Raw genomic sequence first — 42,171 nt, forward strand, 5'->3', positions numbered from 1 at the left:
GGCCTATCGATGTTGATGCATCGGGCCACGATGCAATCGACCACGCCCTAGCCGCCCTCATCCCCGCATAGGGTGGCGTGCTACGAAAGGCACACCATGCGCTGCCTTGCCCAAACCCACCGACTTGGCCATTTGGCCAAGTCGGCACCCCATCGACTCGCCGATCCGTCGACAAGCGACGCCGCGAGGAATCCGGCCATGCTCAGGGGATCACATGAACGTCCATGCGACTATCGATGCCGTCATCCGCCTCGGGATGCAGTAGCGACCTGCGCAGCTTGTCGCTGGTTCCCCAGGCCTTGAGCGTCGCCAGTAACGCATCGTCCTGGCTATCCTTGCGGAAATAGAAGTCCAGATGACGGGTGTCGTCGCACACGTCCTGGCAATGGAAGCTGGAGAAACCCAGCGCCTCGATCTGTCCGTACTCGTTGAGAATGATGGCAGTGGCGTTGCCTCGGCAATCGCGCGAGGGGCAGCCCACGAACAGGAACCGCCTGTCGGGCAACGCGACCATGCTGTCACCAGAGCCGCCAAGGCCCGACATGGCCTGCTCGGTCAGCGAGCGATTGGATTTGAAGTAACTGGCCTTGCTGTCGGTAGTGAAATGCCCCAACGCCTGTACGAAGCCATTGGAACGCGCCAGCTCGTTGGCATTGGGGCAAGTGGAAGGATCGATCAACCGGCAGGGGCCGGGCGCTGCAAGAGCCACCGAGCAAGGCAGCAAGAGCAGCCAAGCGATTAGACACGCAATGCGAAGAAGTCCGCGCATAAGCACCCCCTGGAAGACAACACGTTCGCCTAAGTTGGGCCGGCTGCTTCTTTCCGCGACGGCCACGATGGCCGTGGCGCCTGCGCGCGCCATGCGCGGCGATGAAGCTTGCTCAGGAGGGTGTGTGGGACCCATCGGCCACGATGCCCGGCCATCCCGTGACGCCCCCTGACAGGTTCCGGCCGGGGTCACCATGCCGCAATCCCGGGGCAATGGCTATAGGAATTGTGCGCAGTCGCACAACGCGGCATGGCCCGCTGCGTTAGCGCCAAACCGTGGATTTCAGCCTTCGCTGATGACAAAAGCATGACGCCACCGATGGGAACGGACGTCCATACATCCGGGTGGCCCGCACCCTGCCGGGGGCACTTACAACCGCAGAAGCAGCGCCAGCAACAGGGCGGCGAACACGCCAGCCACCACGTCGTCCACCATCACGCCCATGCCACCCTTGAGGTGGCGATCCAGCCAGCGGATCGGCCAGGGCTTCCATACGTCGAACAGCCGGAACAGCGCGAAGCCCAGCACAACAGCCCACCAGGGTGCGAACAAGGCAGGAACCAGGGCGATCCAGAGGCCAACGAATTCGTCCCACACGATGCTGCGGTGGTCATCCACCCCTACGGCGCGGCCGGCGATGCCGCAGGCCCATACGCCCACCACAAACGCCACCGCCACGGCGAACACATAGAGCTGCAAGGGCAACGTGCGCAGCAGCAACCAGGGCAATACAGCGGCCAGCGAGCCGAAGGTCCCTTGGGCTATCGGCGCAAGCCCCGAGCCGAAACCGCAGGCAAGCCAGCCGGCGGGCGTGGCGAGGAGTTGACGGCGCTGCTCGGCGCCCAGGGCTTTCTTGTCGGTCATGGGGCGAAATGGTCCCAGCCTTGCCGGCCGGTTTCCAGCCATTCGCCCTGCGCATTGCGCACGCGCACGCCGCTGCCTTCCACCATGCGGCCAATGCGCGTGGCTCCGCAGCCCATGCGGGCCAGGTCGCCTTGCACTTCGGCTACCAAGGCAGGCGGCACGGTAAAGCACAACTCGTAGTCGTCGCCGCCCGCCAATGCGAACTCGCGTGCGGTGGCATCGTCAAAGCTGCCCAACAGCATGGGCGACAGCGGCAGCAACGGTGCGTCGATCTCCGCCGCAAGACCGCTGGCGTGGGCGATATGACCCAGGTCTGCGAGCAGACCATCGGAAATGTCGATGCAGGCGGACGCCCGCTCGCGCAAGGCCAAGCCGGCCGAAAGACGAGGTGTGGGCCGGTGCAGGCGCTCCATCAGGTACGCGGCCCGTCCCGACTCCTCATCCACGCGGGTACCTTGCTGCCAAAGCACCAGACCGGCCGCCGCGTCACCCAGGGTGCCGGTCACCAGCACGACGTCGCCAGCACGTGCGCCGGCACGGGTGAGCGCCTTGCCCACGGGCACGAACCCATGCACGGCCACGCTGACGGTAAGCGCGCCACGCGTGGTGTCGCCCCCGATCAGCGCCAGGCGATGCGGCTGCGCGAGCTGGGCAAAACCGTCGGCGAAGCCGTCGATAAAAGCCTGCACCTGCTCGCGCGGCTGTTTGGGCAGGGTGAGCGCCAGCAGCGCCCATGCAGGGCTCGCGCCCATGGACGCCAGGTCAGAGAGATTCACCGCCAACGACTTCCAACCAATGTCGGCCGGATCAATGCCGTGCGGAAAATGCACGCCTTCCACCAGGGTATCGATGGCGATGGCGATCTGCTGCCCCGCCGGAGGCATCACCAGGGCGGCGTCGTCGCCAATGCCCAGATGGACGTCTTCACGGCCTTGCGCGGTGCGCTCGCGAATACGCTCGATCAGCTGGAATTCCATGGCGTGCGTCCTCTAACAACGATGCGTGATCGCCATGCGGTCCGCGCGGCTCACGAACCGGGGCGCTGCGTGACGACGCGCCAGGCTCAACGGCGATATACCCGTGTGGGGCTGCCGTGATAAGTGGTGTCCTGCCAGCGCTCGAAGCCGGCCTTCTCGGCCACGCGGATCGACGGCAGGTTGTCCGGCGAAATAATGCATACCGATGCCAGGGCGGGATGTTGCTCGGCAGCCCAAGCCATCGCGGCGGCCACGGCTTCGGAGGCGTAACCCTTACCATGGGCCGCGGGGGATAGCACCCAGCCGAACTCCAACATGCCGTCCAGCGAGGGTTGCAGGTCGCGCTTGAGATCGGCAAAACCGATATCGCCGATATAGCGGCCGGAGGCTTTCTCCTCCACCGCCCAGAATCCGTAGCCCACCAGCGCCCACAATCCGGCGTATTGCAGCAAGCGCCGCCATACCTCTTCGGCGGTGAAGGCGCGGCCGCCGATGTAGCGCGTGACCTCCGGATCGGACCAAATGGCCACGCAGCCGGCGTAGTCGTCGGCGCGATGCGCGCGCAGCCTCAAGCGGGCGGTTTCCAGCACCGGCACCGTTGTGGGCTGCGCCACACCGCCGTCCATCAGCCGCGCTTCTCGGTGGTGCGCAGCGCGCTGGCCAGCTTATCCAGCACGCCGTTGACGTAACTGTGGCCGTGATCGGCACCGAAGCGCTTGGTGACCTCGATGGCCTCGTTGATGATCACGCGGTAGGGCACATCCGGGCGATACTTGAGCTCGTACGCGGCCAGGCGCAGCGCGGCGCGCTCGATCGGGTCGATCTGGCCCACATCGCGGTCCACATAAGGCTTGAGGCTATCGTCGATGGCTTCGACGTGGCGTTCCACACCGCGCAGCAGATCCTCGAAGTACTCCTGATCGGCCACCTCCATATCCTGCTCGTGACGGAACTGCTCGATCACCGCATTCATGTGGCTGCCGCTGAGCTGCCACGCATACAGCGCCTGCAACGCACGGCGGCGGGCACGCGAGCGAGCGGCCAGATCGATGCCTTCGGGACGCTGGTTCATCAGAGCTTTCCGTACAGGTTGACCATTTCCAGCGCGGCCAGGGCCGCATCGGCGCCCTTGTTGCCAGCCTTGGTGCCGGAGCGCTCGATCGCCTGCTCGATGGTGTCGGTGGTGAGCACGCCGAAGGCAACCGGCACGCCGGAGGCATAGGCGGCCTGGGCCAAGCCCTTGGCGCATTCGCCAGCCACATAATCGAAGTGCGGGGTAGAGCCGCGAATCACCGCGCCCAACGCGATCACCGCGACGTACTTGCCGGAGTTGGCGAGCTTGTGCGCGGCCAGGGCGATTTCCCAGGCGCCGGGCACGCGAACCAGCTCGATCGCGTCGTCCTTCACGCCATGGCGCACCAGGGTGTCGCGCGCGCCGGCCACCAGGGGCTCGACGACGAAACCGTTGAAACGGCCGGCGACGATGGCAAAACGGCCTTTGGGCGTGGAGAAATCGCCTTCGATGATCTTCATGGGTATGCGTTTCCTGAGGGGCTGCCGCCCCGGGGGGCGGACTATTTTACGGGATTTGGGGCAGCGTGCCCGGATCGGGCAGCGATGCCGCTTCGGAAAGGTGGGGATGGCCGTCAAAGCGCAGGCTGGCCTGCCCCCCCGCGACCTCGAGCCGCGCCGGCACACCGAACGGCAGGGTGAACTTGTCGGTTTCGTGGCCGAATGGCAGGCCGGTCACCACCGGGATGCGGGCCACCTCGTGAATGCGGGCCAGCGCGGCGTCCACGTCGTAGCCGTTGTCGTAGGCATGCGGGCGGCATTGGGTGAAATGGCCCAGCACCAGCGCGCGCTGGCGATCGAGCACACCGGCCAGGTGCAACTGATACAGCAGCCGCTCAATACGGAACGGGGGCTCGCCCACGTCTTCCACGAACAGGATGCCGCCGTCGATCCTGGGGAAATAAGGCGTGCCGATAAGGCTGCACAGCATGGCGAGGTTGCCGCCCCAGAGCGGGCCTTCCACGGCGATGTCCCGGGGCAGCCGCGTGGCCCAGCGGGCAGTGACCTGGGGCTCGCAAACGGCACGCCAGAAGTGCTCCCACATCAGGCCATTCAGTTCCGGCGCGCCGAAATCGGCCGCCAGCATGGGGCCGCCAAAGGTCACCAGGCCACTTTTGGCGTAAAGCGCCATCTGGATCGCGGTGAAATCGCTGTGGCCCACCAGCAGCGTGCGGCTACCGACCAGCCGCTCACGCAACGCACCGTAGTGCAGGTGCTCAAGCAGGCGCGTCGCGCCGTAGCCGCCGCGCACGGCCAACGCGATGTCCGGCAGGGATGGCTGGATGGACAGGCGGTTGATATCGGCCAGGCGCTCTGCATCGCTGCCCGCGAAGCGCTGCTCTACGCGATCCAGCACCTCCGTACCGTCTATCGTGCAGCCCACGGCGCGCAGTCGGGCGATGCCACGCGCCGTGGCGTCGTGGTCGTGAGGGTAACCGGAAGGAGCGATCAGGCGGATGCGGGTCATAGGCAGCTTCTGCGCGGGAGTGGATTGGCAGTATGCGGATCACGCATGGCGCGGACAGGGCTTCGGCATGCCGAAGCCCTGCGCTCCCTCACACGTATTCGACCACTTCCAGGCCAAAGCCGCCCAGGCCCACCATCTTGCGCGGCGTACCCAGCACGCGCAGCTGACGGATGCCCAGGTCGGCCAGGATCTGCGCGCCCAGGCCCAGCTGACGCCACTCCTGCTGTTGCGCTTCCTCCGGCGCCTGCACCGCCGGTTGGCGGTTGAGACGACGCAGCAGCGCATCGGCGGTGTCTTCACCGGAAAGCACCAGCAGCGCACCGCGGCCTTCATCGGCAATACGACGCAGCGCCGAGGTCACCGTAAGGCCCAGATCGTCGCGCTGCAGATGCAGCACATCCGACAGGGTGTTGCGCACGTGCACGCGGGTGAGCACCGGCGCGCCGTCGTGCACGGTGCCGCGCAGCAAGGCGAAATGCAGGCCCTGATGGATGGCATCGCGATAGGCCACCAGGCGGAAGGGGCCGAATTCGGTCTGCACGTCTTCCTCATACACACGCTGCACCGTCTTCTCGGTTTCCAGACGGTAGCGAATCAGGTCCGCGATGGTGCCGATCTTCAGGCCGTGCTTCCTGGCGAACACTTCCAGCTCGGGGCGGCGAGCCATCGAGCCGTCCTCGTGCAGGATCTCGATCAGCACGGCCGCCGGCTCCAGGCCCGCCAGCGCGGCCAGGTCGCAACCCGCCTCGGTATGGCCCGCGCGGGAAAGCACGCCACCCGGTTGCGCGGTCAGCGGAAAGATATGACCCGGCTGGGAGAGATCCTGCGGCTTGGCACCCGACTTCACCGCCACCTGGATGGTGCGCGCGCGATCATGCGCCGAAATGCCGGTGGTAACGCCTTCGGCCGCCTCGATGGAGACGGTGAAATTGGTCTGGTAGGGCGAGGTGTTGTCCACCACCATCGGGCGCAGGCCGAGCTGGCGCGTACGCTGCTCGGTGAGGGTGAGGCATACCAGGCCGCGCGCTTCGCGCACCATGAAGTTGATGTCCTCCGGTCGCACCATTTGCGCGGCCATGATGAGATCGCCTTCGTTCTCGCGATCTTCGTCATCGAGAATCACGACCATGCGGCCGGCGCGGATATCTTCGAGGATTTCGGGGATGGTGTTGAAGCTCATGGGGATGTCCAAAAAAAGTTTGCCGAGGCGCTGCGTTCGTTCGTCATCCCCGCGAAAACGAGGATCCAGCGCCTTGCGTCAGTGCGTGCAAAGCCGCCGAGTCCCCGCTTTCGCGGAGACCGCGGGTATCAAGCAAAGCCATGCTGTTTGAGGAACGCTTCATCAAGCTTGGGCATGCCACCGCTGCCGATGAGCCGCTCGATATAGCGCGCCACCACGTCCACCTCGATATTCACCGCGTCGCCCGCGCGACGCGCGTGGAAGGCGGTGTGTTCAACGGTATGCGGAATCAGGTTCACACCGAAGCGATGGCCATTCACCTCGTTCACGGTAAGGCTGGTGCCATCAATGCAGATGGAACCCTTGGCGGCGATGTAGCGCGACAGATTGGCCGGCACTTCGAACACCCATCGCTGCGAGCGCCCGTCCGGCGTGACCGACACCACCTTGCCCACGCCATCCACATGGCCCGATACGAGATGGCCGCCTAAACGGTCGGCGAGGCGCAGCGCCTTCTCCAGGTTCACCGGGTCGCCGGCCTTGTGCTTGCCCAGCGTCGTGAGCGACAGCGTTTCGTTGGAGACGTCGGCACTGAAGCCACGCGGCTCCAGGGTGACCGCGGTCAGGCATACGCCGGACACGGCGATACTGTCGCCCAGTTGCACGTCGTTGAGATCGAGACCGACGGTGTCCACGTGCAGGCGCACGTCGCCGCCGCGAGGTTCCAGCCGCGCGATGCGGCCCACGGTCTGAATGATGCCGGTAAACATCAGCACACCTCCGACAGGAAGGCGGCGAACAGATTGTGACGAAGCTTGGACATGAAACGTTTCCCGCGCCAAAAAAATGCGAAAAACGCCCCAAGGCGTCAGGCAGGCGCACACCCGCAAAGGCGCGCACCGTACCGTCTTCTCTCATCCGGACTTTCTGGCGGCCATCGCTGGCTGCCAACCGTCGGCTCCGGCATTGGACCGGATCTGCTGACCTTCCGATGGATCGGAAGCGCTCGCGGGCTCATACCCTGAGGTATCTACCGCCGGTGGGGAATCGCACCCCGCCCTGAAGACGTCGTTGTAAGGTTGCCGGCGAACCGACCCCGGGAGTTTAGCATTTTCCGACCCGGGGCCCGAACCGCGGTCGTTCACCAGGCTGCACGCCGTGTCCCGCCGGCGCGCCCAAAGGGCTCAGGCGTCACCCAGCGCGACGGCAAGGTAGTCGATCAGCAGGCGCAGGGCGGGCGCGCGATCCGCGCCCGGCAACCACACCAGATGAATGGGCGAACTGGCCAATTGCCACTCGGGCAACACCTCTACGAGCCGGCCCTCCGCCACCATCGCATCGCTCATGTAATCGCCCTGGATGCCGATGCCAACGCCCGCCAGCAACGCGTCGCGCACGGCAAGTGAATCGTTGCAGGCAAGCACGGGGTCGATGCGCACGGAACGCCGGCGCCGCTGCCGCGAAAACTGCCATAGCGTGCCGGTGCGCAGGCCGCTGAAGGCGAGGCAGCGATGCGCCCTGAGGTCCACCGGGTCGTTGAGCGCCGGCGCGTGGGCCAGATAAGACGGCGAAGCGCACAAATAGCGCCGCATGGTGCCCACGCGGCGGGCCACCAGTTGCGCATCGGCCAGGCGCCCGGCGCGCACCGCCAGATCAACCTTGGCCGCGACCATATCGACATAGGCGTCTTCGTAGGTGGCGTCCAGCCGGATCTGCGGGTGTCGCCGCATGAACTCCGCCAACAGCGGCGCAATGCGGTCACGCCCATACGATCGCGGTAAATGCACGCAAAGCCGCCCCGCCGGCTCCCCTTCGCGCGGACGCAGGTCGGCCGCCAACGAGGTCATCACCGACTCCAGCCGCTCGCAATGCGCCAGCAATTGTTCGCCACGCGAAGTCAGCGTGACGCGCCGCGTGGTGCGCAGGAACAGTTTTGTCCCCACCGCCGATTCCAGCGCCGCAATGCGCCGACTCAACACCGACGGCGTACAGCCGACGTCCTGGGCCGCCAGTGAAAAATTAAGTCGCCGCGCGGCGGTGGCAAAGGCACGCAACTCTCGCACCCGGGTCGGCGTCAGCTCAAACGATTTATTCATAAAATGAACAAATGATGTGTGATATCGGCAGATTATCATTTTGCCGCCGAGCGCCGAGCATGCCGCCATTCCCCACGGAGCAACGTCATGCGTGCCTATCAACTCAACGCTTTCGGACTGGACCATCTGCAACAGATCGAGCTGCCTGCCCCCACGCCGGGCCCGGGCCAGGTGCTGGTGAAACTGGAGGCGGCCTCACTCAATTACCGCGACTTGCTGCTGGCTCAAGGCAAGCTGTATCGCGGCGTCGCGCTGCCCATCGTGCCGGTCTCCGATGGTGCGGGCACCGTGGTGGCGGTTGGCGAAGGCGCGCATCGCTTTCAACCAGGCGACCGGGTAACCACCGTGTACAAGTCGCGCTGGATTGCCGGCGCCATCCGCCCGGAATGGACCGGCGCCGAGCCGGGCGGTCCCGATGACGGCGTCATGCGCGAGTACGCCTGCTTCGATGCCTATGCGCTGGCGCGCGCACCGCGACACCTGGACGCCCTGTCCGCTTCAACCTTGCCGATTGCCGCGCTCACCGCATGGGAGGCGCTGGACCTGGCACAACTTACCAGCGGGCAATCCGTGCTGATCCTGGGTACCGGCGGCGTCTCGCTGTTCGCGCTGCAATTGGCCAAGCAGCGCGGCGCCAAGGCAATCGTGCTTTCATCCAGCGACCACAAACTCGAACGCGCGCGCGCATTGGGCGCGGATGTGGCCATCAACTATCGCCAGCACCCACAGTGGGGCGCGCTGGTGCGCGAAGCCACCGACGGCGTGGGGGCCAACGTGGTGATCGAAACCGTGGGCGCGGCCACCTTGCCGCAATCCATGGAGGCGGCGGCCATGCATGGCTTTATCGGCCTGGTCGGCTTTATGGGCGGCAACGAGGCCAGCATCACCCTGACCCAGGCGCTGCTCAAGCGCATTCGCCTGCAAGGCTTGTCGGTGGCGCCACTGGAACAGCATGAACGCTTGGTGGCTGCCATCGAGCAAGGACGCCTCGAACCGGTGATCGATCGGGTGTTTGGTTTCGCCGAACTGCGCGAGGCATTCGATCTGCTGGCGTCCGCCCAACACTTCGGCAAGATCGTGATCGATTTTTCCCGTTGATCGCGGCCACGCGCCCGCCCTGCGGGCGCGTGGCGAGCTTACTGGCCGATCACCTGACCGGTCTGGCGACGGTAGTCACGAAGCACCTGATCCATCACCCAACTGGTGCGCGCGCCGCTCACCGCATTGGACGGACAGGCGCCGGCATCGCCGGTCAGCTCGGCCACGATGGTTTCAATCAGCGGCTGCTGGATATGCAGCGGATTGGCCACCTTGTACTCATGCGTGCCCGAAGCGCTTTCCACGTGAATCGGGCCATCGCCGAACGTGGCAAAGGTGATACGCCCCTGATCGCCTACCACTTCGACTTGGTCGTGATATTTGAAGCTGCCGAAATTCCACAGCCCCGTACCCAGCATGCCGTTACCAAAGGCAAACGCCATGGCCACGCTATCCTCCACCGGGTAGGCGCCCAGCTGGTTACTGGCCTGTCCGCTGGCCGACACGATGGGCCCGAACAGCCAGTCGAGAATATCCAGCGTGTGGCAGCCGATATCCATGAAGACGCCGCCGCCGGAAACATCCGCCTGCACATGCCAGGGGAGATTTTCCGGATCGTGATAGCGCGGATGATGCGGCTCGTGCAGCACGGCATTCACGATGCGCGGGGTGCCGATGGCGCGCTGGCCAAAGATAAGCTCGCGCACCTTGGCAAAACGCGGCAATGCGCGGCGGTAATAGGCCACGAACACCGGCACGTTGGCCGCGCGCCCGGCGCGAATGATCTCCTCGCACTCGGCGTGATCCAGTGCCATCGGCTTTTCCACGTACACCGGCTTGCCCGCGGCGATGCTCATCAGCGCGTACTGCTTGTGTGTGGAAGGCGGCGTCGCCACGTAGACCGCGTTGACCTGCGGATCGGCAATCAACGCCGCTGCATCGTCGTACCAGCGCGGCACACCGTGACGCTCGGCGTAATCGCGTGCCTTGCCGCCATCACGCCGCATCACGGCGACCAGCGCGGAATTGGGCGTCTTGCTGAAGCCCGGACCGCTTTTCACTTCGGTGACGTTGCCGCAACCGATGATGCCCCAGCGTATGGCCGCCGTCGTCATGTGGTCTTGAACTCCTGCTTGAGGAACTGCTGATGATAGGCGTGAAACACATTCACCTCGGGATGTCGCGCGCGCTCCACCAAGTGGGCGCGCAGCGCTTCGCGGACGCCAGGGTCCAGTGAGGCAAGGTAGTCCAGTGTGTACTCGGTATGATCGAGCACGCCAAAGTGACAGGTGGGTGGATATTGCGAGGAATGGAAGCCCAGGTGCACGGTAATGCGCCGCTGCGCCAGCGTGCCGCCGTAACCGCGATGCACGGTGTAGTTGTTATAGAACACCGCCTCACCCGGCTGCAGCACCAACTGAAGCCCGTCAGCTAACTCCGCCGCATCCACCGGCGCCATCTTCTCGGTGTTGCCGAAGATCGCCCGCTCCGGCGCGTTGAGCGCACGCCGATGGCTGCCTGGCACCAGCCACAGGCAGCCATCCACCGTGAGCGGAAGATTCATCTGCACGTAGTTGTAGTGATAGCTCTCGCTGAACCAGGCGGGATCCACCTGATCGTCAGGCACCTGCAACACATCGCGATGCCAGCCCTGGCGATAGTCCACACCGGCCTCTGCGTAGAACAGCGAGGCGCCATCGATGATGATGCCCTCGCCCAGCAGGTCACGGCCGATGGCAAGGATGTCCGCGTTGCAGATCACATCCTGGATGCCCCGAATGGCCTTGGCCGGCTGAAGGAACTGCAGGTTGCTCATGCGCTGCGCATCGCCACGCTCGCGTCGATCGGCCTCGACGGCCGCGACATAGCGCGCGATACCGGCCTCATCGAGGACGCGTCGCACCAGATAACCCTGTTCGAGGAACTGGGCGCGCTCCTCCTCGCTGAGGACAATCGGTGGCAAGGCGTGCGAAGGGTTCATGGCAAGGGTCCAGGGAAAGGCAACAGGCTCGGCACTCAGGCCGCCGGGCGGAACAGCAGGCGCATATCATCGCCAAGTACGCGGCGATCCACCGTGCGCAGACGCCAACGTCCCGCCATATCGGTAAGGGCAGGCAACGACAGCAAGGGGCGCGCGGCATCGCCCAGCAACAGCGGCGCCATGTAGATCAGCAGTTCATCCACCAAGCCTGCTGCGAACAGCGCACCGCAGAGACGGGGGCCGGCTTCCACGTGCACCTCACCGATATGGCGGCGGGCCAACTCGGCCATGACTGCGTGCAGATCAAGCGCGCCACCCTGTTCGGCCACGCCAGCCAACGCCACCGCCTGGAAGCGCGGATCATGCGGCTGGGCATGTGGCGCATGCAGCACCAGCGTGGGCACCGTGCCATCGAGCACGTGACTGTCCGACGGCGTGCACAGGCGTCGATCCAGCACCACGCGCAGGGGGGGCATGAACCCCTCGGCTTCCGGCAGGCGCACGTTGAGGCGCGGATTGTCTGCCAGCACCGTGCCCGAACCAGTGAGGATGGCGGCGCTGCGCGCTCGCCAACGCTGCACGTCAGCGCGTGCGGCCTCGCCGGTGATCCATTTCGATTCGCCATTGGCCAACGCCGTGCGGCCGTCCAGACTCATGGCGAGCTTGACGCGAACCCAGGGCCGACCGCGTTCGATGCGACTGAAGAAACCGACATTGAGTTCACGCGCGGCATCGCGCTGCAAGCCGGTTTCCACCGTGATGCCCGCGGCACGCAACTTGCCGATGCCGCGTCCATCCACCTGCGGGAACGGATCTTCCGCGGCAATCACCACGCGCGATACGCCCGCGGCAATCAGCGCATCCGCACAAGGCGGCGTGCGGCCGTGGTGCGCGCATGGCTCCAGCGTCACATAAGCAGTGGCGCCACGCGCCTGCTCGGCGGCGTCGCGCAAGGCGAACACTTCCGCATGCGGTTCGCCGGCACGCGGGTGGAAACCCACGCCCACCACGCGCTCGCCATGCGCGATGACGCAACCGACACGCGGATTGGGGTGGGTGGTGTACAGGCCACGCTCGGCCAGGCGCAAGGCCTGCGCCATATGGGTGTGGTCGATGGCGGAGAAACTCTGGCTCATGCCCGGATCACTGGCTGATGCAATGGCATCAGTGTAGGCGATGCAGCGAGGTGGACGCTCTCCCCTGCGGGAGAACGTTCACTGGGACTTTTTACGGCGGGCGACGCTTTCGCCCAGCAGCGAGAGCTGCAGCGCTTCAAGCTCGGGCAGGTCGCGCTCAAGCTTTTCGATTTCCTCGCGGAATGCCTGCACGTCCTCGAACTTGCGGTAGACCGAGGCGAAACGTACGTAGGCCACCTGGTCGAGCTTCTTCAGCTCGCGCATCACCAGTTCGCCGAGCTGGCGCGAGGGCACTTCGCGCTCGCCGCAACGACGCAGATCGTTGACGATCTCGCGCACGGCCGCATCCACCGCCAGGGTGGACACGGGCCGCTTCTGCAAGGCGCGCTCAAAGCTCACGCGCAGCTTGTGCTCGTCGAACGACTCTCGGCGCTCACCGCTTTTGACGATGGTCGGCAGCTTGAGCTCGGCTGTTTCAAAGGTATTGAAGCGCTCGCCGCACTTGGGGCATTCGCGACGACGGCGCACGGTGGCGCCGTCTTCGGCGAGCCGCGAGTCGATCACGCGGGTGTCTTCGTGCTGACAGAACGGGCAATGCATAGTGTCTAGGCGTGTTTCACGAGAAAGGAGGACATCGAGGACAACGACTTACTCACCTCACACTCCCCTTCGCCCGTTGACGACGCTCAGCCGTACACCGGGAACTTGCGGCACTGCGCCGTGACGTTCTCACGCACCTTGGCGATCACCGCTTCGTCAGCCGGCGCGTCCAGCACGTCGCACATCCAATGGGTCAGCTCCACCACGTCCGCTTCCTGATAGCCGCGGGTGGTGATGGCCGGCGTACCCACGCGCAAACCCGAAGTGACGAAGGGCGAGCGGGGGTCATTCGGCACGGCGTTCTTGTTCACCGTGATGTGCGCCTTGCCCAGCGCCGCCTCCGCATCTTTGCCGGTTACGTCGCGACCGATCATATCGATCAGCATGAGATGGTTTTCGGTGCCGCCGGAGACGATCTTGTAGCCACGCTCGATAAAGGTCTTGGCCATGGCCTTGGCGTTCTTGACCACCTGCTCCTGGTAGCTCTTGAAAGCCGGCTCCAGCGCCTCCTTGAAAGCCACGGCCTTGGCGGCGATCACGTGCATCAGCGGGCCGCCCTGGATGCCCGGGAACACGATCGACTGCAGCTTCTTCTCGATCTCTTCGCCGGCATCCTTGGCCACGATGATGCCGCCACGCGGACCGCGCAGCGTCTTGTGGGTGGTGGAGGTAACCACGTGCGCGTGCGGCAGCGGGTTCGGGTACACGCCCGCGGCGATCAGGCCAGCCACGTGCGCCATGTCCACGAACAGGTAGGCGCCGACCTTGTCGGCAATCGCGCGGAAGCGCGCCCAGTCCATCACCTGCGAGTAGGCGCTGAAGCCCGCCACGATCATCTTGGGCTTGTGCTCCAGGGCCAGGCGCTCGACTTCGTCATAGTCGACCAGGCCCTGCTCGTTCACACCGTACTGGATGGCGTTGAACAGCTTGCCCGACACATTGACCTTGGCGCCGTGGGTGAGGTGGCCGCCGTGGGCCAGGCTCATGCCCAGGATGGTGTCACCGGGGTTCAGCAGGGCCAGGTACACCGCCTGGTTGGCCTGCGAGCCGGAATGCGGCTGCACGTTGGCGTAGGTGGCGCCGAACAGCTGCTTGAGGCGCTCGATGGCGAGCTTCTCGGCAATGTCCACGAATTCGCAGCCACCGTAGTAGCGCTTGCCCGGGTAACCCTCGGCGTACTTGTTGGTGAGCACGCTGCCCTGCGCTTCCATCACGCGCGGGCTGGCGTAGTTCTCCGAAGCAATCAGCTCGACGTGGTCTTCCTGGCGACGGGCTTCGTCGGCCATGGCCTGGGCCAGTTCATTGTCGTAACCGGCGATCGTGTCGTGCTTCGGGAACATCCTGACCTCGTGGGGTGGTATGCAGGGTTAGAACGGGAAATTGTAGCTGTCATATGTTATGGGGGCCACCGTCGGGTACTTGCATCCTCATTTCGTACACCGTACCGTACGTTGCACGCAACCAAGACCCGAGGCCCTTCCCATGTCGACAGCGTCTTCGCCCACCACCCTGCGCCGCCCCCGCCTGCTTGCCGGGTTGGGCGCCGCGCTATGGTTACTGCTGGCTTCCATGGCCTTCGGCGCGCCGACGGTATCCGGCGTCGGCATTGCACCAATCCGCATCACTGACCCGGTCAGCGGTGGCCAGACTGACGGCTTTGTGTTCTACCCATCATCCGAGCCCACCCCAGGCGTCACCACGCTGGGGCCCTACGAGGTGGCGGCGAAGCTCAACGCCCCGCCGGCACCCGGGCCCAAACCGTTGGTGGTGATCTCCCACGGCAATGGCGGCTCGCGCCTGGGCCACCACGACCTGGCCTCCTTCCTGGCCAGCCATGGCTTCGTGGTCGCCACGCTCAATCACCCCAAGGACGACTTTGAGGACACCAGCGGGGTCGGCCATATCGAGGTACTGGCCGGTCGCCCGGTCCAGGTGAAGGCGACCATTTCCATGCTGCTGGCCGACCCGCACTGGAAAACCTTGATCGATCCCGCGCGCATCGGCGTTGCTGGCTTCTCCGCAGGCGGCTACACCAGCCTGATGGTGGCGGGCGCGAAGCCCCAGTTCACCCGCTTCGTGGATTTCTGCGAGCACTACCCGAAGGACGACAACGTCTGCGGCAAGTTGGCCGACTTCCAGGTCGAGGCCAAGCAAGCGGGCCTGTCTCTGCGCCAGTTGATGCAACAGCGACAAGACCAGCTCTACCGCTACGGCGATACCGCCGACCCGCGCGTGAAGGCCGCCTTCGCCATGGCGCCGCTCAGCCTGATCTTCGATGCACACAGCTTCGACTCGGTAACGGTGCCGATCTACCTGTACTACGGCGCGAACGACCATGTGCTGCGTCCTGAGGCCAATGCCCGCCATATCCAGCCGCTGATCCACACCTTGGCTGGCGTAAAAGAAGTGCCCAACGCCGATCACTGGGTATTCCTCGCACCCTGCTCGCCGGCGCTGGCAAAGCAAATCCCCGAACTATGCACCGACCCGGCTGGCGTCGATCGCCGCCAGGTGCACGCGCAAATCAATGCCGACGCGCTGGCGTTCTTCCGTCGCACCCTGCACGTGTCCGGCGACTGAGATGCCCAGAGCCCTGACCGAGCAGGAAACCGAGGCCTTCCGCGAACGCCTGTGCGAGGCAGCTGCGCACCTGTACGTTGAGGAAGGCCCCGGCGCCGTCACCATGCGCCGCATCGCCACGGACATCGGTGTTGGCACCATGACGCCGTATCGTTACTTCGAGAATAAGGAAGCCATCGTCACCGCCGTGCGCACACGCGGCCTGCACCGGCTATGCGAGGCGATGGAGCACGCATTGGCGTCACCCGGGGATGGCCGCACCCGCAGCCGCGCCGTACGCGACGCCTATATCGCCTTCGCACGCGACAACACGGCGACCTACCGCCTGATGTTCGAATATCCCGAAACCAATCGCGATGACCCGGCCTATCGCGACGCTCACCAGCGCATGTGGCGCAACATTGCGGCACACGTCGAAGTGATGATCGCCGAAGGCACCGTTGCCGGTGACCCGGCCATCATCGGCCACCAGATCTGGGCGGCCCTGCATGGCGCGGTGATGCTGGAAATCGCCGGCATGCTACCGGAAGGCTTCGATGCCGCAGCGCTGCATACACGCACCGTGAGCGCCGTGTTCGACATGGCAAAAGCAAAACCCTGAGGTTATCCGCCAACCGCTGCGCGTACGCGGCGGCACATGGCGCGCAGGCCGCGCAGGTGCATTATGGGTTGTTACCTACGACGGAGCGCCCCCATGCACCACCGCACGCTCGGCCAACATGGCCCCCAGGTTTCCGCCCTTGGCCTAGGCTGCATGGGCATGTCCGGCATGTATGGTGCCGCCGATCGCGGCGAGAGCATCGCCACCATCCATGCCGCGCTCGATGCCGGCATCACCCTGCTGGATACCGGTGATTTCTACGGCATGGGCCACAACGAAATGTTGATCGGCGATGCCCTGGTGGGTCGACCGCGCGACAGCTATCAGCTCAGCGTGAAGTTCGGCGCGCAGCGTGGCCCCGGCGGCGACTGGCTCGGCTACGACGCGCGCCCCGCCGCGGTAAAGACCGCGCTCGCCTACACCTTGCAGCGCCTGCGCACCGACTACATCGACATCTACCGCCCGGCGCGCCTTGACCCCAACGTACCGATCGAGGACACCGTCGGTGCCATCGCGGACCTGATCCAAGCCGGTTATGTGCGCCACCTGGGCTTGTCGGAAGTGGGCCCGGAGACCATCCGCCGCGCTCACGCGGTGCATCCGGTGGTGGATCTGCAGATCGAGTACGCGTTGATCACGCGCGGCATCGAGGAGCGCATCCTGCCGACCTGCCGCGCGCTCGGCATCGGCATCACCGCCTATGGCGTGCTCTCGCGGGGCCTGATCAGCGGCCACTGGGCCCCGGACCGCCCGACCGAGGCACGCGATTTCCGCACGCACAGCCCACGCTTCCAGGGCGACAACCTCAGCCACAACCTCATGCTGGTGAGCACCCTGCAGCAACTGGCCGGGCAAAAGGGCTGCAGCGTGGCGCAACTGGCCATCGCCTGGGTGCTGGCGCGCGGCGAAGACATCGTGCCGCTGGTGGGCGCGCGAACGCGCGAGCGGTTGCACGAAGCGCTGGGCGCCTTGAGTGTCACGCTGTCGGCCGATGAGATGGCGACGCTCGAACAGGCCTTCCCTCCGGGCGTGGCCGCCGGCGAACGCTACAACAGCCACGGCATGGCTTCACTGGACAGCGAGCGCTAGTCGCGCGCTCGCTTGTTCGCCACCGCGGACACCAGCACGTAGCTGATCACCATCAGCAGCAGCCACGCACCCAGCTTGTCCACCGGCACTACGGCCCAGCCGTGGCGCTGGCTCGGGTAGCGCCACGCGGCGGCGAAGGTGCCCAGGTTCTCCGCCAACCAGATAAACAACGCCACCAGCACAAAGCCCAGCAGCAAGGGCATGCGGCGATAGGTATCGCGCACACGGAACAGAATCCAGGTGCGACCGAACAAGGCCGCCAACGCAACAAACAGCAGCCAGCGCAGATCCGGCAGAAAGTGGTGCGTGAAGAAGTTCACGTAGATCGCCATCGCCAGCCACGCCGTGGCCGCGAATGGTGGATGCCGCACGAAGCGAAAGTCGAACAACCGCCATGCCCGTGCGATATAGCTGCCCACCGCCGCATACATGAAGCCGCTGAATAACGGCACGCCGCCGATGCGCAACACGGAAGACTCGGGATATACCCACGAGCCCATCGCCGTTTTGAACACCTCCATGGCGGTGCCGACCACATGGAAGCACAGGATCACCCGGGCTTCCTCACGCGTTTCCAGCCCGCTCGCCAACAAGGCCAGTTGGATCGCCAGCGCGGCCAAGGTCAGAAAGTCGTACCGCGCCAGCCACGCACCCGCCGGATAGGCCGCCCAGGTAACTAGCAGCAAGGCCAGCAAACACCCTCCGAACAAACAGGCGGACGCCTGCTTGATGGCGAAGCAAGCCAGTTCATGCGCCGCCACCACCCCCGAACCTCGCGGCGCCGCCCAGGCCGCCACCCGGCGATCCAGGCGCTCCAAGCGGTCGAACAACGGACGGACGGCGCTGGCAGGCAAGGGGTTCATGGGGTCTCAATCGCTGAAAAGACCAGCGTGGACGACCGGCCGGCCCGATTCCGGCCCAGCCATGGCGCCCCGGTGGCACCGCGCTCGCCAAACGGGGGCAACGGTCACCGGGGGTGACCCATAAACCGCTATAATGAGTGGTTTACACCCACTCTGAACGCACCCGCCTGCCCTCGACGGCTGGCGCCGTGCACGCCGCCGGAGGCTCCATGCAGTACATCTACACCATGAACGGGGTCAGCAAGACCGTCCCCCCGAAGCGCCAGATCATTAAAGACATCTCGCTCAGCTTCTTCCCCGGTGCCAAGATCGGCCTGCTGGGCCTGAACGGCGCGGGCAAGTCGACGGTGCTGAAGATCATGGCCGGCGTGGATAAGGACTTCCAGGGTGAAGCCCGTCCGCAGCCCGGTATCAAAGTTGGCTACCTCGCGCAGGAACCGCAGCTCGATGCGGAGAAGACCGTCCGCGAAGCGGTCGAGGAAGGCGTGTCGGTCATCCTCGACGCGCAGAAGCGCCTTGAAGAGGTCTATGCCGCCTACGGCGAAGAGGGCGCCGACTTCGACAAGCTGGCCAAGGAACAGCAGGAGCTGGAAAACATCCTGGCCGTGAATGACGCCCACGCCCTTGAGCGTCAGCTCGAAGTGGCCGCCGACGCGCTGCGCCTCCCGCCGTGGGATGCCAAGATCGGTCCGTTGTCCGGTGGTGAAAAGCGCCGCGTGGCACTGTGCCGCCTGCTGCTGTCCAAGCCCGACATGCTGCTGCTCGACGAGCCCACCAACCACTTGGACGCCGAATCCGTCGACTGGCTGGAGCAGTTCCTGCAGGACTACCCGGGCACCGTGGTGGCCGTGACGCATGATCGCTACTTCCTTGAGCACGCTGCCGAGTGGATTCTCGAACTCGACCGCGGCCGCGGTATTCCGTGGAAGGGCAACTACACCGAATGGCTGGAACAGAAGAGCGAGCGCCTGGCCCGCGAAGAAGCCGCTGAAAAGGGTCGCCAGAAGGCCCTCGCGCGCGAGCTGGAGTGGGTCCGCTCGGCGGCCAAGGGTCGCCAGTCCAAGGGTAAGGCGCGTATCAATCGCTTCGAGGAACTGAACTCGGTCGAGTACCAGAAGCGCAACGAAACCAACGAACTCTATATTCCGCCGGGCGAGCGCCTGGGCCAGGAAGTCATCGAATTCAAGAATGTGTCGAAGTCGTTCGGCGATCGCCTGTTGATCGACGACCTGTCGATGAAGATCCCGCCGGGCGCCATCGTCGGCGTCATCGGCCCGAACGGTGCGGGTAAATCCACCCTGTTCAAGCTGATTACCGGCCAGGAATCGCCGGACAAGGGTGAAGTGAAGCTGGGCCACACCGTGCAGTTGGCCTACGTGGATCAGTCGCGCGACAGCCTCGACCCCAACAAGAACGTGTGGCAGGAAATCTCCGACGGCGCCGACATCATCACCATCGGCCGTTATGAGCTGCAGTCGCGCGCATACATTGGCCGCTTCAACTTCAAGGGTACCGACCAGCAAAAGCTGGTGGGCAGCCTCTCCGGTGGTGAGCGCGGCCGCCTGCATCTGGCCAAGACCCTGATGCAGGGTGGCAACGTGCTGCTGCTCGACGAGCCGTCCAACGATCTGGACGTCGAAACCCTGCGCGCACTGGAAGACGCCATGCTGGAATTCCCGGGCTGCGCCATGGTGATTTCGCATGACCGTTGGTTCCTCGATCGCATCGCCACGCACATCATCGCTTTCGAAGGCGACTCGCACGTGGAGTTCTTCCCCGGCAACTACAACGAATACGAGGCGGACAAGAAACGTCGTCTCGGCGACGAAGCGGCCCGCCCGCATCGCGTGAAGTACAAGAAGCTGGCGTAAAACGCCTGGGCTCGCGCCCTCTTCCCCCGGGAAGAGGGCCGGGCATGCCACCGTTACGGTGGCGAGGGGGCACGACTGGCCCCGCTACATAAAGAACAACGGCACCATTCAGCGACATCGCAACATGGGCCCCATGTCACCGTAGCGGTGACCATGCCACCGTGAAGGTGGCCATGCCCTAGCCTCTCCAGAGAGGCAAGGGAAAAGGGGCGGCGACGAGGAGATTCCGATGCACTTCATGCAATCCCTGCAACGCGCATGGACTGACCACCACTCCCTGGTCTGCGTCGGCCTCGATCCCGAACCGGCCAAGTTTCCCGCGCATCTTAAGGGGCGCCCGGATGCCGTGTTTGAATTCTGCCGCGACATCGTCGATGCCACCGCCGACGTGGTATGCACGTATAAGCCCCAGATCGCGCATTTCGCGGCGCTACGCGCCGAAGACGCGCTCGAGCGACTGATCGCACACATCCACGCCACGCATCCCGGCGTGCCGGTGATTCTGGACGCCAAGCGCGGCGATATCGGCAGCACCGCCCAGCATTACGTCACCGAAGCGTTCGACCGTTATCAGGCGGACGCGGTCACGCTCAATCCCTATATGGGCCGGGACTCCGCGCAGCCATTCCTGGAACGTTCCGACAAGGGCGTGATCCTGTTGTGCCGTACCTCCAACCCCGGCGGCGCGGATTTCCAGGCACTCGATTGCGGCGGCCTGCCGCTCTACCTGCGCGTGGCCGAAACCATCGCGCGCGACTGGAACGCCAACGGCAACTGCGCCTTGGTTACCGGCGCCACCTGGCCGGAAGAACTGGGCAAGGTACGCGCCATCGTTGGCGACATGCCGCTGCTGGTGCCAGGTATCGGTGCGCAAGGCGGCGATGTCCAGGCCGTGCTTACGCATGGCCGCAACGCCAACGGCACCGGACTGATGATCAGCTCCTCCCGCGCCATCCTTTACGCCGGTCATGGCGAGGACTTTGCGCAAGCGGCACGCGCCGCCGCGATCGAACTGCGCGACACCATCAACCGCTTCCGCTGAGCGCGAAGGTACGGGCCGGCTAAAGCGGCCCCACAGGCGCATAGGCCTTGCGCCGCAGCTGTTCGAAATCGCATACGTAAAGCACATTGCGCTCCCGGCTGATCAACCCGGCGCGCTGCCATTCCTGCAGCAGTGCATTCAACTTGGGCCGGCTCGCGTTGAGCATGGATGCCAATATGCCTTGCGTCGGTGGCAGCAGGATCTGCGCCTCGCCGCGTTCACGACCGCTGCGCTCCACCGCTTCCAGCAGATAACGCGCCAGGCGCGATTCCAGGCTGTACAAGCACATGGTTTCAAGTGCCTTGGCTGTACGACTCACGCGGCCGGCCAGCAGGATCAATACGCGATTGAGGAACTGTGGCTCGCTCAGCAGCCCCGCCAGATGCACCCTTCGCAGCAGCAGCACCGTGGCCATGCCGGCCGCTACCGCCGTGAAGTGATGACAGCTCGCCCCCAGGAGCGCCGCCTCGCCAATGCCCTGCCCTGCGCCTGCCATGTCGACGATGAGTTCGCGCCCATCCGGGCCATAGAGAATCGCATACACCACGCCCTCCACCACCAACGCGGCAAAATCGGCGGGATCATTCTTACGGAACACCCGTTCGCCGCTGTCGAGATGACGCACGTTGGAACGCTCGGCCAGATCGTCCAGCACCGGGTCGGGCATTCCCGCGAACAGCTCCGAGCCCGCAAGCCATGCGCGCCGGCTGTCTGCATCCACGACTGTCGAACGGCCGCCGCGCACAGCCGTGCGCGACGCATGCCGCGTTGCCAGTTCCATGCTGTGGGCCCCCTGAAGGCAAACGCGCTTCATCGCCCTGATGCAGGCCGCGCTGCCTCGAATATCGAACGCTTGTGCCCGACTTGTCTGCGAGAGTCCCTTTCCCACCCGCCAAACCGGGAGTCTTGTTCCCCTAACCTGCCTGCCCCCGGATAACGGGAACGTGATCGCTCATGCGCCCATGCCGGCCTTTCACGTATCGATTGCGAGCAGGCCGCCTGGCGGTCCGGACAGGGCTTGCCCGTCCGGCACCGCCCTGCGGTCGACTCAGCTGCTGCGGAACGCGTTGAGCACGCTCAGCAGACTGGTCAGGTTGTCGGCTACGCCGCCCTGCGCCACCTTTTCGCTGGCAGCACCCGTGGCGGTGGTATCCAGGCTGTAGATCTGCATCACGCCCTGGTTGGCTGCGGCCTGCGATAGCGAGTTCTGCTGCTGCTGAGCCGCCACGGCGTTTTCGAACAGGATGCCCGTCGAGTGCGCCATGGTCTGGTAGATCGAACCCATCGCCATGGCCGGCGCTTCCGCGACGACTTTCACGTTGGCCTGAGTAACGGCGTCGGTAATCTGGCTATTCACGGTCATGATTCAACTCCATCCAATAAAGCGGCAATGCCGCGGAAAGGTCCAGTGATGGCGGCCGCACGCAACGTGCGTCAGGACATCACTGGTTGCTGAAAGCGTTCATCACGCTCAACAAGCTGGTGAGGTTGTCGGCCACACCGCCCTGGGCCACCTTCTCGGTCGCCGCCGCCGTAGCGGTGGTATCGAGACTGTAGATCTGCATCACGCCCTGGTTGGTCGCGGCCTGCGACATGGTGTTCTGCTGCTGCGCCGACGACACCGCGTTCTCATAGAGCACGCCGGTGGAGTGAGCCATGGTCTGGAAGATCGAACCCATGGCGATGGCCGGGCCTTCACCGAGAACCTTGACGTTGGATTGCGTCACGGCGTCGGTGATCTGCGAGTTGACCGAAAGGGGAATAGGCATGTCCTGGATCCTCTGGTTGAGTACGGCGTTCCCGTACATGAAAGTGAAACGTTCGCGGCGTGCCCGCGTGAATCAACTCTTGTGGCGCTTGCCCGCGGCTTGTACCGAATGCGCTGCGGCATGCCGTGTGTGCGTCGATGGCGCGGGGGCGCCCTCTGCGCCGGCGTCGCCGGTCGAAGCGGGCTCACCCTGATGGCGATGACGATGCTGCAATGCCTTCAGTGCGGACACCGCTTCAATCACCTGCTCCACCGCCTGTTGTTCGATATCGCGCTGCTCGGCCAACTGCAGCAAGGCGGCGCGCGCGGCCTCCGTGCCATGACGAATCGCTTCCTGCGCGCGCGCTCCGCCTCGCTCCACAATTTCCGCCGCGCGCACCAGGTTCATGCCGCCTTCCCCTGACCCGGGCGGCACAGGCCCCGGCGGCATCGGCGGCACGGGCTGCGGTTGCGGCATGAAGGGCGGATACCTATAGACCACCCGAGGCCGCTCCGCCTGCATCAGTGCGAGCAGCAGCTTGATGAGCTCGCGCAGGCCATCGAGCTTGTCCTGGTCAATGCCGGTCATGGGCCAATCTCCAAAGACGATGCACGTTCAGCGATGCCGCGCGGCAAGCAGGCGCGCCACGGCGAGCAGCAGGCGAAGGTCACGATGGCGTTTGCGTGGCGACGAGGGCTCAGCCTCACGCGCGCCATGCCTTGGCCGGCCATCTCCGCGCGACGCGGGCGATGCCCCTGAGGCCGGCGCCGAAGCGACGGCCTTGGTAGTGCCGGCGGTGTAATACAGCTGCTCGACCAGCTCATCGTTCGAATGCGTGGACATGCGCCGCTCTCCCGGTCCTGAACTCAGGATCCCTGTGCCTTTCCGCGTCGAATGGTCAGCACCGAGCCGGGGGACTTGAAGCCCTCCAGCGACTCGATGCTGCGCTTCATCGGTGTGGTCACGCCCGCCGTTTGGGCAACCGTGGACTGCCAATACACCGCGGCGATCAGCAGCAAGAGCTTCTGTAACTGATCCATCGTGTCTTCAAGAAGATGCTCTTTGCCAGTCGGCAACAGGTTGTAGGTCAGAAGGATCACCATGCGCAGGAACTCGTCCTGGATGTCGCTGTGTTCCACCCCCTGCCCATCGGCCCCAAGCAGGTAAGATCGCCAGTTGCAGAACAGCGCGAACACACGCGTCAACGCTTGGTAGCGCGTGGCCTGCTGCACTGAGTCACCCACGATGTTCGTCACCAGATTGGCAAAAAAGGTGTAGTAGAGATCCAGGTGAATCTTGACCTTGAGGGAGTCGCCGAGCACGACCTTCAATTGCTTGCGGATATCCTTTTGGACGTCCGTGTCGGCCAACACGCTCTGCATGTCTCCCTGCTTCTGGCTGGTGGCCACGAAGAGACCAATCTGATCTTCGGTCAACGAGTCGCTGGACATGTACGCCACTGCGGTGGACGCTGCCGCCAGCACATCGGTGTCGATATAACCTTCCAGGTGTCGAAAGCCCTTGTTGATCCGATAGGACTCGCCCGTCGCGAAGAGACCACCTGCGCCGGTGATAGCGTTGCTGCCCAGATTGGTATCGAACGCCACCGCCGGAAATTTCGCCGCCGTGTAGTTGCGGTAGTAATAGGCATGCCCGAGACGGAACGCATAGGGCGATTCGTCACCGGTGAGCACCGCGTAATAGGTCTTGTTTCCAGCCGCGACGGCCGGTGAATCCAGCGTTTCGGCAAGAGCCATGACACTGCGCTTGCCGTTGTATGCCGCCAGCGCGCGACTATGCTCGCTATTGATATCGAAACGCCGCAGCCGGCATCCGCGATAGGTGAGCGAGTTGTTGCTGAAAAGCTCATCGAAGAGATGACCCAGCATGCTACCCGCGCGGGCGGCGCTCGTTCCCCGTCGCTCGCTCGCGGTGCGTGCGCATTGCGCGATATACGACGACAAGGCGCCATAGAAGCCCGACTCCGGCGACCGTTCGCCATAGGCCATGTAGTAGCCGATCAGGGAACGATGATCTTCGGAGGCGCTCGCTCCTTCACCGTTGTGGATATGCACGATGAGGCTATTGGACTTCTTTTTGGCCAGGAGGTCCGAGAAGTCCTGCCGGTTCTCCTGCAGGAACTTGAACAGCGTGCCGTAGTCGGCCACGCGATTCTCTACGCCAAGCACGTCCAGCCCAATGGTCCACGACAAACTGTCATGGGTGAGCAGACTCTTGATCTTCGCCAGATCGTCGCTGAAGGCCTTCTCACTCACGTAGGCCGCCGGTGTATGCACCAGCGCGCGGTACTGCACCACCGGACGCGCGTTGAATACACCCATGCGTGCATCGAGCGTCGGGATATCGTCCCTTCCTGCCGGAATCTGTATGTGCCGAATGCCCTGCTGGTAGAGAAACTCCAGTGTTGCGTCGATCCAGGCGACATAGTCCTCCTCGCCATCCTTGGGCACCGCATGTATGCGATCGACCATGCTTGAGCGTGTCTTGTAGGCATCGTCGAACGGCGTGTACTTGTTGCTGGAATAGATCTTGTCGTTGAAGTACCGCATCAATCCCAGCGTCCATTGCCAGGCCTCGCCGCCCTTGGCCCGCGCATCCTTGATCAACTGCTGACAAACCGCATAGAGGCGGGCGTCGGTGACCGGTAGTTCATCGACACCCTCGCCAGGGCGAAAATGCTGGGTAATCAGCACGCCGGCGATGTAGATGTTCTCGGCCGCGCACTCGGCCCGCTCATAGGCCGCCACATCCTTCTTTGCCGCCAGCAGCGCAAAAGGGTTGGACTGCTGCATGAACTGCAGCGCCTGATCGAACAGGCGGAATTCGCCGTCTTCCACGTCTGCGGGCTTCTTGCGATGTAGCCATCCCACCAGGGAAAGCCCATCGTGCCCCCGCACCGGCAGGATGCCGCCAAGGTGACTGTGGTAATCGAACGGATACTGGTACAGGCGGACAGGTGCGGAGAGCTTGAAGAAGGCCATGTCATGTCCTCGCTATATCGGAGTCCCGGGGGCCGTGAGTTCAACTGCCCGACGGCGTCTTGCTTGCGTTGAGTACGCTGCTGTACTTGGCGATGCTCTGGTCGATGCGGTCGATGGCGAAGCTTGCCGACTCCGCCTCCATCGCCCCGGCCGCGGCGGCGACGGCCGCCGCCGCGCCCATCAGCAGATCCGTGGCGACAATGCCCAAAGCGTCCTCGCCCGCCTGCTTGAGGTTCTGCTCGGCCAGTGCCTGGGTCATCTGCTTGAGCAGCACGCTCTGGCTCGCCAGTACCAACTTGCTCACGCCGTCGAAGTAATTGGCCGCCGCCTGTGCCACCAAGCCCGAGGCCTGACTGATCATCATGTCGGGCCCGATGGCGATCTGCGATGGCGCGTAGCTCGCCGTCTCGGCGTTACTCAACTGCACCGCCTGCACAATCGCCGGCTTGAGTGCATCGGTAGCAGGCGGCGACGGATTCTGCTCCAGCATCCGCTCCGTCATCAGCTGGCGCACGTTCGACGGTGGCGAAACCGGTGGCGCAGGTGCGGGTGTCGGAGCCGGCGCTGGCGCTGGCGCGGGGCCTGGAGCAGGTGCAGGTGCAGGCACCGGCGCGGGTGCGGGCGCCGCCCCGCTGGCGTTTCCTCCCTCGTCATCCTCGGACGCCGCACGCGGCGTCCGGTTGCCCGTCATCCATTTAGACCAGAAGGCCATGTCGATCCCCTTCTCCTACGCCAAAGCCGATCCGCAACTCGTCATCACGCCTACGGCTTGTCGGCGATCGACATGATCATGGCGACCGCTCGCGACACCACGGCGTTGGAGATCTGATTGAGCGCCTGCTGGCTGTGCACCGCGTTCTGCAGCGATAGCCCGGCCGAATGACTGGCGACCTGGTAAAGCGCCGCGATGGCTTGGGCCGGCGCTTCAGCCACCACTTTCACATTGGTCTGCGTAATGGCATCGGTGATCTGTGCGTTGACTTGGGGGTCAGCCATGGTCGTTTCCTTTGGTTGACGACGTTTGCCGATCGCGGCGCGCGGCACTGTTCTTTTCATAACGAAGCGCGTGCCGTTCTGTGAAAAGCGATACGCAAGGTTTGCCAAGCGGCAGTCCGCCGTTGTCCATCTCGGCACGTAGGCGATCGCGTATCAGTTGAACGCGCTTGCGCAGCAGTGGCTGGTTGATGCCAAGGCGCTCGGCGATCTGCGGATACGGAAGGTCCTCGATAAAACGGAAGGCAAACAGCCGCCGCTGGGCCGGCGTCATCCTGCGCAACACTGCTTCAACACAGGCAATCTGCTGCTGCACCTCAAGCCGATGCATGGCCGATGGTGCACTGCTGTGTTCCGGTGTGGCCGTCAACGCATCGACATCGACCGTATCGTCGAATACCTGGCCTTCACGCACGCTGCGGCGAAGGCCATCGACAAAGACATGGCGCAGGACGACAAAGAGAAACCCCTTGGGCTGCTCCATGAACTGTGGTCGATGACGAGTGAACTGAAAGGCCTTGAGCGCGGTCGCCGCCAATAACTCGTCGGCCCGATCCGGATGGCCACCGGAGAGGCGCCGCGCGCGGCGGGAGAGCATGGGCAAGTGCGCGCGCCACGCCTGCTCGAATCGTTCATCGATGTCGCTGGCAACCCTGCAATCCATCGCCTCGCGCTCCTCTCAGTGGGAAGGCGCGAGTCTCCTCGGGCTGAGCGAAGCCCGCTGTTCCCTGCGTGACAGGACTACAGATTTTTCAATGGCGTAGTCGTAGAGCGTGCTGCCGTGCGATAGCACGGATACTCAGCGCCCGCAAATTGGTGCGACAACGCATAGCTGCACGGAACGCTTCTTCACGTTATCGCGACAGTGGTCTGTGCTCTCGGAGCGAGCCAGCGTCCGCGCAACCAACGCTCGCTGGGTAGGGAAAGCCAACGTTCAACGACAGAGCCCAGCAACCAGCACAACGGCATCGCTGGCAGATACCACAGCCACGCGTGACGAAGTTCACCGCTGAAGGCATGGAAGCAACCCACTACGCTGAACACCACGAACATGTGAGTCAGGTAGATCTCGTAGCTCAGCGCACCCCAGCGATGCAGCCAGCCCAGCCCCTTCCACGGACGTGCGGAAGGTTGCTGCGCGCAAGCGATCAATACGCAGACGGCCGAGAAGGTCAGCAGCAGCATCACGCCGTCCTGCAATAGCGGCCACAGCCAGCGCATGCCGATGAACACCGTGAAGAGACCGATGGCGCCACCCCAGCGCAACAAGCGCACGGCCCAAAGAGGCGCACGCCAGTGAGCGGATGCCAAGGCACCCAACACGCCCATGGCAATGGCCGCCATGCCGGGGAGATAGGCCTTTTCCTTCCAGATGTCGTTATCCACGATGGCCGCCAGCGTCCACGGCAGGCTCACGGCCAGGCCGAGCAAGGCAAAGGCCAGCACGCTCGGTCGTCGCAGCAACAGGCAGGCCAACGGAAAGCCGAGGTAAAACACTTCCTCGATCGAAAGCGACCACAACACGTCCCAGTTACCTGGCAGGTAACCCGTCACACCTTCATACCAGTTCAGATGGAAGCCCAGCGCGGCCACGATGGCGCGCGGCAACGACTGCCCTTCGCGGGAAATCACGAAGTTGGGAATACCGAGCCAATGAAACGCGCTGAGTACGCCCACCAGTACCAGCAGGCAGGGTGCGATGCGCGAAAAGCGACGCGCATAGAACGCGCGCAAGTCGATCTGCGCGAGTGTGCCGCTGCGTCGCAGCGTGTTGCTGGTAATGAGAAAACCAGAGATGACGAAGAACACGAATACGGCCTCATAGCCGTTCCAGTTCAGCGCGCCAAGCAGGCGCGTGGGCAACACGTCAGCCAGTTCGGTCTTTTTCAAGGGCAGGCGCAGGCCCAGGTGATGCAACACCACCAGCAGGATGGATAAGCCGCGCAGCAGGTCGATGCCCGCGTTACGACCTGTGGCGAGTGCTGTGTGCTCGTGCTGTTGCATGGGACCCTTCCCTGGAGCGAATGCGGTTGACGGCCGCTCAGTGAGCGGCCGGCAGATCGTGGATCATCTGCTGGGCAAGGCCTTCGTAGTTGTAGTCGAAGTGATGGTCACCGGTCTTCTCGTAGACCTTGACCCACTTGGGCAGCCCCGGATCGGCGCAGATGGTGTCGTCCCGGTCCTTGATGCCGTAGTAGCACACCACGGGTGGCTGATTGTTCAGCGCCACCAAGGGAGGCATCGCATCGTAATGCTTCACCGGATTGACCCACTGGAAGAAATTCTGCGTAAAGGTCTTGAACCAGCCTTCGCGCGCAGAAATATAGCCTTCCATTTCGATCTCGAAGTTCACGTCCTTGCTGGGTGAGAGCATCACGATCTGGGCAATGCGAGCGCGCCCTTCCGGGCTGAGCTTGCCAACGATGGAGGGCAGTACATCCGCGCCAAAGGAGAAGCCGATCAGCCAGATGCGCTTCTTGTCGCCCTGCGCCACCGTGCGCGCAATGAGCGCATCCAGGTCCGCAGCGGAATCCTCGGCGGAACGATCACGCCAGTAGTACTGCAGCAGGCTCACGCCCACCACGGGGATGCCATGCGAGGCGATGATCTTGCCGAGGGATTGATCCAGGTCGCGCCAGCCACCATCGCCGGAATAGAAGACAGCCACCACGTCTTCGCGCCCCGGCAATACCGTGGCGCCAGGCTGGGCCGGCACCATCACGATGGATTCGTCCATGCTGGCGTGATGCCAGGGACGCCAGATCATCATGCCGATGGCCGCCGCGACGAGCAGCACCAGAACAATCCACTTCACGATTCGTTTCAACGGCGCACCATGCCCGAAAGTCCACCCGAAATAAGGCTCGCCACGTTGGCGAATACCAGCGGCAAAGCGATGCCGTTGGGAACCGCCAGATAGCGCGGCTCCCACACGGGATCGAACTTGTCCTTGTACTTATGCAGCCCGCGGAAGTTATAGAAGCGCTCGCCGCGACCAAACAGGATGGCGCCGAGGCGACTCCAAAGCGGCGCGCTGCGCCGGTTCTGCAAGCCGGAGAACGGTGCCATGCCCAGGTTGAACCAACGGTAACCTTCCTGCTTGGCCCACTGCATCAGTTCCACGAACAGGAAATCCATGATGCCCGAGGTGCCATCCGGCAAGTGGCGCATCAGGTCCAGCGAGGCTTCTTCCTTGCTGTCGGTGAGGAACAGGTTGGCGAATGCCACCAGCTCTTCGCCCTGCCATACCAGCGCCATCGGCGTGCGCTCCAGATAACGCGGATCGAAGGTGCCTAGCGAGAAACCCTTCTCGCGCACACCCTTCTCGCGCATCCACGCATCGGAAATCTGCTTGAGGCGCGGCAGCAGCGGCGTCACCGCTTCGGCCGGCACGATCTCCAGGCGGAAGCCCTCGCGGGTGAGTTTGTTGATGGTGTTGCGCAGAACCTTCTTGGACTTGCCATCCAGATTGAACTCGGCCAGCGGCACGCGTGCTTCTTCGCCGATCTTGATCAGGTTCATGCCGACTTCCAGGTACAGGTCCAGGTCTTCCGGACGCACCTGATAGAACAGCGGCCAACCGCCTGCGCGTTCGCACAGGTCGCGAAAACTCCACACCAGTTCGCGGCGCGCTTCATCGTCCTGGCCCACGGGATCGCCCATGGCGACCCAGCTGCGGCCTTCCACGTCGTACATGATGAAGGCCTTGCTGTCGTTGCCGAACAGCAGGGTCTTGTCACCGGTCAGCGCCAAGTGCGCCTGTGCCGAGGAGTACTGCTTGATCAGCGGCAACGCCCGTTGCAGATCGCCCTCGCCGGGCAGTTGCAAGTCCGGTCGCGCCGGGCGGATCAAGTTGGCCAGCGCAAACAACAAGCCCGCTGCCGCTGCGCCCACCAGGGCGCGCAAGGCACGCGGCGCACCGCCGTGATAGAAGCTGAATTCCCACCACAGATTGCTGCTGTATTCCACGTGCTTGTAGCTGAAGCCGACCAGCCAGCCGGCGCATACCAGCACCGCCACGATGGCGATGATCCAGCCCCACGAGAAGCTCGCACTGAACAGCGATGCACGCCGATAGAAGAGCTGATGTGCCGGCGCCAGCGCCAGCGCCAGCAGCGCGAGCAAGGTCGCTTCCTCGTAGTCGATGCCCTTGAGCAGCGAGAGCACCGCACCGAGCACCAACAGGATCAGGGTGAGCACATAGGCCGCGTCAAGACGACGCTGCAGGCCACGGGCGAGGATGAGCAGCATCATGCCGACCACGCTGGAGAGGAAGTGGGACACTTCCAGCACCGCCAGCGGCAGCACGTCGCGCAAGATGGCCATGCGCGACGGCAGCGCGGACGTAGCGCCCGAAAACAACAGCACCGCGCCGGAAACCAGGGTCAAGCCGGCGAAGAACGGCGGCAACAACCCGGTGAACCAGGGTGCGAGCAACGCCTTGCGACGAATGCCGCGCGCCTCGCGCACCAGCACCACCACGGTAGCCGCGCACAGCGGCAGGAAGTAATAGATCAGGCGATAAGCCGCCAGCGCGCCGAGGATGGGGGCTTCCAGGCCCTGGTTTCCTTCCGCGCCAAAGCCGGCCAGCATCACCGCCTCGAACACGCCCAGGCCGCCGGGCACGTGGCTGATCAAGCCGGCGATCTGGGCCAGCACGAAGATGGCCAGGAAGTGCCCAAAGCCCGTATCGACCTGGTTGGGCATCAGCAGATAGAGCACGTAGGCAGCCAGCCCCCAGTCCACCGCACCCACCAGAATCTGGCGCGCCGCGATCAGCGTGGAGGGGAGGCTCAGGCGCCAGCGCCACACTCGAAGCGGACGACGCAGCAGGCGATTGCCCACTAGCCACAGCAGCGGGATCAAGGTGAGCACGCTGGCCACCGGCAGGCGCCAGGCGGATAGCGGCAGGCTCGGCGGCACCGGCACCAGCAACAAGGTAACGCCGGTGAGCGCACACAGCCCCAGCCAGAAGCTGAGCGTGCAGTACACCACCACCTTGGCCACTTCCGCCGTGCTCAAGCCCGCCTGGATGTAGAAGCGGTAGCGAATAGAGCCGGATATCAGCAACGCCATGCCCAGCGCATTGCTGAAGGCGTAGCTGATGAAGGAAATCAGGCTGACCTGCGGGCCTGGCAGTCGCTTGCCGATATAGGCCAGGCCGAACCAGTCGTAGAGGATCATCACGCCGTAGCTGCCCGCGGTAAGCAGTACGGCCAAGGCTACGCGGTAGTTCTCCAGGCCATGGACGTAGCGGGCCACCTCACGGTAGCTCACCTCGCTGGCCAGGCGATGGAGTGCCCACAGCGCCAGGCACAGCATGGCGACCGACAGCACAGGCCCAGCGAGTCGCCGCAGCCGGGCCATCAGGCCTGGCCGAGCCAGCATCTCTCCGGTTGGCGGGACCTCCGCCCCTGTCTGCTCCACCACGCGATTACCGCCTCCACATCACCCAACGCGCAGACCTTTGCTGCGACCTTCTAGGATAGCCGGTCAGGATGCCTTGCTGTTCGATCGTGGCACGTGGGGATGACATTTGGTCGCGGCCGCTTCAGGCAACCGCGACCCCGAAATCAGGATTTGGCGCCCAGCCCGTTGGCCATCCGTGCCACCCAGCGGTACATCACGAACACGATCGCCACAAAGGCAACGCCGCCAATCCACTGCGCCGCAGCCGCGAAGTTCGGGCCAACCAGTGCGAGCGGCGCCTCCGGATTGCTGAAGCCCAGCCTGTCTGCGAAGGCCACAATGGCCGCAATCAGCACACCGATCACGCTTTCGCCCACGATCAGACCCGAGGCCAGGAGCACGCCCAGCTGCTTGGTGCTTTCCGGCTTGGCCGAACGATCCGCGCGGCGGTCGAAGTACCAGCCGACGATCGAACCCACCACCACCATCAGCGTGCTCACGGTGGGCAGATAAATACCCAGGCCCACCGCCAGCGGCGGCAGGCTCAGATGCTTGGTGGTACGGCGGAGCACTTCGTCCACCACGATGATCGCCACGCCGATCCAGATACCGGTGACGATCAGGCTCCAATCGATATTGTTGGTGATTACGCCCTGCGCCAGCGCCGAGATCAGACCCGCCTGCGGGGCGGGCAGTGCATGCGGACCCGCACCGGCCACGCCGGCAAAGCCGTACGCGTGATTGAGCAGATCCAGCACCGGCGGAATCACCGCCGCACCCGCCACCACACCCACCACCAGCGCCACCTGCTGGCGCCACGGCGTGGCGTCCACCAGTTGGCCGGTCTTAAGGTCCTGCAGGTTGTTGTTGGCGATGGCCGCCACCGTGAACACGACCGAGGTGATGAACAACGCGAAGGCCACCAACGCCTTGCCCGCAGACGGGTCCACATAGGGCTTCACAAAAGCCACCAGCAGCAACGCCGCGGCGATCACCACCAGAATGCCCACACCCGACAGCGGACTGTTGGACGAGCCGATCAAACCGGCCATGTAGCCGCACACGGTGGATACGAAAAAGCCCATCAACACCACGAACGCCACGCCGCCGATGGCCAGCACGCCCAGGTGGTCGCCCAGGCCGCTGATCGAGCCGAAATAGCCCAGCAGCCAGGCGATCGGAATAAAACAAGCCAGCGTGATCAGGCCAACGATACCGATCGGGATATCACGCTCGGTACGCGGCAGGCTGTCTGCGTTGCCGGCCTTGCGCACGCGCGAGGCGGCCATGGCGCCAGCAAGCCCGCTGATCACCGGCTTGACCAGCTTGGCCAGGGTCCAGATGGCCGACACGCCGATCGCGCCGGCACCGATAAAGCGCACCTTATGGCTCCAGGTGCCTTGCGCCAGATCAGCCACCGTGGCGCTCATGTCGCCCAGCAGGGAATAGTGCGGCACACCCCAGCCCCAGCCGATCAGCGCGCCGATCAGCATGGCGACACCCACCGACAGGCCCACCAGGTGGCCAATGGCGAACAGCGCAAAGGAAAGGTTGAAGTCAAAGCCGCTCACCGCGCCCTTGTTGCCCACGCGGAAGTAGGACACCACATCGCTGGCGAACACCTGCGTGGCGACCACCACGGCGAACACCGCCGAGACGATCGAGCCCCACAGCACCGCCAGCAAACCGGCCTTGCCCTCTTCCACGCTGCTGGCGTTGGCATCGTCACCGCTGCCCACCTTGAGCACCTCGGCGCAAGCCAGGCCTTCCGGATACGGCAGATCGGAGTTGGTCACCAGCGCGCGACGCAGCGGGATGGAATACATCACACCCAGGATGCCGCCCAGCGCGCACACCGCGAACGAGGTCCAGAAGGGGAAGCCGTTCCACCAGCCAATCATGATCATGCCGGGCAGCACGAAAATGATGGACGACAACGTGCCCGCCGCCGAGGCGATGGTCTGCACGATGTTGTTTTCCTGGATGGTCGAGTCCTTGAACCCGCGCAGCAAAGCCATCGAGATCACCGCGGCGGGGATCGAGGTGGCAAAGGTGAGGCCGGCTTTCAGGCCAAAAAAGACGTTGGCCGCGGTGAACACCACCGTGATGATCACGCCGAGGATAAGACCGCGGATGGTCAGCTCTTTGCGCATATCGGCGCTGGGATGGTTGCCGCTCACGAGTGCTTGCCCGTCATGTTGGTGATCTCCCCTGGTGATGCATGGCTACGACTGCCTGCCGGTCGGCGGGCCAGCGCGTAGGGTTGCGGGATTCGCGCCTGGACGCAACGGGTTACTGCGCGGGGCATCGCGAGCGGCTCGGCTGGCCCCTTTTCGGCAGCCGGCACCGGGCAGCCCCGGCCGTGGCGTGCGGGCGCCTCTGCGCCCCCTCCCCGTGGGGAGAGGGCGCCGTGCCGCTTAGTCGTCCGCTCCGGGGTCCATGCCCGGAAACAGCACTTCGGTATAGCCAAACTTGCTGAAATCGGTGATGCGCGAGGGATAAAGCCGGCCGATCAGGTGGTCGCATTCATGCTGCACCACGCGAGCGTGGAAACCCTCCGCGGCACGGTCGATGCGCTCGCCCTTGGGGTCCACGCCCTGGTAGCGGATCAGCGTGTAGCGATTGACCGCGCCGCGCAGGCCGGGCACGGACAGACAGCCCTCCCAGCCCTCCTCCATATCCTGCGAGAGCGGGGTAATCAGCGGATTGAGCAGGATGGTGCGTGGCACCGCGGGCGCGTCCGGATAACGCTCGGAGCGGTCAAAGCCGAAGATCACCAGTTGCAGGTCCACCCCGATCTGGGGTGCGGCCAGACCCACCCCACCAGCGGCATGCATGGTGTCGAACATGTCAACAATCAGCGCGTCCAGCTCGGCGCTGCCGATCATTGCGTCCGGCACCGGTGGTGCCACCCGCAGCAGGCGGGGGTCACCCATTCTCAAAATCTCGCGAATCATGAAAAACCTCACCTGATCGGCCACTTGGCCTTTGCCGGGGAGCGGCAACGGCGACTTGCCAGTGTACGCATCCGGCCGATACGGCGGCTGTACAAGCCGGCCGTGGGTATTCGACCAATAGCTAACGCAAGAAAGAGAATAATGCCATTGACCCCCGGGACGACGGGGACGACCCTTTCTCTGGACTGTCCAGGAGCGAACCGCATGTCAACCGTCGTCGTTAAACCCAGCCCGGCAGGCAAGATCCTGTGGGCCGCCATCGCCATCGTGGGCGCGTGGTGCCTCGGCGTTGTGGCCTTGCGCCGTGGCGAACCCATCAACGCCATCTGGCTGGTAGCCGCCTCCATTTCGGTCTTCGTGATCGGCTACCGCTTCTACAGCAAGTTCATCAACGACAAAGTGTTGCGCATGGACCCCAGCCGAGCGACCCCGGCGGTGCTGCGCAACGATGGCCTGGATTACGTACCCACCGACAAGTGGGTGGTGTTCGGCCATCACTTCGCCGCCATCGCGGGCGCGGGCCCGCTGGTGGGCCCGGTGCTGGCCGCGCAGATGGGTTATCTGCCTGGCACGCTGTGGATTCTTTTCGGCGTGGTGTTCGCCGGCGCGGTGCAGGACTTCATGATCCTGGGCCTGTCAGTACGGCGCGACGGCCGCTCGCTGGGCAACATGCTCCGTGACGAGCTGGGCAACACCGCTGGCGTGGTCGCCATGTTCGGCGTACTGGTGCTGATGATGATCGTGCTGGCGGTGCTGGCGCTGGTCGTAGTGAAGGCGCTGACGCACAGCCCGTGGGGCACGTTCACCGTGGCGGCCACCATTCCGATCGCGCTGCTGATGGGCGTGTACCTGCGCTACGTGCGCCCCGGCAAGATTCTGGAAGTATCGATCATCGGTCTGGTGCTGCTGCTGGGCTCGATCTGGTTCGGCGCCCATGTCGCCGCTTCGCCGACGTTGTCGGCCGTATTCGACTTCGACGCCAAGTCGCTGGCCTGGCTGCTGATCGCCTACGGCTTCTGCGCCTCCGTGCTGCCGGTGTGGCTGCTGCTGGCGCCGCGCGATTACCTGAGCACCTTCCTCAAGATCGGTACCATCCTGCTGCTGGCGCTGGCGATTTTCCTGGCCGCGCCGACGTTGCAGATGCCGGCCGTCACCAAGTTCATCGACGGCACGGGCCCGGTGTTCCAGGGCAACCTGTTCCCCTTCCTGTTCATCACCATCGCCTGCGGCGCGGTGTCGGGCTGGCACTCGATCATTGCCTCGGGCACCACGCCCAAGCTGCTCGCCAACGAAGGCGAGGCCCGCATGATCGGTTACGGCGGTATGTTGATGGAGGCCTTCGTCGCCATCATGGCGCTGGTGGCCGCTACCTCGCTGCACCCGGGCGTGTACTTTGCGATGAATTCGCCGGGCGCACTGATCGGCACCACCGCCCAGGAAGCGGCCACCACCATCAGCCAATGGGGCTTTGTGGTGACGCCCGATGAGCTGCTCACCACCGCCAAGAACATTGGCGAGTCGACCGTGCTCAGCCGCGCCGGCGGTGCGCCGACACTGGCGGTGGGCATGGCCCAGCTGCTGCACCGCGTCGTTCCCGGCGAAGGCATGATGGCCTTCTGGTACCACTACGCGATCCTGTTCGAAGCGCTGTTCATCCTGACCACGGTGGATGCGGGCACGCGCGTGGGCCGCTTCATGATCCAGGAGATCGCCGGCCTCATCCACAAACCGCTGCAGCACACCGAGTCATGGACCGGCAACCTGCTCGCCACCGCGATCTGCGTGGGTCTGTGGGGCTATTTCCTCTACCAGGGTGCGGTGGATCCACTGGGCGGCATCAATACACTGTGGCCGCTGTTCGGCATCGCCAACCAGATGCTGGCCGCGGTGGCGCTGATGTTGGCCACGGTGGTCACGGTCAAGCTCAAGCGCGAGCGCTATGTGCTGGTGCCTGGCATTCCCGCGATCTGGCTGGTGATATGCACGCTCACGGCGGGCTGGGAAAAACTCAGCGGCCCGATCAGCTTCACCGCCGCCGCCAACAAGTACGCAGCCGCGGCCGCCGACGGCAAGCTGCTCGCGCCCGCCAAAACCGTGGAAGAAATGCAGCGCATTGTCACCAACAACTATGTGGATGCCGCCCTCACCGGCGTATTCATGTTGCTGGTGCTGAGCATGCTGGGCTTTACGATCAATGCGATCGTCAAGGCCTGGCGTATCAACCACCCCACGGCCCATGAAGAGCCGTACGTGGCCCTGGGAAGGGTGCCCAGCCGTTGAGGAGGGCGATCATGAAAACGACCCTGCAAGCCATTCGCAAGTGGGCGGTGCAAACCGCCCGCCTGTGCTGCGGCATTCCGGACTACGACGTGTATGTGAAGCACCTGCGCGACCACCACCCGGAGCGCCCGGTGCCCAGCTACAAGGAGTTCTTCCGCGAGCGGCAGATTGCTCGCTACAAGGGCACCGGCGGCCGCTGCTGCTAAGCACCGGCGATTCACAGCAAGGCCATGCCTCGCGCCCCGGGGCATGGCCTTTCTTGTGTCTGAACGCAGCACTGGGCTTTCGCTGCCATTCCCTTCATCATCGGGAAGCCACCCTGCTCCATCCTGCCCACCGCGCTTCTCCATGACCGAACATCACCTCAGTCAACCCACCTCCGAGATCGAAGCACAACACAGCCTCGGCTTGCGCATCATCGCCATCTACAAGGCGGTGAAGACCGTATGCCTGATCCTGGTCGCGGCCTTCGCCTTTCACCTGGATCGCGCACAGAACTTCGAAAAGCTGGTGCATTGGCTGGAGCACCTCTCGCTCACCGACAGCAATGGCCTGCGCTGGCGACTGGTGGAACTGCTGCAGCAGATGGGGCCGAGCAAGTTCGTGGCTATCGGGCTGGTGGCGCTGGCTTACGCGGCGATCTTCGCCACCGAAGGCATCGGCCTGTGGCTGCGCAAGCACTGGGCGGAGTGGTTCACCGTGGTCGCCACCGGCTCGCTCATCCCGCTGGAACTGTACGAAACGGTGCACAAGTTCAGCTGGTTGAAGCTGGGAGCATTGGTGGCGAACGTGGCCATCGTGGTGTATCTGGTGCGCATCGCGATGCAACCGCGGCCGCCCAAGGTACGCAAGTAAGGTCGGCTCAACGGGTTCAAACGGTTGGCACGCGCACCAGCGCGTGAGCCGTCACACTTCGTGATGCAGCCCTTCCGCCGTCACTGCGCTGCTGCGGGGAGCGAGTTCCACCAGGTACATGGCGGCCAGCACCAAGGCGCCGCCGGCGAGCATGCGCCAGGTGAGTGCATCCTGGCCGAAGCACACCGCGAAGCCTGCGGCGAACACCGGTTCCAGCGTCATCACGATGGCTGCGCGCGTGGCCGAAAGATGGGCTTGCGCCCAGGTCTGCATCAGCATGGCGCCCGCGCCAGCCGCGAGCGCCATGTAGAGCACGGCCAACCATGCGCCACCGTCCGGCGGGAGCTGCGGCCCCTTGGGCAAAGTGGCGAGCACGCAAACCATGGCGATCACCAGCATCTGCACGGTAGACAAGGCAAACGCACTGCCCGGCCGCGACCAGTTGCCCAGCCCCACGATATGCAAGCCATACAGCGCGGCGGAGGCTAACGTAAGCCACACGCCATAGCTGATGCTCAAGCCATGCAGCGCCAACAAAGCAAGGCCGCCGACCGACAGCAGCACGGCGATCCAGGTGACCGACGGCAAACGCTGGCGCAACAGCACCGTGCCGAGCAGCGGGGTGAACACCACATACATGCCGGTGGCAAAGCCACTGATGCTGGCCGAGGTATGTTGCAGCCCGGTCGTCTGCAGCAGTTGCGCCACGCCATACACGGCCCCCAGCACAATGCCTTGCAGCCACTCCCGGCGACTGAGGCGCATCAACGGTCGATGGAATACCAGCACCATCGCCGCCGCTGCCACCGCGAAACGCACCGCCAGAAAGTCGGCCACGGCCATGCGCGCCACCAGATCCTTGATCAGGAAAAAGGTGGAACCCCAAATAGCGGTAACGGCGATCAGCCCCAGGGTCGCCAGCGTGCCGGCGCGCGATTGCCTGTCGCTCATGCGGCCTGCGTTCCTCCGGCGAGCTTGCGCTTGAACAAGCGCCACCACTGGCCGGGAATCTGCAGCAGAAAGTGCATCCACAACCCCAGCCACACCACGGTGCGCAGCAGGAATCCGGATGCGGCCGGGTCGTACTTGCGGAACCAGCGCCACATGCCGCGATGCTTATGCCAGCTCACGAAGACGGGGCGGTGACGGCTGGAGCTGCCCTTGCCGTGCAACACACGCACATCGCCGGCCAGCAGCACGCGATAACCTGCGTTGCGCACGCGTCGGCACAGGTCCAGATCTTCACAGTGCAGGAAATACGCTTCGTCAAAACCGGCCAGGTAATTGAACACGCGGTGCGGCATCAACATGAGCGCACCGGACACGGCCTCGGCCTCGAGCAGTTGCGCGGGAATCGGTCCCTCGACGTTTACGCCTTCGCCCGAGCGCCCGAACATCGTATTGAGCGCGCGCCGCAATAAGGGGTCACGGCGATAAGACGCCGGATCGGCCACACCCAGTTCATCGCATACCACGGCGCCAAGCACGCCTGCGCGAGGTTGCGCGGCAAGGGTGACCAGCAGCTTCTGCAGCGTGGCGTTGTCGATCAGGCAATCGGGATTGAGCACCAGCAGCGACTTGCCCTGGGCCTTGGCGGCACCGCGATTCACTGCAGGCCCAAAACCCAGGTTGGCGCGGTTGTACATCACCTGCAAGCGGGCATCGCCCTCATGCGCACGCGCAATGGCCTGCGGAATGCCGTCCTTGGAGGCATTGTCGACCAGGATCATTTCCAGGGGCGTATCGCAGGCAAGCACGCGCCGCACGCAATCACGCAACGTGGGGCCACTGTCGGCCGCCACCACGATCACACTGACCGGCAACACCGAAGACAAGGAGGGAGCAGTTTCCGTATTCACCGGGAGAAGTATGCGCGAGACCGTGGTTTTCCAAAACGGGAAAGACGCCCCATAGACGTCTTCATGGTGTGCGGGCTGAAGCTATCGCCCCGATCCCAGCACTTCGTGAATCGGCGCGGGCACGCCATCGACTCCCTGCGACAGCCAGGGCTGTTCGCCTTCCCAACCATACAGCTCCCAGCCGACCAGGCGATGCAGGTGATCGCCGCGCCTATCCCACAGGATATCGCCGCGCCCTTCCGGCAAGCTCGCCACGAACCAGCGACCGCCGGGGCCGAAGCAGCAACGGGGACTGGCCTGATCGATCACCCGACCCTCGCCAAACACGTAACGTCCCCTGCCCTCGCTCGCCGGCTCAAAACGTGCCGGCTCGCCGTGCGGGTCGACGAACGGCCCGGTAACTTCGCACCAATCGACGGGCAGCAATTCGATGATGCAAGCCGGCGGCCCCACCCGCGCCATCGCCAGTTCGCGCCACTCCGCCGTCGCCACGCCAGCCGTGGCACGACGCACGCGTCGATCGAGCAGCGATTCCAGCAAGGCAACCAGCGAAAACCCCACCAGCGCGCCCAGCAAAGCCGCACCCCAAGCCAGCACGTCACCGCCCAGTGCCCGCTGCAAGGCGAACAACACGCCCGGCAAACCCCACCGAAGACCACGACGACACCACTCCGCGCGATCGGCATAACGCCGGTCAAAGTACACCGCGCCGGCCACCAGCACACACAACACCATGGCGCCAACCCACCAGGGCAACAGCCCCAGCAAGCCGATCCATGCCACCGCCGGCAGCATGCGAGCGCACCAGCGGGACAGCGGTGAGACCACGTCAGGCCCGCGCCTCAGACACGGACCCGACGTAATCGCGATGCATTAGCCGCACCACACCCGTGCGTTGCGGAACATGCGCATCCACGGCGAATCTTCGCCCCATTTCTCCGGATGCCAGCTCATCTGCACGCTGCGGAACACGCGCTCGGGATGCGGCATCATGATGGTCACGCGACCATCCGCGGCGGTGAAACCGGTGAGACCGCCCGGCGAACCGTTGGGGTTCAGCGGGTAGTCCTCGGTGGGCTTGCCGCGGTTGTCCACGTAACGCAGCGCACCGCCCGCCTTGGACGGGCTGCAGCTGTACGGGAAGTTCACGCGACCTTCGCCGTGCGCCACCGCCACCGGGATGCGCGAGCCGGCCATGCCCTTGAAGAAGATGCTGGGCGAATCGAGCACTTCCAGCGTGGCCACGCGCGCTTCGTATTGCTCGGAAGCATTGCGCAGGAACTTCGGCCAATGCTGCGCGCCCGGAATGATGTCCTTGAGCTGGCTCATCATCTGGCAGCCGTTGCACACGCCCAGCGCGAAGCGCGAGGCGTCGGCGAAGAAGGTGCTGAATTCCGCGCGCAGGTATTCGTTGTACAGAATGGACGTGGCCCAGCCACGACCCGCGCCCAGCACGTCGCCGTAGGAGAAGCCACCGCACGCCGCCAGACCACGGAAGTCGGCCAGCTTGATGCGGCCGGCGGCGAGGTCGGACATATGCACGTCCACCGCCTCGAAGCCGGCGCGGGTGAACGCGGCGGCCATTTCCACCTGACCGTTCACGCCCTGCTCGCGCAGCACCGCCACACGCGGCTTGGCGCCCTTGGCGATGTACGGCGCGGCGATGTCGTCGGCCGGCTCAAAGCTGAGCTTGGGGCTGATGCCCGGATCAGCATCGTCCAGGCGCCACTCGTTCTCGGCGTCGGCCGTCAGCGGGTTGTCGCGCAGGCGCTGCATGGCGTGGCTGGTTTCGTTCCACGCGTCGAACAGCGTGCGCCAATTCCACTTGAACAGCGTGTCGCC

Annotated in this window: 43 protein-coding genes and 1 riboswitch; of the genes, 9 read left to right on the forward strand and 34 right to left on the reverse strand. The window is 64.5% G+C overall.

Annotated elements, in window-relative coordinates; genetic code table 11:
- Positions 1-202: 202 nt before the first annotated feature.
- The 10 genes from JHD67_RS13205 to JHD67_RS13250 form a co-directional block, all read right to left on the reverse strand.
- Positions 203-769: a hypothetical protein gene (locus JHD67_RS13205; RefSeq protein WP_199099693.1), complete on the reverse strand. Its 567-nt coding sequence runs from the start codon at positions 767-769 to the stop codon at positions 203-205.
- 369 nt (positions 770-1,138) lie between these two features.
- Positions 1,139-1,633, reverse strand: a complete 495-nt coding sequence (locus JHD67_RS13210; RefSeq protein WP_199099695.1) for a phosphatidylglycerophosphatase A — start codon at positions 1,631-1,633, stop codon at positions 1,139-1,141.
- Positions 1,630-2,610 carry a thiamine-phosphate kinase gene (gene thiL, locus JHD67_RS13215; RefSeq protein ID WP_199099697.1) on the reverse strand — a complete coding sequence of 327 codons (981 nt, stop codon included), beginning with the start codon at positions 2,608-2,610 and terminating at the stop codon, positions 1,630-1,632. Before thiL ends, JHD67_RS13210 begins: the two co-directional genes overlap by 4 nt.
- 86 nt (positions 2,611-2,696) lie before the next feature.
- Entirely contained in the window at positions 2,697-3,224 is a 528-nt protein-coding gene (locus JHD67_RS13220; protein ID WP_343214360.1) for a GNAT family N-acetyltransferase, read from the reverse strand.
- Between the two features lie 11 nt (positions 3,225-3,235).
- On the reverse strand, positions 3,236-3,682 hold the full coding sequence (nusB, locus tag JHD67_RS13225) for a transcription antitermination factor NusB (protein WP_199099700.1): 447 nt from the start codon (positions 3,680-3,682) through the stop codon (positions 3,236-3,238).
- Positions 3,682-4,149: a 6,7-dimethyl-8-ribityllumazine synthase gene (gene ribE / locus JHD67_RS13230; protein ID WP_343214363.1), complete on the reverse strand. Its 468-nt coding sequence runs from the start codon at positions 4,147-4,149 to the stop codon at positions 3,682-3,684. Before ribE ends, nusB begins: the two co-directional genes overlap by 1 nt.
- A gap of 40 nt (positions 4,150-4,189) precedes the next feature.
- Positions 4,190-5,155 (reverse strand): muramoyltetrapeptide carboxypeptidase, encoded by a 966-nt coding sequence (ldcA, locus tag JHD67_RS13235; protein ID WP_199099755.1) that lies wholly within the window; start codon positions 5,153-5,155, stop codon positions 4,190-4,192.
- Between the two features lie 82 nt (positions 5,156-5,237).
- Positions 5,238-6,329, reverse strand: coding sequence for a bifunctional 3,4-dihydroxy-2-butanone-4-phosphate synthase/GTP cyclohydrolase II (gene ribBA / locus JHD67_RS13240; protein ID WP_199099704.1), 1,092 nt, complete (start codon positions 6,327-6,329; stop codon positions 5,238-5,240).
- Positions 6,330-6,457: 128 nt separating this feature from the next.
- Positions 6,458-7,099 (reverse strand): riboflavin synthase, encoded by a 642-nt coding sequence (locus JHD67_RS13245; protein ID WP_199099706.1) that lies wholly within the window; start codon positions 7,097-7,099, stop codon positions 6,458-6,460.
- A gap of 132 nt (positions 7,100-7,231) precedes the next feature.
- Positions 7,232-7,400, reverse strand: a riboswitch (FMN riboswitch).
- A gap of 113 nt (positions 7,401-7,513) precedes the next feature.
- Positions 7,514-8,425, reverse strand: a complete 912-nt coding sequence (locus JHD67_RS13250; protein ID WP_199099707.1) for a LysR family transcriptional regulator — start codon at positions 8,423-8,425, stop codon at positions 7,514-7,516.
- Positions 8,426-8,512: 87 nt separating this feature from the next.
- Here JHD67_RS13250 and JHD67_RS13255 point away from each other — a divergent pair, with 87 nt between their 5' ends.
- Positions 8,513-9,523, forward strand: coding sequence for an NAD(P)-dependent alcohol dehydrogenase (locus JHD67_RS13255; RefSeq protein ID WP_199099709.1), 1,011 nt, complete (start codon positions 8,513-8,515; stop codon positions 9,521-9,523).
- Between the two features lie 38 nt (positions 9,524-9,561).
- On the opposite strand, the gene JHD67_RS13260 is transcribed toward JHD67_RS13255, so the two are convergent.
- The 5 genes from JHD67_RS13260 to glyA form a co-directional block, all read right to left on the reverse strand.
- Positions 9,562-10,578: a Gfo/Idh/MocA family oxidoreductase gene (locus JHD67_RS13260; RefSeq protein WP_199099711.1), complete on the reverse strand. Its 1,017-nt coding sequence runs from the start codon at positions 10,576-10,578 to the stop codon at positions 9,562-9,564.
- Positions 10,575-11,444 (reverse strand): phytanoyl-CoA dioxygenase family protein, encoded by an 870-nt coding sequence (locus JHD67_RS13265; RefSeq protein ID WP_199099713.1) that lies wholly within the window; start codon positions 11,442-11,444, stop codon positions 10,575-10,577. Before JHD67_RS13265 ends, JHD67_RS13260 begins: the two co-directional genes overlap by 4 nt.
- A gap of 35 nt (positions 11,445-11,479) precedes the next feature.
- A complete protein-coding gene (ribD, locus tag JHD67_RS13270) occupies positions 11,480-12,580 on the reverse strand; it encodes a bifunctional diaminohydroxyphosphoribosylaminopyrimidine deaminase/5-amino-6-(5-phosphoribosylamino)uracil reductase RibD (RefSeq protein WP_233171881.1) in 1,101 nt (366 codons plus the stop codon).
- Positions 12,581-12,658: 78 nt separating this feature from the next.
- Positions 12,659-13,180, reverse strand: a complete 522-nt coding sequence (gene nrdR, locus JHD67_RS13275) for a transcriptional regulator NrdR (protein ID WP_199099715.1) — start codon at positions 13,178-13,180, stop codon at positions 12,659-12,661.
- An 86-nt stretch (positions 13,181-13,266) separates the two neighbouring features.
- Positions 13,267-14,520 (reverse strand): serine hydroxymethyltransferase, encoded by a 1,254-nt coding sequence (glyA, locus tag JHD67_RS13280; protein ID WP_199099716.1) that lies wholly within the window; start codon positions 14,518-14,520, stop codon positions 13,267-13,269.
- A 142-nt stretch (positions 14,521-14,662) separates the two neighbouring features.
- Here glyA and JHD67_RS13285 point away from each other — a divergent pair, with 142 nt between their 5' ends.
- From JHD67_RS13285 to JHD67_RS13295, 3 genes are all read left to right on the forward strand, one after another.
- Positions 14,663-15,760, forward strand: coding sequence for a dienelactone hydrolase family protein (locus tag JHD67_RS13285; protein ID WP_199099718.1), 1,098 nt, complete (start codon positions 14,663-14,665; stop codon positions 15,758-15,760).
- A gap of 1 nt (position 15,761) precedes the next feature.
- On the forward strand, positions 15,762-16,361 hold the full coding sequence (locus tag JHD67_RS13290; protein ID WP_199099720.1) for a TetR/AcrR family transcriptional regulator: 600 nt from the start codon (positions 15,762-15,764) through the stop codon (positions 16,359-16,361).
- A 93-nt stretch (positions 16,362-16,454) separates the two neighbouring features.
- Complete coding sequence (locus JHD67_RS13295; RefSeq protein ID WP_199099722.1) at positions 16,455-17,450, forward strand: aldo/keto reductase; 996 nt, start codon at positions 16,455-16,457, stop codon at positions 17,448-17,450.
- On the opposite strand, the gene JHD67_RS13300 is transcribed toward JHD67_RS13295, so the two are convergent.
- Positions 17,447-18,313: a DUF817 domain-containing protein gene (locus JHD67_RS13300; RefSeq protein WP_199099723.1), complete on the reverse strand. Its 867-nt coding sequence runs from the start codon at positions 18,311-18,313 to the stop codon at positions 17,447-17,449. The genes JHD67_RS13295 and JHD67_RS13300 overlap by 4 nt on opposite strands.
- 209 nt (positions 18,314-18,522) lie before the next feature.
- Between JHD67_RS13300 and ettA the strand changes: the two genes are divergently transcribed.
- The gene (gene ettA, locus JHD67_RS13305) at positions 18,523-20,184 is read left to right on the forward strand and encodes an energy-dependent translational throttle protein EttA (RefSeq protein ID WP_199099724.1); all 1,662 of its coding nucleotides are present in this window, start codon (positions 18,523-18,525) and stop codon (positions 20,182-20,184) included.
- 229 nt (positions 20,185-20,413) lie between these two features.
- Positions 20,414-21,226, forward strand: coding sequence for an orotidine-5'-phosphate decarboxylase (gene pyrF, locus JHD67_RS13310; protein WP_199099726.1), 813 nt, complete (start codon positions 20,414-20,416; stop codon positions 21,224-21,226).
- Positions 21,227-21,245: 19 nt separating this feature from the next.
- Here the strand turns inward: pyrF and JHD67_RS13315 are convergent, their stop codons facing one another.
- The 14 genes from JHD67_RS13315 to def form a co-directional block, all read right to left on the reverse strand.
- Positions 21,246-22,007, reverse strand: coding sequence for a Crp/Fnr family transcriptional regulator (locus JHD67_RS13315; protein ID WP_199099728.1), 762 nt, complete (start codon positions 22,005-22,007; stop codon positions 21,246-21,248).
- Between the two features lie 267 nt (positions 22,008-22,274).
- Entirely contained in the window at positions 22,275-22,589 is a 315-nt protein-coding gene (locus JHD67_RS13320) for a RebB family R body protein (RefSeq protein ID WP_199099729.1), read from the reverse strand.
- A gap of 79 nt (positions 22,590-22,668) precedes the next feature.
- A complete protein-coding gene (locus JHD67_RS13325) occupies positions 22,669-22,995 on the reverse strand; it encodes a RebB family R body protein (protein WP_199099730.1) in 327 nt (108 codons plus the stop codon).
- Positions 22,996-23,067: 72 nt separating this feature from the next.
- Positions 23,068-23,562, reverse strand: coding sequence for a hypothetical protein (locus JHD67_RS13330; protein WP_199099731.1), 495 nt, complete (start codon positions 23,560-23,562; stop codon positions 23,068-23,070).
- A gap of 27 nt (positions 23,563-23,589) precedes the next feature.
- Positions 23,590-23,817 (reverse strand): hypothetical protein, encoded by a 228-nt coding sequence (locus JHD67_RS13335; RefSeq protein ID WP_199099732.1) that lies wholly within the window; start codon positions 23,815-23,817, stop codon positions 23,590-23,592.
- Positions 23,818-23,840: 23 nt separating this feature from the next.
- A complete protein-coding gene (locus tag JHD67_RS13340) occupies positions 23,841-25,976 on the reverse strand; it encodes a hypothetical protein (RefSeq protein WP_199099733.1) in 2,136 nt (711 codons plus the stop codon).
- Between the two features lie 40 nt (positions 25,977-26,016).
- Entirely contained in the window at positions 26,017-26,688 is a 672-nt protein-coding gene (locus tag JHD67_RS13345; protein WP_233171882.1) for a hypothetical protein, read from the reverse strand.
- A 50-nt stretch (positions 26,689-26,738) separates the two neighbouring features.
- Complete coding sequence (locus tag JHD67_RS13350; protein WP_199099734.1) at positions 26,739-26,972, reverse strand: RebB family R body protein; 234 nt, start codon at positions 26,970-26,972, stop codon at positions 26,739-26,741.
- The gene (locus JHD67_RS13355) at positions 26,965-27,633 is read right to left on the reverse strand and encodes a sigma-70 family RNA polymerase sigma factor (RefSeq protein ID WP_255557256.1); all 669 of its coding nucleotides are present in this window, start codon (positions 27,631-27,633) and stop codon (positions 26,965-26,967) included. The genes JHD67_RS13350 and JHD67_RS13355 overlap by 8 nt, the downstream gene beginning before the upstream one ends.
- 185 nt (positions 27,634-27,818) lie before the next feature.
- Entirely contained in the window at positions 27,819-28,973 is a 1,155-nt protein-coding gene (locus tag JHD67_RS13360; RefSeq protein WP_199099737.1) for an acyltransferase, read from the reverse strand.
- 37 nt (positions 28,974-29,010) lie between these two features.
- Positions 29,011-29,784 carry an AcvB/VirJ family lysyl-phosphatidylglycerol hydrolase gene (locus JHD67_RS13365; RefSeq protein WP_343214361.1) on the reverse strand — a complete coding sequence of 258 codons (774 nt, stop codon included), beginning with the start codon at positions 29,782-29,784 and terminating at the stop codon, positions 29,011-29,013.
- 8 nt (positions 29,785-29,792) lie between these two features.
- Positions 29,793-32,357 (reverse strand): bifunctional lysylphosphatidylglycerol flippase/synthetase MprF, encoded by a 2,565-nt coding sequence (gene mprF / locus JHD67_RS13370; RefSeq protein WP_199099741.1) that lies wholly within the window; start codon positions 32,355-32,357, stop codon positions 29,793-29,795.
- Between the two features lie 185 nt (positions 32,358-32,542).
- Positions 32,543-34,531 (reverse strand): oligopeptide transporter, OPT family, encoded by a 1,989-nt coding sequence (locus JHD67_RS13375; RefSeq protein ID WP_199099761.1) that lies wholly within the window; start codon positions 34,529-34,531, stop codon positions 32,543-32,545.
- 264 nt (positions 34,532-34,795) lie between these two features.
- Positions 34,796-35,335, reverse strand: coding sequence for a peptide deformylase (def, locus tag JHD67_RS13380; protein ID WP_199099742.1), 540 nt, complete (start codon positions 35,333-35,335; stop codon positions 34,796-34,798).
- 204 nt (positions 35,336-35,539) lie between these two features.
- Between def and JHD67_RS13385 the strand changes: the two genes are divergently transcribed.
- The 3 genes from JHD67_RS13385 (at position 35,540) to JHD67_RS13395 (ending at position 38,470) form a co-directional block, all read left to right on the forward strand.
- Positions 35,540-37,615 carry a carbon starvation CstA family protein gene (locus tag JHD67_RS13385; RefSeq protein WP_199099744.1) on the forward strand — a complete coding sequence of 692 codons (2,076 nt, stop codon included), beginning with the start codon at positions 35,540-35,542 and terminating at the stop codon, positions 37,613-37,615.
- Between the two features lie 11 nt (positions 37,616-37,626).
- Positions 37,627-37,821 (forward strand): YbdD/YjiX family protein, encoded by a 195-nt coding sequence (locus JHD67_RS13390; RefSeq protein WP_199099746.1) that lies wholly within the window; start codon positions 37,627-37,629, stop codon positions 37,819-37,821.
- Between the two features lie 142 nt (positions 37,822-37,963).
- The gene (locus tag JHD67_RS13395) at positions 37,964-38,470 is read left to right on the forward strand and encodes a DUF2127 domain-containing protein (protein WP_199099747.1); all 507 of its coding nucleotides are present in this window, start codon (positions 37,964-37,966) and stop codon (positions 38,468-38,470) included.
- A 51-nt stretch (positions 38,471-38,521) separates the two neighbouring features.
- Here the strand turns inward: JHD67_RS13395 and JHD67_RS13400 are convergent, their stop codons facing one another.
- From JHD67_RS13400 to JHD67_RS13415, 4 genes are all read right to left on the reverse strand, one after another.
- On the reverse strand, positions 38,522-39,421 hold the full coding sequence (locus tag JHD67_RS13400; protein WP_199099749.1) for a DMT family transporter: 900 nt from the start codon (positions 39,419-39,421) through the stop codon (positions 38,522-38,524).
- Positions 39,418-40,329, reverse strand: coding sequence for a glycosyltransferase family 2 protein (locus JHD67_RS13405; RefSeq protein ID WP_343214362.1), 912 nt, complete (start codon positions 40,327-40,329; stop codon positions 39,418-39,420). The genes JHD67_RS13400 and JHD67_RS13405 overlap by 4 nt, the downstream gene beginning before the upstream one ends.
- Before the next feature lie 81 nt (positions 40,330-40,410).
- On the reverse strand, positions 40,411-41,124 hold the full coding sequence (locus JHD67_RS13410; RefSeq protein WP_199099751.1) for a DUF3488 domain-containing protein: 714 nt from the start codon (positions 41,122-41,124) through the stop codon (positions 40,411-40,413).
- Between the two features lie 78 nt (positions 41,125-41,202).
- A partial coding sequence (locus JHD67_RS13415) for a phosphoribosylformylglycinamidine synthase subunit PurQ (RefSeq protein WP_199099753.1) occupies positions 41,203-42,171 on the reverse strand: 969 nt, incomplete at its 5' end.

Origin of the sequence: Dyella sp. ASV21 (genome assembly GCF_016428975.1) — a bacterium.
GTDB lineage: Bacteria > Pseudomonadota > Gammaproteobacteria > Xanthomonadales > Rhodanobacteraceae > Dyella.

What these genes read in the sequence shown, in the direction of transcription:
- JHD67_RS13205 (WP_199099693.1), bottom strand. Translation starts at nt 769, where the DNA reads ATGCGCGGACTTCTTCGCATTGCGTGTCTAATCGCTTGGCTGCTCTTG.
- JHD67_RS13210 (WP_199099695.1), bottom strand. Translation starts at nt 1,633, where the DNA reads ATGACCGACAAGAAAGCCCTGGGCGCCGAGCAGCGCCGTCAACTCCTC.
- thiL (WP_199099697.1), bottom strand. Translation starts at nt 2,610, where the DNA reads ATGGAATTCCAGCTGATCGAGCGTATTCGCGAGCGCACCGCGCAAGGC.
- nusB (WP_199099700.1), bottom strand. Translation starts at nt 3,682, where the DNA reads ATGAACCAGCGTCCCGAAGGCATCGATCTGGCCGCTCGCTCGCGTGCC.
- ribBA (WP_199099704.1), bottom strand. Translation starts at nt 6,329, where the DNA reads ATGAGCTTCAACACCATCCCCGAAATCCTCGAAGATATCCGCGCCGGC.
- JHD67_RS13245 (WP_199099706.1), bottom strand. Translation starts at nt 7,099, where the DNA reads ATGTTTACCGGCATCATTCAGACCGTGGGCCGCATCGCGCGGCTGGAA.
- JHD67_RS13250 (WP_199099707.1), bottom strand. Translation starts at nt 8,425, where the DNA reads ATGAATAAATCGTTTGAGCTGACGCCGACCCGGGTGCGAGAGTTGCGT.
- JHD67_RS13255 (WP_199099709.1), top strand. Translation starts at nt 8,513, where the DNA reads ATGCGTGCCTATCAACTCAACGCTTTCGGACTGGACCATCTGCAACAG.
- JHD67_RS13260 (WP_199099711.1), bottom strand. Translation starts at nt 10,578, where the DNA reads ATGACGACGGCGGCCATACGCTGGGGCATCATCGGTTGCGGCAACGTC.
- JHD67_RS13265 (WP_199099713.1), bottom strand. Translation starts at nt 11,444, where the DNA reads ATGAACCCTTCGCACGCCTTGCCACCGATTGTCCTCAGCGAGGAGGAG.
- ribD (WP_233171881.1), bottom strand. Translation starts at nt 12,580, where the DNA reads ATGAGCCAGAGTTTCTCCGCCATCGACCACACCCATATGGCGCAGGCC.
- nrdR (WP_199099715.1), bottom strand. Translation starts at nt 13,180, where the DNA reads ATGCATTGCCCGTTCTGTCAGCACGAAGACACCCGCGTGATCGACTCG.
- glyA (WP_199099716.1), bottom strand. Translation starts at nt 14,520, where the DNA reads ATGTTCCCGAAGCACGACACGATCGCCGGTTACGACAATGAACTGGCC.
- JHD67_RS13285 (WP_199099718.1), top strand. Translation starts at nt 14,663, where the DNA reads ATGTCGACAGCGTCTTCGCCCACCACCCTGCGCCGCCCCCGCCTGCTT.
- JHD67_RS13290 (WP_199099720.1), top strand. Translation starts at nt 15,762, where the DNA reads ATGCCCAGAGCCCTGACCGAGCAGGAAACCGAGGCCTTCCGCGAACGC.
- JHD67_RS13295 (WP_199099722.1), top strand. Translation starts at nt 16,455, where the DNA reads ATGCACCACCGCACGCTCGGCCAACATGGCCCCCAGGTTTCCGCCCTT.
- JHD67_RS13300 (WP_199099723.1), bottom strand. Translation starts at nt 18,313, where the DNA reads ATGAACCCCTTGCCTGCCAGCGCCGTCCGTCCGTTGTTCGACCGCTTG.
- ettA (WP_199099724.1), top strand. Translation starts at nt 18,523, where the DNA reads ATGCAGTACATCTACACCATGAACGGGGTCAGCAAGACCGTCCCCCCG.
- pyrF (WP_199099726.1), top strand. Translation starts at nt 20,414, where the DNA reads ATGCACTTCATGCAATCCCTGCAACGCGCATGGACTGACCACCACTCC.
- JHD67_RS13315 (WP_199099728.1), bottom strand. Translation starts at nt 22,007, where the DNA reads ATGGAACTGGCAACGCGGCATGCGTCGCGCACGGCTGTGCGCGGCGGC.
- JHD67_RS13320 (WP_199099729.1), bottom strand. Translation starts at nt 22,589, where the DNA reads ATGACCGTGAATAGCCAGATTACCGACGCCGTTACTCAGGCCAACGTG.
- JHD67_RS13325 (WP_199099730.1), bottom strand. Translation starts at nt 22,995, where the DNA reads ATGCCTATTCCCCTTTCGGTCAACTCGCAGATCACCGACGCCGTGACG.
- JHD67_RS13330 (WP_199099731.1), bottom strand. Translation starts at nt 23,562, where the DNA reads ATGACCGGCATTGACCAGGACAAGCTCGATGGCCTGCGCGAGCTCATC.
- JHD67_RS13335 (WP_199099732.1), bottom strand. Translation starts at nt 23,817, where the DNA reads ATGTCCACGCATTCGAACGATGAGCTGGTCGAGCAGCTGTATTACACC.
- JHD67_RS13340 (WP_199099733.1), bottom strand. Translation starts at nt 25,976, where the DNA reads ATGGCCTTCTTCAAGCTCTCCGCACCTGTCCGCCTGTACCAGTATCCG.
- JHD67_RS13345 (WP_233171882.1), bottom strand. Translation starts at nt 26,688, where the DNA reads ATGGCCTTCTGGTCTAAATGGATGACGGGCAACCGGACGCCGCGTGCG.
- JHD67_RS13350 (WP_199099734.1), bottom strand. Translation starts at nt 26,972, where the DNA reads ATGGCTGACCCCCAAGTCAACGCACAGATCACCGATGCCATTACGCAG.
- JHD67_RS13355 (WP_255557256.1), bottom strand. Translation starts at nt 27,633, where the DNA reads ATGGATTGCAGGGTTGCCAGCGACATCGATGAACGATTCGAGCAGGCG.
- JHD67_RS13360 (WP_199099737.1), bottom strand. Translation starts at nt 28,973, where the DNA reads ATGCAACAGCACGAGCACACAGCACTCGCCACAGGTCGTAACGCGGGC.
- mprF (WP_199099741.1), bottom strand. Translation starts at nt 32,357, where the DNA reads ATGCTGGCTCGGCCAGGCCTGATGGCCCGGCTGCGGCGACTCGCTGGG.
- JHD67_RS13375 (WP_199099761.1), bottom strand. Translation starts at nt 34,531, where the DNA reads ATGCGCAAAGAGCTGACCATCCGCGGTCTTATCCTCGGCGTGATCATC.
- def (WP_199099742.1), bottom strand. Translation starts at nt 35,335, where the DNA reads ATGATTCGCGAGATTTTGAGAATGGGTGACCCCCGCCTGCTGCGGGTG.
- JHD67_RS13385 (WP_199099744.1), top strand. Translation starts at nt 35,540, where the DNA reads ATGTCAACCGTCGTCGTTAAACCCAGCCCGGCAGGCAAGATCCTGTGG.
- JHD67_RS13390 (WP_199099746.1), top strand. Translation starts at nt 37,627, where the DNA reads ATGAAAACGACCCTGCAAGCCATTCGCAAGTGGGCGGTGCAAACCGCC.
- JHD67_RS13395 (WP_199099747.1), top strand. Translation starts at nt 37,964, where the DNA reads ATGACCGAACATCACCTCAGTCAACCCACCTCCGAGATCGAAGCACAA.
- JHD67_RS13400 (WP_199099749.1), bottom strand. Translation starts at nt 39,421, where the DNA reads ATGAGCGACAGGCAATCGCGCGCCGGCACGCTGGCGACCCTGGGGCTG.
- JHD67_RS13410 (WP_199099751.1), bottom strand. Translation starts at nt 41,124, where the DNA reads ATGCTGCCGGCGGTGGCATGGATCGGCTTGCTGGGGCTGTTGCCCTGG.